Below are 50,633 nucleotides of genomic sequence, written 5' to 3' on the forward strand. Positions count from 1 at the left end.
CTGGTGAATCTTCGTTCGTATTATTGTATGGCCCTAATGGATCTAGATCTAATTCCATAGTACCTGTTAGCGATCCACCTTCTCCATCTATCACTTTATCTGCATATTCAATAGCATCATCCCAACGTGGGGTGCCAGACCATATTTCTGCGTTTAAGTACAATTCAGACAGGATGGAATATCCTACGGCTCTTGACATTCTACCAATAAGTGTTGGAGATAAGGGCTGTAGTTTTTCAACATTTTCGAGCATTTCTTGCTCAATAAACGCAAAAACCTCATTTCTAGGCACAGTAACTGGGTCGGTGGGAATACCTACTTGGGTTACAATGGGCACATTGCCCCACATATCCATAATTTTCATATAATGATAAGCGCGTAGGACTTTTGCTTCGGCGACTATGGAAGCCAATCGCTCTGGTTCAACGCCGATACTTTCTGGGTCTACGGCCTCTATGTTCTCTATGGCCGTGTTAACATAGCCTAATCCCGTCCACATCAATCTCCAAGCATTGTTCAAGCGTCCTTCTTCTTGTGTCCAAGTGTGGTAATGTTGCCTAATATGGTCTCCATTATCATAGGCATGTCTTCCTTTTTGGGGCCAAGCAGTTTGATCGGCAGAAAGTTCGTTATGGTAATAATATGCACTTTGGCCTGACCAAGCCAGCCAAGCCTGCATGTGTGTGAATGGCCTTAAATTTGCCTGTATAAGTTCCAATTCTGTCTTGTAAAAATTACTTGCAGACAGTTCTGAATAGGTAGTTTCTTCAAGGTCTGTGCATCCAATTGTCAATAACAATACTGCAATTGCAAAGCTCATTTTTTTATAGTGTATCTTTTTCATGTTCTATAATTTAAAAATTAACATTGAGTCCCGCTGTAACGGTTACGGTACGAGGATAAAAGTTTCTATCATCTATGCCTGGATTGAGTCCTGTATCCTGTACTTCTGGATCCCTGCCTGTATATCCTGTGAAAGTGGCCAGATTTCTGGCACTACCAAAGATTCTAATGCCTGTAACTAGGCTTTTTTCAGGAAGTTTAAAGTTATAACCTAGTGTTAGATTATCTAATTTAATAAAGTCACCACTTTCTAAATAATAATCGGAATACTGAGGTGGTTCGTTAATATGACCATATTTCCCAACGGCAGAAGTTAGTACATTGCCAGGTAAGAGGCCAATATTTCCGTAAAATAAATCAACTGTATTTAAGATGTCATAATCAAATTTCCCACGTAAAAATATGGTCAGATCAAAATTACGATACTTAAAAGTATTTGTCAAAGAGGCGTAGTATTTGGGGAGTCCGTTCCCTATAATTGCTTTGTCTTCATCTGTCATTTCACCAGATTCTCCTATACTTCCGTCAGCTTTGTGAAACAACCATTTCCCATCCGAAGTGAATCCCGCAAAACGTTTGCCATAAAAATTACCGATGGGGCCACCTTCTGTATTTAAAATAGCATCGCCCAAATTACCTGGATTTCCTATATTTCCCCCTGGCAACTCACTTATAGAATAAACCTGATTAGATAATTTGGTCAACTCATTTTTCTGATAACTTCCTGTAAAGTTAGCCGTCCACGTAAAATCGCCTTCATTGATCACACGATACGTCAAGGCTAATTCTATCCCTTTGTTGCTAATATCACCCACATTAGTATAAATACGATCTTGTACAAAAGGTGGTTGAGGTACATCGTAATTTAAAAGAAGGTCTTCTGTTTTTCTGGAATATACATCTAAAGCACCCGTTAATCTGTTTGAAAATAACCCAAAATCAAGACCTACGTTAAATTCTTTTTTGGTTTCCCATTTAAGATCTGGGTTAGGGTTTTTTACAGGGCCGTATGTTTGATAGTATACCGGATCGCTTGTGCCTTCTGGAAATACAGGGTATTTACCTCCGGTACCTAAGGTTACTATAGACTGGTAGTTAGGAATCCCTTGGTTACCCGTAACACCATAACCAACTCTTAGCTTTAAATTATTTACAAAGCTCGCATTTTCCATAAAAGTCTCATCTGAAATGGCCCATGCCCCGGAAATGGCAGGGAAGTTGGCCCATTTATTGTTCTTTCCAAATTTAGATGATCCTTCTTGCCTGATAGACCCTTGTATAAAATAGCGATCTTTATAACTATAGCTTAAACGTGTAAAATATGCAATAAGGGTATTGTCTTCTTTAAAACTTGTGGGAAGTGGCCTGGGCAAGTTGATATCTGTACGGGCATTACCTGCCTCTAAATTCCAGTCTTTAAAACCATCCCCGGTAAAGCCACTCATATCTGTAGAATAGCGTTCTTCTGTAGAATATTGGTAGCTATAGCCACCTAAAATTTCCAAATTGCTATTCTCAAACTCTATTTTATAGTTTAGGGTAGGTTCAAAAGTTTTTGTGAAATCTAAATGATTCCCTTTAAAAGCATAGCCTGTTCCCCTGTATTGTTCATCAAATCTTTGAGCCCAATCCTTAGTGGATCTATAAACACGATCGTCCCAGGAATTTCTTTGGTAAGAAGCGAACATGGAACCAACCAAGCCAGGGATAAACTCATAGCTTAATTTTGCATCACCAGAAAAAGTAAATTGTTTTCTTTGGCTTTCGCGGAATGCATATTCTGAAAAAGGATTATATCCATTGTTAGGTTGATAAAAACCATGTCTACCAGGATTTTGAAGTTCACCTGGCGTATTACTAAATGGTGCTTCTATAGGAGCTGTTGGATTCCAATCGGTTACAATACCAAATTGTCCGCCACCTAAAAGATTAGCGTCATTAACGTTTATAACAATACTTGACGCAAAAGTTAATTTATCGTCTAATCCAGTGGAGTTAAAGCTTCCTCTCGCACCAAATTCTTCTCGTCCGTTTTCTTTGGCAATACCTTGTGCATCTCTGTAATATAAAGAGGCTCTAAAGCTACTGGTTTCAGATCCTCCTGAGGCTACAAAATTGTGGTACTGTGTTAAATTGGTTTTGTTTACCAATTCATCAAAAATATCAGTGGACGCTCCTAAGTCCTCTCCTGGGTCAATTATTCCGTCAGCGATTAAACCACGGAACTCTTCTGCATTTAGAAAGTCTGGTTTAGCGTTTACATAATCACGTGCTAAATAAGTCGAATAGTTAAAAGTACTTTTCCCTTTTTTACCTTTTTTTGTAGTAATTAAAATAACACCGTTGGTACCTCTTGTACCGTAGATAGCTGCCGCAGCCCCATCTTTAAGTACGTCAAAAGATTCAATGTCGTTTTGTTGTAGTAAATCTAGATTACCACCTGGAATACCATCAATAACAATTAAAGGTGCTAATGAACCAGTTAAAGAAGAAATCCCTCTAAGTTGAATGGCCACACCCGAATTAGGGTTGTTTCCACCAGCTCGTGTAATTTGTAACCCCGCTACTTTACCTTGAATCAAATCTAAAGCATTGGTAACGACACCTTGGTTGAAATCTTCTGTGTCAACTTTGGTAACAGCGGTTGATACAGCTTTTCGTTGCTGACTGCCATAACCGATAAGAACCACTTCGGAAAGAGATTCGATAGATTCTTCCATTTGGACATTAATAGTGTTACGACCGTTTACCGGTTGTTCTTGGGTAGTCATACCTACAAAGGAATACACCAGAATGGCGGTTTTGCTTGAGACTGTTAGGGAGTAATTACCGTCAAAATCACTAGTTGTTCCACTACCAGTACCTTTTTCTAATATGGTAACGCCAGGCAAAGGTAGGCCTAAGTTATCAATAATAGTTCCTTGTACGGTCGTGTGTTCTGATTGTGCGTTAAGATTGGAGCTTTGAACACCTAGTATTAACAGCAGAAAAAAAATCCCTTTTTTTAAAAAATTGTTCATTTGTTGCTGGATTATAGTTAGTTAATATATCGTATAGTTTGTTAATGGTTTTCATTGTACTATACGAGATGTTAAATCTACTAAAAGGATTTAGTTAAATAAATTTGATGTTAAAAATTAACAAAAAATTAACGTTCAGTTTGAGCACATCAGATTTAAAAGTTGCACGCTTTTAATAAGCCATAATATTGTTGATGAAAACAATCCTTGTTTAGGACGATTTTCTTTTGGTAAGAAGTTATACCAATTATTACTCAAAACAACCCGTATAATTTGTTTAGTTCACTATCTTTCATTTTAAAAATAGGTGTTCATGAATCTTCGATTACTATTTCGCTCATATTTCAATATAAAACATGTACTCAGCTTCCTGCCTGCCGACGAGCTACGGTGTACCCACAAATCATGATCTTCTGTCGCAGCCACAGATAAAAAGAACTCGCTCTATGTCCCTTGCTTTCTTGTATAGGTTTGCCGTGCCAGCCTCGCAGACCGTTTTTATAGAGAACTCAGGTCTCTCTGCTAGCTGTTGGAAAAATACCATAGAGCTGTCCCCGACCTTTCGGAAGGGGACCGAGCGTTTAAAAATAGTCCGGTGGACTATTTTAGCGTAGGAGCCAGGCTGCGCGAAGGACTAAAAAGCTTCGAGGAACAGGAGCATTGCCGTTGGCCATGGCGGTGGGGCGACGCGAAGTTTTGGGCCCGGTTCTTCTCTGGCGGCAGCATGAGAAGAAATACCTCTCGAAAGGGCGTCTTTTCTTTTGTTACTTTTCTTTGGACGAGCAAAGAAATCGAAGATTCACGAACACCTATTTATCAAATAAGATCAGTGAGCTAAAAGTAAGTAAAAAGGGAAATAAGCTTTTGTTCATTATATTGAAAAAAGATGTGGGTACACTGTAGCTGCCGACGAGGCAGGGATTGGGTATAAAACCATAACAAAGGCTATGATTGAATTTTCTATCTTATCAGAACAAAATATAAATCAAATTATTTATAGCTCATTTTAAATAATAATTGGTATTATTTATGCATTACCAATCTTGTCATTTTGTATTCTTTTTGCTTTTTATTTTTATCTCATTTGGTCTAGAAAAAAATTATGACATCTTCCTTAATAAAACTTTTGCCTATAAAGAATAAATAGTTAGTTTTGCTTAAATTTATTTAGACTTAATAAAAATAATGATTAAAGTATGAACAATTTGATTAAAAAATACATGTATACAGCCTTGTTTTTTTCGGGCTTATGTTGTTATGCCCAAACCAGTGCTGTTAAGGGAAAAGTGACCACATCGAATGGTGCTCCTGTCGAAAACGTTAACATACTTTTGCAGGGTACGCAAAAGGGGACTGTTACCGACATAAACGGAGACTATGTCCTTAAAGGGATAACGCCGGGAACGCATGTCTTGACCGCTTCCTATATTTCCTATGTCACGGCAAAAAAAGGCATCGTTATCAATTCCAGCGAGACATTAAAAGTGGATTTTGTCCTGAACGAGGACAATCTAAATTTGGATGAAGTGGTTGTTTCGGCAGGTAGGACGCCGGAAAGGCTCTCGGAGATACCAGCCTCAATAACCATTGTGGATTCCAAACAATTAGAGCTTTTGGGAACTAGTACCACCAATATTAGCGAAATCCTGGAATATGCCATACCCGGCCTGGCGCCAAGCACGGGAACTTTTTCTAGTTGGGGACAAACCCTTAGGGGGCGTGAGCCTTTGATAATGGTGGATGGAATTCCACAATCGACCCCTTTGAGAAATGGTCAGGTAGATATAAAAAGTGTACAGCCCAACGACATTTCAAGAATTGAGGTCATTAAGGGGTCTGCGGCCATTTATGGTAATAGCGGAGATGGGGGAATCATTAATTATATTACAAAAAAACCGGAAAGGAACCAATCGTTTTCTGGTAATTCCAATCTGTGGGGTACGCTTAATCTGTCCGAGTCCAAAGATGCCCTGGGATGGGGGGTACAACAATCTGTCACAGGTACTATGGACGATTTTTCCTATTATGTTTCGGGCAGTTATGAAAAAACTGGGAATAAATATGATGGTAACGGTGATCCGCTTTCGCCTACATACGGGCTGGATAACACCAAGATCATAAGTACTTTGGGGAAAGTTGGCTATCAAATAAACGAGAGCCAAACAGTCGATTTAATGTTTAACCATTATAGAACGAGGCAAGAAAGTCCCTTTGTTCCTCTATTGGGTCATTTAGAGGTATTCAATGCTTCGGGCGATTATCTTGTTACGCCAACTATTGGGGTAGCCCCAACTGCTGAAAATCCCATACCAGAAGAAGCAGAAGGTTCTGGTGTTACTACCACAAATGCACAATTAAAATATACTTTAAGTGGCATATTCGATAATACCTCAAAACTTGAGACGGATTTGTATTATCAAAAGGGCAAGAACATTTTCTTTTATGATGCCACCTATTTTGAAAATGGAGGACAGACAGTGGTCAATACGGAAAAAATGGGTTTTAGACCTGTTTTAAATACCAGGCTAAATTTTTCCGTACCAGTTTCCATGTCCCTAACATATGGTCTAGATGTACTTAAGGATAAGACCAACCAAGGGCTTTTAGATGGTCGGGTGTGGACGCCGAACATAGATTTATTAAGTATAGCTCCCTTTGTCCAGGCCCAATTAAAATATAAAGAGGAATGGGTGTTGAAAGCTGGCCTAAGATATGACAATATGAAGGCGACCATCGAGGATTTTTCCACTTTGCCAGTCTCCCCGACTAGAGACGATAATTTTACCGATCCGATAAACGTTACGGGCGGAGATATTAAGTTTTCGAACACTTCGGCCAATATTGGTATTCGATACATAAAACACGATGAATTTATTCCCTACATTAACTTTTCCCAAGGGTTTTCCCTACCGGATATGGGGAGGGTCGTTCGTGGAGGGACTTCCACAAATGTGAAAAATATAAACCCTGAGGCCATAGAAACGAACAATTACGAGTTTGGATTCCTGTCAAAATTTGAACATATAAGGTTCGAGGCCGTTGGGTTTTATACCAAATCCAATTTAGGTATTGGATTGATCCGGGTCGAAGATACCGACCAATTTATACAATCAAAAAATCCCCAAAAAATTTATGGTGCTGAAGTTGCGGTGGATTTTACCTATTTTGAGGATAGATTAAGGTTTGGAAGTTCTTATTCTTACGTAGAAGGATTAACGCACAGCCCTGATGACGAGACCAATCTTTCCTATATTGGGGGCGATGTAATTGCTCCTCCAAAGGTAACGGCGTATGTAAACATTGTACCCTTCGATAAGTTATCTACCGCCTTGAGGGTGATTCATGTAGGGGACAGGAAAAGATTTAATCCGACTGAAAATAACGGGACTTTTTCGTATGCCTATAAGCAAGTTCCCGTAACAGGATACACCTTGGTCAATATTTCGAGCACCTATAAGGCAACGGATAAGCTCTCCATTTCTTTGGGGATCAACAATTTGTTCAATAAGTTTTATCTGCCGCCAAGATCACAATGGGCCGCATCATTAGGGTCTTACAATTCGGCAGGGGAAGGCGCTAACGGAAGGCTGTCGGTTAGCTATAATTTTTGAACATTGCTCCCAAAACCAAGTATATGTGCCGGGATTATTGGTCCCGGCTTTTTTTAGCGCGATCTGAAAATAACAAGGTATCATAAAAAGGCTCCATGTATGGCTCGGGATAAGCGTAGGACTCGTCGCTTCCTTTTCTGGGGTTACTTACCGGATCCATCTACCTTTGGCAACCCGAGCTGTCTGCCTTTATGGTTTGCTTCCCTTAATAACCTGAGTTCGATTATTATTTAAGTGTTTAAAACAATCACAAAATACTGTTTGCCAGATGTTTGTCATTTCGACAGAGAGGAACGAACGACGAGAAATCCCATAATTATGAGATTCCCTGCCTTTGCCGGCTCCTCGTACCTTGTTCGGAATGACAGCTTTTTCATGACATTTTATTTTAACTATTTGAAAATCAATGTTTTTAAAATCGAACTCAGGTTTAATAATATAACAGGATGGCGCTTTTTCCTTTTCAGAAGCTACTGTGAGTACACAAAAAAAGCACAAAAAAAAGATTGGACACGAATGGCACAAATTTTTACAAATTATTCAGACTATTGACAGATTTCAAGCCTATATAGACTAGGGATTCATATTCATGCAGAGTCCAATCTACACCATAAAGCATTGGATTCGTATGAATTTGTGCCATTCGTGTCTTTTTTATAGATGTGCACTCACGGTAGTTTTCAGAAGGCAATGGTTTTAATACCTTTCCAATAGTATAGAACCATCATTTTATGTCGCTGTCTGAATACTATACCATGGCGTTAAATCTTGTTGTTTTGCATTTTGGAACAAGAATTACACCCTAAAAACACTTGCTTTTTTTGGTATTTCCCTTAGGCTCTGTTCGTTCCGTATCCTGCACGGATACAACAAAAATGCCCTAGGTTAGGCCATCATTATTTTTGTTTCAAAATATTTAATATTAATTTAGACTAATTAAAAATAATTTTTATATTTGTTTCAAATTAATCCGTATAATATTACAAACATTGAAGTATAAGGTTACATAAAATTTAAAATACTTGCAGCTAGTCTTTTGATTGCGATTTTTATTAGACCAGAGCTGCTCATTCTTAAAAATAAATTAATAAGATGAGTAAAACTCTGTCAAACAATCGAAGAACGGTTGTCGAGCTATATGCTGATGACTACTACAAGGACATTTTCTATGAAGGTGCTGAGAAAGAATATACTAGAGCAATTCAGTATGCACAAGAAAGAGTGTCGGGTTTCCTTAAGAATAATTCAAAGCCGTTTAGTGGCATAAAACCTGAGGAGATCAAAGCCAAGGTAGAATCCATTGATTTGGATGAACCTGTCAAAGATTACCATAGCCTTTGGGATGAAATAGATGACATCTATGTAAAACATGCCACGGCTTTTCACTTACCAGAATATATTGCACATTTAAATTGTCCCGTTGTCATTCCGGCTCTTGCTGCCGAACTAATGATCAGTGCCATTAATTCATCTCAGGACACTTATGATCAAAGTGCAGGGGGAACCTATATGGAAAGAAAGCTCATTGAGTGGACGGGAAAACAGTTAGGATACGGGCATAATAGTGATGGCGTCTTTACAGCAGGGGGATCGCAAAGTAACCTAATGGGGCTGCTTTTGGCCAGGGATTATTGTGCTTTCCAATTGGGATATGATATCAAGAAAAACGGTTGTCCTCCCGATATCAGCAGATTTAAGTTTTTTGTGTCTGAAACAGCACATTATAGTAACCACAAGAATGCCACAATATTGGGTTTGGGAGAACAGGCCGTGGTCCATGTGAAAACCGACGGACGTTTCCGTATGAGTGCCAAGCACTTGGAGCTGGCCATTGTTGAGGAACTTAAAAAAGGAAATTTTCCATTTGCTGTAATAGGAACTGCTGGGACTACGGATTTTGGCAATATTGACCCGTTAAAAGAAATTTCGGCATTGGCATCAAAATATAACTTATGGTTTCATGTCGATGCCGCCTATGGGTGTGCGTTATTGTTGTCCGCTAACCACAGAAGCCTTCTCAACGGTATAGAATTGGCCGATTCGGTTACAATTGATTACCACAAGTCCTTTTTTCAGCCAATCAGTAGCAGTGCATTTATAGTAAAAAATAAAGAAACTTTAAACCTGATCAAACACCATGCGGATTATTTAAATCCAAAAGACCAGGATTATGATGCCGTTCCGGCTCAAGTCAATAAATCCATTGTACAGATTACACGACGATTCGACGCTTTGAAGCTCTGGTGCACACTGCGCTATATGGGGAAGGAAAAGTTAGGGCAATATATCGATGATATTATAGCCACAGCTAAAGAAGTCGCTCTCCTAATGGATGTAGATCCTACTATAGAGTTGCTGAGCCATTCGGATATCAGTGCATTGGTATTTCGGTTTATACCAATTGGCTTTGAAGGGGATGTTTGTGCATTGAACAAGCATATCAAGTCAAAAATGTTTTACCAAGGAGAGGTGCTGGTGGCCAGTACCAAGATAAAAAAGACCTTTTATCTAAAGTTTACCATTTTGAATCCCTTAACCACTATAAAACATATTATTAATATTCTATCAATTATAAAAAACCATGGAGAAGAATATCGTCATTCCAGATAAATTTATCAAAGAATCAGAAGAAATAACATTTACCATTTTATTAAACTGTTGTATCAGGGAATTGGGTAATGATGTTTTTTATCAAGGCGTCCCAAAATATGATAAGATATTGCGGGCATTAATATTGTCAAACGACCATCAACTTCATCTGAAGTTGGATTTTCCCAATGATAAAAAGGAAGTATATGTCCCGATTAAGTATAGGTCGGAACTAGGGGCTCACAGATATTTCTTTCCCGTATTTGAGAGAGATCTTGAAACGGACACGGTACGGGAAATTAAAGCATCCGACTTATTGGAACTCATTGCGAATCATGAAGAGGGAAGCACTGAACATTGGGCTATTGATAACATAAGATACCGAATGAATTTAAGTACCGAGAAAATAGCGGAGTTCCTAAATTACTTCCACGAAGAAAAACTAGAGCCCCATAAGTGGAAAATGAGCTTTATCGAAGCGGAACAATTATTGCCCATTGGACATTTGTTGCACCCACTTACCAAAGGAAGAGAAGGATTTTCTGATGAAGACACTGTGAAGTATACGCCGGAATACGGTCAAGAGTTTCAGTTGGTTTATTTTTTGGTTCATCCCGATCTGGTTGAAGAGAATGCAGCCAAGGATGTGCTTATGACGGATTGGATTAAGGACTGTCTTTCGAATAACGATTCATCCGACAAAAGTATAAGTCGTGTATTTAAAGAGCTTCCAGATTGGAAAGTTATTCCGGTTCATCCTTGGGAGGCCAAATATTTGGAGAACACCCCGGAGATCTTAAAAATGAAGGATGAAAACCTTATTGTTAAATTGGGAGAGATGGGACCTATGTTTACTCCCACATCTTCTGTAAGAACCCTTTATAGTAAGGACTGCGAATATATGTTTAAGCTTTCCCTGCATGTTAAATTGACGGGAGCTGAGCGGATTAATCATATACATGAGCTCCACAGAGGTTATGAAGTATCCAGATTGATGGGGTCACCCTGGGGACATGCTTTAAAGGAGAAGTACCCGAGGGTATCTTTTATTTGTGACCCTTCTTTCGTTAGCGTTCGCTATCAAGGAAAGGTTCTGGATTGTTTTTCTGCCTGTTTCAGGGAGAATATATTTTTTAAAAGTTCTGGGGACAATCATATAAATGTTTTGGCATCTTTATGTCAGGATGGTGTGATGGGAGCTGCGTCTCGTTTAACTTCCATCATCAAAAAAGCCTCAAAAATTACAGGGGATCCTTTGGAAGAAGTGGCCGTTAAGTGGTTTGAACAATATCTGGATATATTGATGAATTCCGTTATCGGCATGTTTGAAAGTGAAGGGATGATATGTGAATGGCACCAACAAAATACATTGATTGGATTTGATGAGTTTTGTTTTCCTGAGAAATTGTTTTTCCGGGACAATCAAAGTTTTCTTTTCCGGGAATCTTTTAAAAACAAAATAGAGGACCTAGTACCGGGAATCTCGGCACATAGTAAGATGTTTATCCCCGACGAAAGGTTATTTGACTTGGTACTACATTATGTAATCTCTGGAAACATTCTAGGACTGGTGAACGCCTTTGGGGTAAATAAGCTTAGTGATGAGCGGGAACTCATTTCCCTGGTGTATGATAAACTAGCAGGTTTTCTTAAGACGGATAACAGCGGTTTGATAAAGCACATATTGGATAGTAGGTATTGGCGTGTTAAGGGGAATTTATTAACGGCTCTTCATAATATTGATTGCTGTGAGAATCCTATTGGGGTGACAAAGGTTCAAATCCCTAATGTGCTTCACAAACGGTTTTTTTCGCCCCAGTTGATCTTGCCGCAAGGGAAAGAGGTTGTTTATAGTCGGTATTTTCCCAAGGAGGATGTCGTTATAAGTATTCGCCCCATTGATTTGGACCAGGATTTGGAAATGTTGCATGAATGGTTCCACCGGAGCCATGCAAAAATGTTTTGGAAGATGGATTGGTCATTAAAGGAGTTGGAGACGTACTATCGAACATTATTGCCAGGGGATAGTTTATATAGCTATATAGGAATGGCCAATGGGGAACCAACATTTAATATTGAAGTCTATTGGGCCATTCGTGATTTGGTGGGCGATTATTTTGAGGTTAAACCTACAGACTATGGAACGCACCAGTTTATAGCGCCAACAGACCCCAAGAAAAAATATGTTTCTCCTGCCACTCAATGTATGGTGGATTATGTGTTTGCACAACCAGAAGTTGAAAGGATGGTAGGGGAAGGAGATGTTAAGTCCATGGCCTCTATGATGAACAAAGCCCATGTAGGGTTTAAAATAGAAAAAGTAATTGAGATGCCCCATAAAAAGGCAAATCTCAATTTTTGCCTGAGAGAATGGTACTGGGAAAAGTTCCCACAGAATAAACATATTACAATGAGCCCCGACTCTAAAACTTATACAAACAATGTCTAGTACCAAAGGAGAAAACAAACAAAAAATATATTCTTTGATAGGTATAGGGATTGGTCCTTTTAATTTAGGACTGGCCGCATTGGTACATCCGATCCCAGAGCTATCATCCGTATTTTTTGATCAAAAAGAAAAGTTTGACTGGCATCCCGGTTTGATGTTGGATAATGCAACACTTCAAGTGCCATTTCTTGCCGATCTGGTAACCATGGCCGATCCTACCAATGAATTTAGTTTTTTAAATTATTTAAAGAAACGGAGAAGAATATATAAGTTCTACATAAAAGAGGATTTTTTCTTGCTTCGGAAGGAATATAATGCCTATTGCCAATGGGTAGCTTCAAAATTGGATGCTTGTAAATTTTCACGAAAAGTGATAGCCGTTACTTACGAAAACGGATTGTATGTAGTGACTGTTTTGAATACGATTACGGCTAGGACAAAGCTATATTATGCAAGAAAAATAGTGCTTGGAACCGGAACGACACCACACATGCCAAAATTCTTAAATATGGCATCTTCGCCGAGAATTATACATTCTTCGCAATACCTTCATTACAGGAAACAAATAGATACTTGTGAATGTGTTAGTATTATTGGTTCTGGTCAAAGTGCAGCAGAGATATTCAGAGATCAATTACCAAAGCGCATACACCGGAATGAATTAAAATGGTTTACCCGATCTCCCTACTTTTTCCCTTTGGAGAGCGGTGCCAAATTTACCCTTGAGTTTACCTCTCCTGAATATACGGATCACTTTTATGATTTGCCGTATGATACCCGACTGCGCCTACTGTCTGAGCAAAGCGGGCTGTATAAGGGAATCGACGAAGACCTGATCAATGAAATATACAATATGCTATACGAGGGAAGCTTGGAGGAGGAGCCACTAAAGGTAGAGATACGGTCAAATATGAAACTCGAAAGTATTTCCGATATGGGAACGGGAGAGCTGGAGTTAAAGTTTAAGCACAGAGAACTCAATAAGGAACTTAATACCTTCAGTCACTTTGTAATCCTTGCAACAGGATACTCATACAAAGAACCGGAATTTCTAAATGGGATTAACGACAGGATCCAAAGGTTTAAGTCCGGCCGATTTTTGGTGCAGAGAAACTATACGATCGATAAAAACCAAAGTGAAGTCTTTGTACAGAATGCCGAATTGCATACACATGGGTTGGCTACACCGGATTTGGGAATGGGCGCTTATCGGAATTCCTGTATTATAAATCAAATTGCAGGAAAGGAGATTTATTCAGTTGAGAAGCGAATTGCCTTTCAGGAATTCGGTCTGTGTGGGACGAGTGTGTCCTTAACCCAATAATTAAATAACAATTTGGAAAATGATGGAAACTATAGAAGATATAACTATAAATACAGCTCACCTGAATGTGGGTGTTTGGGATAAAGTAAACCGCAACATACTTGCCAAAAGCATTGCGGAGCTTATGAGGGAAGATGTGGTTCATCCTGAAATAATAAGAACGGAATCGAACGGGCGCACGTGGTTCAGGATCATAACCGATATACCGGATATTACCTATTCGTATGCTGCTTCCCCTCGATATTTAAACTACTGGTATGTAGAGAAGCACAGTATTTTAAAAAATGAAAAAGGAGGGGCAGACCAAATAGTGAATGTCTCCGACTTTTTTATAGAAAATCAGAAGGCCTTCAAAATGGACAGCTTTACCTTGACCCACTATATTGAGGAGTTACAGCATACACTGTTTGCAGACGCCTATATTCATTATAAGGGACGAAGGAATGTTTCCGATCTTATGGATTTGGACTTTCAAACTATTGAGCACAACGTAACAGATGGACACCCCTGGGTAATTGTGAATAAAGGACGCTTAGGGTTTGGTTTGGATGATTATATGAGATATTCTCCCGAAGCCGATCAGGAATTTCAATTATTTTGGATAGGGGTTCACAGATCTCGTTCTTTCATGAAAGTACTTTCAAATGAAACTCAAGACAACTTTCTGAAAAAGGAATTGGGGGCTAGATTGTTTCGAGAATGGAAAGAAACTCTTTATAGTGCCTCGGTCGATCCTGATGATTATATTTTGGTTCCGGTGCATCCTTGGCAATGGAAGAACAAACTGGCTCTTCAGTTTTCTACCGATATAGCGAAGAAGTATATTATTCCATTGGGCTTCGGAGGTGATTATTATAGTCCCCAACAAAGTATTCGTACACTGTTCAACAAGACTGAGCCGCAAAAGCATTATGTAAAGACGGCGCTATCTATATTGAATACGAGCCATATTAGGGGATTATCACCCAAACAGTTATCTGTAGCCCCCCAACTAACCGAATGGTTAAAAGGAATGTTGTTAAATGATGCTTATTTGCAAAATACGGGAATAACTTTATTGGGAGAGGTCGCTTCTGTAAGTTATAGGCATTCCAAGTACGAACGGATAGAAGATGCCCCTTATCAATACCATCAATTTTTAGGAGCTATGTGGCGTGAAAGCCCTGTGAACTATACGGAAGAAGGAGAAAAACCGATTACCATGGCTTCCCTACTTTATGTAGATGAACATGGAGATAGCTTTATTCAAGAACTTATTAATAGATCCGGATTGACAGTGGATAAATGGTTACGGCAATATCTAAGGGTCTATCTGAAGCCTATACTGCAAATATTCTATGGGCATTCAATTAATGTTGATCCGCATGGACAAAATACCATTGTTGTATTAAAGGATTTTATACCTGTGCGTATTATGTTGCAGGATTTTGTTGGGGATATTTTATTGAACGAGGAAGCACAGCAAAAGCTGCCAAAGGAATTTTCGGAAAATATGTTTGTATCAAGATCCAATCCGGAAAATGCCCCATTGAGTATCCTAATAGCAATTTTTGATGCCTTCTTTCGGTACCTCAGTAATATTTTAATAGTACACTCGGATTATTCAGAAGACGCTTTTTGGACATTGGTTTACAGGACTGTTTTAGAATATCAGAGTGAACATCCAGAACTTAAGGAAAAGTTCAAGAAGTACAATATTTTTATTCCTGAATTTAAAAGATTGGTTTTTAATAGTAGGAGGCTTTATGGAGGGTATGGTGAGACTTCCGATTTTCCGCATATGAACAAGAAGGGCTATTTGCCCAACCCACTAATTCATGTATGGGAGCAGGTAAAAGAAAATTAAGGTTGGAAATGAAAAGTCTTTTATTCAGAATTGGGTCTCTTGTCGATCTATGTCGACTTGCTTTATCTGGAAAGGTAAACAATAACTACACTGTGGGCGGTATAAACAGGTCCATTTTTATCATTGCACTACCAGCCGTGGCCGAATTGATTATAGAGTCGGTCTTTGTAGGGGCCAATTTCTTTTTTGTCGGTAGGTTAAGTTCAAATGCTATTGCGATAGCGGGGACCACCATGTCTTTTACCGCATTATTGTATGCTGCGGCAGTTGGAATAAGTATTGCCACCTCTGCTTTGATTTCGAGAAGAATGGGTGCGAAAGAATATGATATTGCTGGACAAACCGTAGTGCAGACCATGTATTTAACCTTGCCTATTGCTTTGGGTTTAAGTATGGGGTGTGCTTTTTGGACTGAAGAGATCCTAAAATTAATAGGGCTCTCGGAACCAATGATAAGGGAAGGGCGCGTATTTGCAAGCTTGATGTTTATTTCTTCCGGATTATTGATTGTCCGGATGGTTAATAATGGAATTTTTAGAGGTGCTGGTAATCCGGCTGTGGCCATGAGGTCCCAATGGATATCCAATGGAATCCATCTTTTATTGTGTCCGATATTAATCTTCGGCTGGGGGATGGTTCCAGAAATGGGATTGCTGGGCATGGCATTGGCGGCAATTGCTTCCCGAACAATAGGAGTTGGTTATCAGGCTTGGATTTTCTTCAATAAAAATTTTTCCATACAAGTAAGCAAAGAGCACTTTGTTTTTCAGCCTCAAATTTTTAAGAGTTTAATTCGGTTATCTATCGGGGGGACGTTGCAGTTTTTAATTCCGGCTTCGAGCTGGGTTATTATGATTAAGATCATGTCGTTTTTCGGAGATGCCGCTTTAACAGGATATGTATTAGCGCAACGAATTGGATCTATTTCAACCATGCCAGCTTGGGGTATTGGGAATGCAGCTGGGGTATTGACTGGCCATAACCTTGGAGCCCATAAACCTGAAAGGGCGGAAACGTCCGTATGGAGGGCCGGAAGGATCAATGTCTTGTTTTTGGCAATTATAGCTTTATGTTGGGCGTTTTTCTCAGAACCTATATTTAGCTTCTTTTCGAATGATCCACAGGTCATTGAATACAGTAAGACCTATATACACTTGATTTCATTGGCTTACTTGTTATTGGGGTACACCATGGTTATTTCCAGGTCGCTAAATGCCGCCGGGAATGTTTGGTTGGTTACCTTGATGTATCTCATAGTTTTTTACTGTTTACAGATTCCTCTGTCCTATTATTGGGGAGTTGAATTAGAATTTGAATATAAGGGGGTTTTTACAGCCTTATTAGTATCTGAATTTTTGCTTGGGATCATCTGTATCCTTGTTTTTAAAAGTGGAAAATGGAAAAAAATTAAAATCTAAAATATTTAATAATTATAAACATTACAGAGATGAAAACAAAACAAAGATTATATAAAGTTTTTGCTAAGGCTTTTGAAATACCTGTAGAAGCAGTAAATGATGAGCTTCAATATCAGCAGATTGCCGAATGGGACTCCATGAGCCATTTGGTACTGATTAGTGAACTGGAAAGTTTTTATGACATATCCATTGGTATGGAAGATGTCTTGGAAATGAATAACGTACAAAGAGTAAGGGAGGTATTGCATAGCAAGTACGGAGTTGTAATAGAACATTAAAGAGGGCCTATGAAGTTGGATGAATTAATATTCAGAAATAAGAACTTGGTATTTCGGGATGCTAAAACTGGGGTTGATAAAGGTATTGATAAAATAAGTAATTCTCTTGAGATTGGTTATCATGAAGATGTTAGGGGGCTCATTTTTGTTTATAACGACAATCAATTGGGCGCTATGGAAGTGCTGTTGAATTTTTATCAAAGCAATGATGCTATCGCGTTATTGAATATCGGATTATTTGAAGGGTATAAAATAGAATTGGAAAGGAAGTATAAGCCCTTGTATATTTTCGATCCTTCTAGAACTGAAATTAACGGATACATGCCGGTAAGGGTTTCAGAGGATATCACCCTCTTTAAGAGATCGGATGATTTTAGGTACCCCATAAATCAAAATATAAAGATATTGATGAATACCTCTGGAACTACAGGATCTCCAAAATTCGTTAAACTTTCCGATGATAATCTGGTAGAGAATGCCATATCAATATTGGATTATATGCCCATACAAAAGGAAGATGTCGTTCCTATAAACGTGCCCGTGAACTTTGTATACGGGCTTTCAATTTTTACAACCAACTGTATAAAGGCAAGTACTATAGTCTGCACTTCCAAGGATGTATTTCAGAAAGGATTCTGGGATGATTTTGCAAACTATAAGTACTCTACGTTGGGTGGAGTGCCATACTTTTATGAAATACTACAGCGTATAGGGTTTTTCAAAAAGGATTCCCCTTCATTACGTTATCTAACCCATACAGGGGGATTGTTAAACCAGAATTTATGGAATACAATTGCTGAATATTCTAAAAAATTCCAAAAGCAGTTTGTTGTACAATATGGGCAAACAGAGGCAGGGGGAAGAATGGCTGCACTGTTGTCTGATGATTTTTATCATAAAAGAGGGACCATTGGAAAGCCGATTAAAGGAGGTATGTTCAGGTTGCACGAAGATACAGGGGAACTTATATACAGCGGCGCGAATGTATTTGGCGGTTATGCCAACAGCATTAACGATCTGGAATTTTTTAAGCAAGCTGAAGAGTTGTACACAGGCGATATTGCCCGGGTTGATAAAGATGGATATTATTATATAGAAGGAAGAATGAAACGGATCGTGAAACTTCTGGGGGTTCGATTAAACTTGGATGAGGTGGAATTAATCCTTAAGAATTCCTTGGAAGGGAGTATTTTTATTTGTGTCGGGATCGAAGATAAATATATGGTAATTGTTTATTCTGATGATAAATGGGATAGGCAGTCCATAGGAGGTGTTTTAAGGGAAAAGCTGGGAATCAATCCGAATTACTATAAAACAAAATTCTTAAAGGAAATACCGCTGACCGTGAACGGGAAAGTAGATTATCCCTTACTAACAAAGGAAATTCATTCGGGAGAGATCAGGTTATGATAGTTATATGGGGTTGGGGCTTATAGTTGAAAATTCGGGTAAAGTGGACCATTCGCGCCGAATTTAAATGAGTGACGAGTCCTTAAATAATCGTTACAGGTTTTTTAAAGATAGTTTTAAATCTCCAAGGGTTGCAACTCTTGGAGATTTTTTTGTTTTTATTGTCCCATCCTGAAATAAGTTGACATAAAATCAACTTATACCAAATGAATTTTAAAATGATTGGTAATAAATTTGAATTATATTTTCTTTAGATGAGATAAAAAACATAAACATAGCCTAGTTATGGTTATGTTTTTTATTAAAATATAAAGGAAATAGAAATCGAAGATTCACGAACTCCTTATTATAAAAATAAATGATAGTGAGCTAAACGGATTTAACCAGTTATTTTGAAGTTTATTTGGTATTATTATGAAAGACAAAGAGAACAATAATTTATAGTATTAAATTTGCGGATTAGATACAAATCATTATTTTTGTGTACGCACACGTAATATAGTAAAAACCGAATATATATGAAATTAAAAATATGCTTGTTAGCTAGCCTTTTTTTAGTTAGTTTTTTGAGTTTCAGGTCTTACTCTCAAACAGGGAATGATGGTTGGGTATCTCTTTTTAATGGAAAAAATTTAGATGGCTGGAAACAGTTAAACGGTACGGCTAAGTATGTTGTAGAGAATAATGAAATTGTAGGTATAACAAAAACAAACACCCCTAATAGTTTTTTGTGTACTGAAAAAAAATATGATGATTTTATTTTAGAATTTGAAATTTTGGCAGACCCATCTATTAATACAGGGGTTCAGTTTAGATCTAATAGCTTTAAAGATTATAATAACGGTAGGGTTCATGGATACCAATTTGAAATAGACCCTAGTGATCGTGCTTTTAGTGGAGGGATATATGATGAATCCAGAAGGGCTTGGATGTATCCATTATCATTAAACCCAAAGGGAAGGAAAGCTTTTAAAAATGGCGTTTGGAATAAATGTAGGGTTGAAGCCATTGGTAATGCCATTAGAACTTGGATAAATGGCATACAATGTTCTAATCTGGTAGACGATTTAACAGCATCTGGATTTATTGGCCTTCAAGTGCATGGTATTGGATCCGATGAAGCGCATGCTGGTAGAAAAATTAAGTGGAGAAATATCAGGATAAAAACTGATAATCTGGAAGGGGAAAGTTGGGAATCAGACCCACAAGTTCGAGAGGTGAGTTATTTAATTAATAAAATTACCGATTACGAAAAAAGAAATGGCTGGCGATTATTATGGGACGGAAAAACAACTCATGGTTGGAAAGGTGCAAAAATAGCTCATTTTCCGAAATCGGGATGGGAAATAAATGATGGTGTTTTATCTGTTTTAGCTACAGACGGAGGAGAGTCTACAGGTCCGGGGGATATTATTACGAAGGATGTTTTTAGCGATTTTGAATTAGAGTTGGAATTTAAAATAACAAAAGGAGCGAATAGCGGAATTAAATATTTTGTAGATCCAGAATTAAATAAAGGACCTGGTTCTGCAATTGGTTGTGAATTTCAAATTTTAGATGATAAAAATCATCCGGACGCTAAAGCTGGAACCAATGGTAATAGAACTATTTCTTCATTGTATGACCTCATGGCTGCTGAGAATCTTTCGGTACCAGGCAGAGGAAAACAATTTAAAGGTATTGATCGTTGGAATAAGGCCAGAATAGTTGCTAAAGATGGCCAAGTAGAACATTGGTTAAATAACGAAAAAGTTATTGAATATGATAGATATTCCCAAATGTTTAGGGCTTTGGTCGCTTATAGTAAATATAGTAGATGGCCAGAATTTGGTCAATGGGCCAGTGGTCATATCTTGTTACAAGATCATGGAAATACTGTGTATTTTAGAAGTATAAAAATAAGAGAGTTTAATTAAAAAGTGACTTTAAATATGAGTTCCAATAGAAGGGATTTTATAAAAAAGGCAACTATAGGAGCTGTGGGTATGACATTAACCAGCGGGTTGACAAGCCTATCTGCTCAAAGTTATTCTAGAATTCTCGGAGCCAACGAAAATATTGGCTGTGCAGTTATTGGGGTACGAAGTAGAGCTAAGGCACATATAATGGCAATTCATCAAGATTTGAATGCTAAGATTCTTTATAATTGTGATGTAGATGATACTATTTTGGAGGAACATAATGTATGGTGTAAAAAGAATATTGGATATATTCCTAAGGTAGAAAAAGATTTTCGCAAGATTTTAGAGGATAAAGATGTAGATGCCGTTTTTATTGCAACTCCAGAACACTGGCATGCGCCTATGGCCATTTTAGCACTGCAAGCAGGTAAGCATGTATATGTAGAAAAACCGTGTAGTCATAATCCACATGAAAATGATCTTTTAGTTGCTGCTCAGAAAAAATATGGTAAGAAAGTGCAAATGGGTAACCAGCAGCGTTCTGCCCAAACATCAATGAATGCTGTAAAAGATATAAAAGCAGGGATTATTGGAGACGTATATAAAGGGGAAGCATATTATTCAAATAATAGAGGAACCATAGGTATTGGTAATAAGATAGAAGTGCCAAAATCATTAGATTGGGACCTTTGGCAGGGACCGGCGCCTAGAACAGGTTATAAAGATAATATCCATCCATACAACTGGCATTGGTTCCGTAATTGGGGAACAGGAGAAATTCATAACAATGGTACACACGAAATTGATATTTGCCGTTGGGCATTGGGTGTTAATTTGCCTGAAAGTATTACTTCTTTTGGAGGTAAATATACTTATGAAGATGATTGGGAATTTGTAGATAATCAGCAAGTGACCTATAAATTCGCAAACGATAAATTCATTACATGGACTGGACATAGTAGGGGCATTATGAAACCAAAAAGGCCTGGTAGAGGTGCTACTATTTATGGGAGTAAGGGAGCCATACAATTAGATCGTAATTTTTATAAATTATTTGATTTACAAGGAAACTTGATAAAAGAAGAGCTTGAAAAATCTGCTAGTGAAACTACGAATACAAGAGGCATAGGAGGATTGGATGTTTATCATGTTGGCAATTTCTTTGATGCGATACGAAAAGATAAAAGTTTAAATTCTGATATCAAGGATGCTAGTATCTCAACCATGCTATGTCATTTAGGTAATATGGCACAAGATGCAGGAGCAACTTTAAAAATAGATTCTACTACTGGTAAAATTTTAAATAATGATAAAATAATGAAGCATTGGAAAAGAGACTATGAGCAAGGGTGGGAACCTAAGTTATAAATAAAAATGGAAAGAAGAGAATTTTTAATTAAAGGAGGGATTGCTTCAACGGGAGTTTTAGCAAGTGCCTCTCTTTTACAGGCCATGTCTGGAAAAACAGGTAGTAATGATACCATTCACATAGGAGTCATAGGAACTGGTGATCGTGGGGGTGGTATGATTCCTGTATTAAATAAAATTGAAGGTATTCATGTTGCCGCTGTTTGTGATGTGTTACCCTTTCGATTGGAAAATGGGCTTTCACGAACTCAAAATAAAGCCAAGCCTTATACTAATTATAAAGCGCTGTTAAATAATAAGGATATTGATGCCGTGTTAATAGCGACACCTTTCAATACTCATGAGGCCATTGCCATAGATGCTATAGATGCTGGGAAGCATGTATATTGTGAAAAAACAATGGTTAAAGGCTTAATAGGAATAGATCGTTTGGTGAAAAAAGCATCAAAGGCAAAAACAATTTTTCAGACTGGACATCAATACCATAGTTCTACACTCTATAAACATGTTGTCGAGTTTATTAAAAAAGGAGAATTAGGCCAAATAGTGTCTTTTGAATGTCAATGGAATAGAAATGGTAATTGGCGTAGACCAGTTCCCGATCCATCTTTAGAACGTGCTATAAATTGGAGAATGTATAGAGAATATTCGGGAGGTATGGCAGCAGAACTCTGTTCTCATCAAATAGATTTTGTGCATTGGGTTCTAGGAGAAAACCCTAAAAAAATTATGGGTACAGGAGGCATAGATTTTTGGAAGGATGGGCGAGAAACGTTTGATAATATTCATTTGTTATTTGAATATCCAAGCGGCGTAAAAGCAAAATTTACGTGCTTAACGAATAATGCATTGGGAGATTACCAAATAAAAGTTCATGGAAGTAAAGGAACTATTTTATTAAACTATACCAAGGCATGGATTTATTATGAAGATGGTTATAAGAAAGAATTGGCCGATGTTGATGGGGTTTCTGGTGCAACAACAAATACTCATTTACAAGGAAAAGGAGTTCCAATAAACATATCACATATTGATCCTAGCGAACAGGCCTTAATGGATTTTAGGGATTCTATTTTAAATAATGAAACCCCAATTTCCAATATATACACAGGAGCTAATACAGCGGTTGCGGTTCAGTTATCTTTAGACGCTATGTATAATGAAAATATCCAATATTGGAAAGAAAAATATACGTATTAGAATGTAGAATCTATGATTTATAACAAAACGATGCTGCAGCTTCATGGCCTTAGGAGCTAACTTTATAGTAACACCGGTTTAAAGAGAAGATATTGCTATTGCTTGTAATAGAAGAATTAACAAGATTTTCTATTAAGCTTATCCAAGATATTAAAAGTTAATTATGGTATTTATACAAATGACTCAATAACCTTCCTGTGTTCAAGAAGGTTTTTCTTTTTTTTATGTGTGTAAATTTGTTACTTTTGGCATCAATTAAAATAACTAAAACAAAAAGATGAAAACAATAAAAATTTTAAGCTTGGTAACAATTGCTTTACTTATAGCCTCATGTAATAAAAATGGTGTTACAAATAAACCATTGAAAACAGAAATAGATTCTATTAGTTACGCTATTGGAATGGATGTAGCTAGAAATGTAAAAGCCAGCTTTACCGAGTTTGATAAAGATTTATTTATACAAGGATATGTTAATATGTCTGACTCTTCAAATATTTTAATTGAAGAAACTAAAGTTCAGCAAATTATTCAAACATATATGCAAAGAATGCAACAAGAAAAAGCTAAAAAGCAACAAGAAGAAGCTCTAAAGAAAGCTGAAGAGCAATTTGGAGAAAATAAAGCTGCAGGCGAAAAGTTTTTAGCCGAAAATATATCAAAAGAAGGTGTAGAAACAACCGAAAGTGGTTTACAGTACATTGTTTTAAAACAAGGAGATGGAGACATCCCAGAAGCAACTTCTAAAGTGAAAGTTCATTATCATGGAACTAGAATTGATGGCACTGTATTTGATAGCTCTGTAGATAGAGGAAAACCAACAGAGTTTGGAATTAATCAAGTAATCCCTGGGTGGACAGAAGGACTTCAGCTTATGAAAGTTGGATCTAAATATAAATTTTTCATCCCACAAGAATTGGCATATGGAGCTTTTCCACGTCAAGGAGGTGCCATAAAACCTTTTGATCCTTTAATTTTTGAAGTAGAACTATTGGAAATAGTTAAGTAATAATTTACTTAACGTTATAAAACAAAAGAACAGGAAGCGCATGCTTCCTGTTCTTTTGTTTTATAAGTATATTAATAGTGTGGAAAAGTACAAACATTGTAACTTTGCACAGAACCCATCTTGGTTTTTGTTTTATAGGAAATAGGAAAAACCCAAAAGGGTTCACAAATAAAAATAAGGAATATATGAGCCACAAAGCAGGTTTTGTAAATATTATAGGTAATCCTAATGTAGGCAAGTCTACATTAATGAATGCCTTTGTGGGTGAGAAATTGTCTATTATAACATCGAAGGCTCAAACCACCCGTCATAGGATTTTAGGGATTGTAAATGGAGACGATTTTCAAGTATTGTTTAGTGATACGCCAGGCATTATAAAGCCAGCTTATGAGTTGCAGGAATCAATGATGGGCTTTGTGAAATCTGCTTTTGAAGATGCCGATGTCCTAATTTATATGGTGGAAATAGGAGAGCAAGCACTAAAAGATGAAGCTTTTTTTAAGAAGATTACATCATCAAAAATACCCGTATTATTACTGTTAAATAAAATTGATAGATCAGATCAAGAAACATTGGAAACACAAGTGCAACTTTGGGCAAAAAAAGTACCCAATGCAGAGATCATTCCAATTTCGGCACTTGAAGGTTTTCAGGTAAAAGAAGTGTTTGATAGGATTATAGAGTTACTTCCAGAATCCCCACCATTTTATCCAAAAGACCAATTAACAGATAAACCAGAGCGCTTTTTTATAAATGAAAGCATAAGGGAAAAAATTCTGCTTCACTATAAAAAAGAAATCCCTTATGCTGTTGAAGTTGATACCGAAGAATTTTTAGAAGAAGAGAAAATTATTAGAATTCGTTCTGTTATTATGGTTGAACGCGAGACTCAAAAAGGGATTATTATCGGACATAAAGGAAGTGCTTTAAAGCGAGTAGGGGTTGAGGCTAGAAAAGATTTAGAAAAATTCTTTGGCAAGCAAATCCATCTGGAACTTTATGTTAAAGTGAATAAAAATTGGAGAAGCAATCAAAACCAACTAAAACGTTTTGGTTACAATCAATAAAAAAACTAATATTTTCTTCTTAATAGAGGAGCAACGTTAATTTTAAATACATATAGCATCTTTGGGGTTGTAACAGTAACCCAATATGAAATACTGTAGTAAACCATAATTTGTTATTTTCTGGTATCATTTTTTGGTTTTTTAAGTGGTGGAGAGGCTGTTCCAAATCTTGTTTTTACGAAAATATTCGAGAATGTTTGGTTTTATTGAGTTTTTAGTGAGTCGATTAATACCAATTTGAGTATAAAATGTCGTATTAAAGGCGATGTTATTTTTAAATTTAAAAACGCTGTGATTAGATTGCATAGTGTTGCTACGGAATTTATGAACAAGGCTTTTAAATTTAAAAAAGCCTGTACTCAACTTGATTGGGTAAGCGAGTCGACATGCGACATTTTATATTCAAATTGGTATCAGTCCTTTAATTTTTAAGATTAAGGAACTTTTTTGCTTTTTATAACTGTATTCATGATGTTATTTAATGCACGCATTTCGTTTTTACTGGAAGCTTTTCCAATACTGCCAGCAAAGTATAAAACAATCCAAATAATGACCATTAAGAGCATTAAGCTTACTTGTACGGCATAACTTTTATCTAAAGACAAATTAGTATAAGCCCATATTCCAAAAGCGATGAATAAGCCAGTAATTATAAAATGAAAAAACACAAACATAGTCCAAACCGTAGGGTTAGGGCCGTATAACCCATGCAGTAAACTTGAATCATCATCAATTTCTAAATGTAGCTGTGGTGACCAAAAATGCTGTTGCTCTTTAGGGAATTTAATAAAGACATGATTGTCCAATCGGGTTACTATAAGCTCAGATTACTGGGATTTTAAAGCTTCAAAATCCTTTAAAGCAGATTGGTTATTTGTATGAAGCTTAATTTTAAATCGCGGCCTTAAAACAATGTCATTAGTTGTTGGCATGTCATTAATATTATTTTAAGTACAGTAAATTACTATTTTTTTCTATAAAACATAAATAGTTTTAATCTTTATAAAAACACTTTGAGAAGACTATATTTCCTATTTTTGCAAAATATTTCAAAAGAGAAATATAAATAAAACAGCCTTAGGCTGTTGCATATCATTTTATAGATTATGAGCAATATAGTAGCTATAGTAGGAAGACCAAATGTAGGGAAATCAACTTTTTTTAATCGTTTAATACAACGAAGAGAAGCTATAGTTGATGCGGTGAGCGGTGTTACAAGAGATCGTCATTATGGTAAAAGTGATTGGAACGGGAAAGAGTTTTCTCTTATCGATACTGGTGGCTATGTATTAGGAAGTGATGATGTTTTTGAGGCTGAAATTGATAAGCAAGTTGAATTAGCTATCGATGAAGCTGATGCTATTATTTTTATGGTAGATGTTGAAAATGGTGTGACCGGTATGGACGAAGATGTTGCTAATTTACTTAGAAAGGTAAACAAACCGGTATTCTTGGTCGTTAACAAGGTTGATAATGCAAAGCGATCTGAAGATGCAGTTGAGTTTTATTCGTTAGGTTTAGGCGAATATTATAGCATTGCAAGTATAAATGGAAGCGGCACAGGAGAATTATTGGATGCTTTGGTCGATGCTTTGCCGGAAAAGGAAGAGGTTGAAGAAGAGGAGTTACCGCGCTTTGCAGTTGTTGGTCGTCCTAATGCGGGAAAATCATCATTTATTAATGCGTTGATAGGAGAAGACCGATATATAGTGACAGATATAGCAGGAACCACAAGAGATTCTATCGATACAAAATACAATCGTTTTGGTTTTGAATTTAATTTAGTTGATACAGCTGGAATACGAAGAAAATCAAAGGTAAAAGAAGATTTAGAGTTTTACTCGGTCATGCGAAGTGTTAGGGCTATAGAACATGCAGATGTTTGTCTTTTGGTTCTGGACGCCACAAGAGGATTTGATGGGCAGGTCCAAAATATATTTTGGTTGGCAGAACGTAACAGAAAAGGTATTGTCATCTTGGTTAATAAATGGGATTTAGTAGAGAAAGACCATAAATCGATGAAAGCCTATGAGAAAGCTATCAAAAAGCAAATTGAACCTTTTACAGATGTACCGATCGTATTTATTTCGGTTTTATCCAAGCAACGTATTTTTAAAGCCATAGAAACTGCTGTTGAGGTGTATAAAAACCGTTCTAAAAAAATAAAAACGAGTAAACTTAATGATGTTTTGCTTCCTATTATAGAAAACTACCCACCACCAGCTTATAAGGCTAAATTTGTAAAGATTAAATACATTATGCAATTGCCAACACCGCAACCTCAGTTTGCTTTTTTCTGTAATTTGCCACAATATATAAAAGATCCTTATAGACGTTTTTTAGAAAATAAACTTCGCGAACATTTTGATTTTACAGGAGTTCCAATAAGTGTTTATATGCGTAAGAAGTAGGGGACAGACTTTTTCACAAAAGACTTATACTCAAATTGGTATTACCCTAATTTCTTGTCGAAAATCACTTATTTTTTAATCGAAAGGAATTCCTCGAGGTTCTGCCTCGGAATTTCCATTGAACCTGCCTACCGGATTGTCATTCCCGTATAATTGCAAGATGCATGAATTCATTAATATTAAACCATTGAGTAAAACGGGAGTCTAAATAATATCATTTCGATTTTTGACCAAAAAGGTCAAAACCTTGTGAGTAATAATTGGTATAACTTCCTGCCTACCGGAAGTAGGTTTTAGGAAATAGAAAAAGTCAAGATGAGTTCATAATTGGATATTCAAGAAAGTTAACTAAATAATAACATTTTTTATGAATGATTTAAGTCTTTTTTAAGAAAATTTAAATGAGTACTGGTCTATCTTCGTTTCATTTTTTCGTAGGTACGGTATAGTATTTGTGAGAAAAAAATAATTAGTTATCAATCAAAATAGTTATCAATCAAAACCTCAATTAAAATGGGAAAAACCCTTTTCTTCTTAGTATTCTTATGCGTAACATTATCCTTTTCCCAGTCTAAAACATTTGAAATTTCAGGCACCTTAATTTCGGAGGATGAAAACCTTCCGTTAGAGTCTGCAACTGTTTATATAGAACGTGTGAAAGACAGTGCTTTAGTTGGTTATACAATAACCGATAAAAACGGTTCTTTTACTTTAGAGGATAAAACAGCAGATACGCAGTTGAATTTATTAATATCTTATGTTGGATATAAAACATATTCAAAAATCATAAAAATGGATAAAACGGAGATTAATTTAAAGACCATTACTATGCAGGTGGACGACAATGCATTGGATGAAGTCATTATAAAATCAAGAGCTCCGATGATCATTAAAAAAGATACCCTAGAGTTTAATGTGAAATCCTTTAAAACTAAAAAAGATGCCAATGTTGAAGACCTGTTAAAACAACTGCCAGGCGTAGAGGTAGAAGAAGATGGTCAAATAAAAGTAAATGGGAAACCTGTTAGTAGAATATTAGTTAACGGGAAGCCTTTTTTTGGTAATGACCCAACCATTACTACTAGAAATTTGAGCAAGGAGATTATTGAAAAAATACAGGTAGTCGATACAAAAACCAAGTCTCAGGCATTTTCTGGAGAAGAGGGTGATGATGAAAATAAAACGATTAACCTTACCATAAAAGAAGAAAATAATAAAGGGGTTTTTGGACGCGTCTCAGCAGGTGCAGGAACAGATAAAAGATATGAGTTTGCAGGGATGTTTAATCGTTTCGATAATGATCAGCGACTTAGTGTGTTGGCAGGAGGAAATAACATAAACTCGCCTGGATTTAGTTTTGGTGAAATAAGAAAAATGTTTGGAGGAGGAAACTCTCGTGGTTTTAGTGGTAATGGTTCTTTTCAAGTCGATGGACGTTCTTTTGGTGGTGGACAAGGGATTACAACCTCTAAGAATGTAGGCGCCAATTTTGCCGATAAGTTAGGAGAGAAAGTAGATTTAAGTACAGACTATTTTTATTCAGGAAGTAGTTCTGATAATGTAACATCAACGCAACGGGAAAATATATTGCCAGACTCCAGATACTTTACCAATTCAGAATCTAGATCATTTAGTGATAGTGATAGCCATAGTGCCAATATGGAGTTCGATATTGAAATTGATTCTACGCTATTGGTCAATATAGCACCAACATTTAGGCATACTAGAAACCAAACGGTTTTTTTAAGAGATGAAGCTTCTAGAGATGAGTTAAATACATTGACCAATGAATCTAATACAGAATCAACCGTAGAAACTTTTGGTAAAAACTTTAGTAACGATATTGAAGTTACAAAGCGTTTTGGCTCAAAAGGTGCTTACCTAAGCTTGGCTATAGGAAATGAAATTAGAAAAAGGGAAAGCAATGATTTTTTATTTTCCAGAACCAATATTTATGGAGATAGTCCCGATGAAATTATAAGAGATCAATTTACGGAAGGGAACAATGAAGTTAATAATTTAAATACAGATATAAATTATAACATACCCTTAATAACAAAGGGGTTGTTTTTAAATTTTGGATATAACTACAGTCGAAATGTACAAGAAGATAAACAAAGCACATTAGATAAAGATACTAATGGAGATTATACGGTTTTTAATACGGATTTAAGTACAGATTTTGAGTATATAAATGAAATACTTAGACCAAGGGTCTCGATTAGATATAGAAACAAGAAATGGTCAGCTAGATTTAATACGAGTTATTTGTATAGAAATTTAGAAAATAGAGATTTGTTAAGACCTCAATTTAGTATTAAACGTAAATTTGAAGCTATAGAATTAGGTTCTAACTTTCGTTATAGGTTTAGCCCAAAATCATCGATGTATTTTGGACATAGATTAAATAATGACCCGCCTCAATTAAGACAATTACAAGCGTTTCAAGATGTTTCTAATCCATTAAACACCATAGTGGGTAATCCCGATTTGGAGCCAACCAATAGTCATCGTATCTATATGGGTTATAATACTTTCGACCCTCAAAAAGGAACAGGTTTTTTCTCTCGTTTTAGTGCCAGTTTTATAAATAACCAAGTGGTTTCTAATACAACTATTGACGAAAATTTTGTTAGAAACACAACCTATTCAAATGTCAATGGAAATTACAGAATTAACGGGAATTTGAATTATGACAAAAAAGTTAAGCTAGATTCTTTAAGAACCTTAAAATATGGCATTGGAATTGATGGAAATAAAAATAGAACTATAAATTATAATAATGGGATCCTATATGCCAGTAACGTTATAGGTGTTTCACCTAATATTGATTTTACGTTTACATGGAAGGATCTGATGGAGTTTAGACCAAGGTACCAAATTAATTTCACTAAAAATACGTTCGGTATTGATTCCTTTAAAGATAGAGAGTTCCTGTATCATTCCCTTCATTTAAGTACAGCAACTTTTTTTCCTAAACATTTTGAATGGAGAAATGAAATACAATATAATTACAACCCTAATATTGCTGACGGTTTTCAAAAAAGCTCTTGGTTTTGGAATGCTACTTTAGCACATTCCTTGATGAAAGATAAGGCTACTTTAACACTTAAAGCTTACGACTTGTTGAAGCAAAATACAAATGCAAGACGAACTGCAAATGAGAACTTTATACAGGATTCCCAGAGTACCGTTCTAGAACAATATTTCATGTTAAGTTTTAGTTGGAAGTTTAATAGTTTGGGTGAAAAAGGAGAGGCAGATGATAGGAGATGGAGGCATGGGGTGTAGGCATTTGCCACTTTTTATGATGCTGTATAAAGTGCTGTTTGTTCCGTTAAAATAGTTTCCTACTTTTAAAGTTAGGGATTAATGTGCTATTTCCTGTTACGCCCCTTGTTTTTTTATCATTCTTTGAGAGGATAATACCAGTTTAACTTTGAAATAGCACATAATAACCGTTTCTTTTTTCCTTGATTGGGCAAAAAATAATTCAACTTTACTTATGCACGATTTCAAAGTTACATTGGTATAATAAGCAGGTCATTGTGTCGTTCTTTTTTACTAATACTCCAAAGATCAGCAACATTAATTCCACATTTTATAATGTCTTTGTGGTGAAAAGGAATCTATGGCTAAGTATGGTTATTTCGTTAGTAGGCATTTTTTAATAGACGCTAATTTTTTACTTAAAATTTTAGATCTATTGGTGTTGAAGATAAAAGATAAACCAGGTACAGTTTCCTGTTTTATATTTTTTGGTAAGTTTTTGCGATCACCAATATGATTTTCGTGTTCGGTTTTAAGTGAAATAAAAATGAGTAGAGCAGCAGTAAGGTAAAGTAATATATTTTTAATATAAAGAATTCCTCGACGCTCTGCGTCGGGGTCAGAACTGCCTTTTTTGGCAGTTCTGGGAGGGGTAAAATACAGAATTTTGGTTTTTTTTGACCTTTTTAGGTCAAAACCTGTGCTCAACTTGATTGGGTATGAAACCAGCGAAATACCTCTATGGTTCTGCCTCGAGCCTGCCTGCCGGCAAAGGCAGGGGGGATAGTTGGTTTCAAGAAATTCTTTATTTACCAGCTACCTCCAGCACCGCCGCCAGAAAAACCGCCCCCACCGAAGCCGCCGCCAAAGCCACCGCCTCCAAAGCTTCCGCCTCCAGATGAACTTCCTCCCCAACCACTAGAAGAACCTCGGTTGTAACTGCCACGGCCCATGTTACTAAGTACAATCGCTTCTAAAATATCAATGCCACTAGATCTATTGCCTCTATTGCCACCTCTTCCACCGCCACGTCTATTTTTAGATATAGAAATAAGGATGATGATAAATATAAAAATGAATATAAATATAGGTCCAACAGAAAATCCGTTTTTGGATGATTTACTAGAACCTTTATATTCACCATTTAAAACTTCAAAAATGGCATCAGCACCTTTGTTTAGCCCTCCATAATAATCATTTTGTTTAAATTCTGGAATAATAACATTTCTAACTATTTCTCCAGTAATACCTGCTGTTAGTTTGTGCTCAACACCATAACCGGGAGAAATCCAGATTTTCCGATCGTCTTTAGCTAATAAAATAAATACGCCGTTATCTTCTTTAGCTTGTCCAATACCCCATTTGTGCCCCCACCGTGGGGCTAATAAGCCAATATTTTCACCTTTGGTTGTAGGTATTATAGCAATGACTATTTGAGTAGAGGTCGTGTCAGAATATTTTATAAGCTTTTGTTCAAGGCTTTTATTTTGAGATGATGTTAATAAATTAATATAATCATAAACACTTGTTTGTTCTTTAGGGATGTCTGGAATATTATATTGTGCATGAGAACTAACAAAAGCAAAAAGTGCCATTACTAAAGTAGTGATAAGCCCTTTTGTTTTGGGTGATAACCGCATACTGAATACCGAATACTGCATACTCAAAATTTATCCTTTGGAAATTTCATTAGATAGTTCATTAACATCACCATGCCTCCAAGGGAAATAAGTTTCTAACTGTTTGCCAGCTTTTAAAACGCCTTCAGAGATGCCTTTTTTAAAGTTACCATTCATAAAATGAGATTGCATGAGGTCTTTTGTGCTGTCCCAGAAGTTATTAGGGACAACATCATTAATCCCTTTATCGCCATATATAACAAAAGATTTATCCTCGACAGCAAGATAAATTAAAACACCATTTTGCTCTTTAGTGTTGTCCATTTTGAGATAATGAAAAACTTCCATGGCACGATCAAAAATATCGCCATTTGATGTTTTTTCAATATGAACTCTAATTTCGCCAGAAGTATTTTGTTCAGCTACTCTAATAGCTTCTATGATTTCTTGTTCATCCTCTTTAGAAAGGAAATCTTCTATTTGAGACATGTACTTTTATTTAAAATCGAACTTTACGTCAACAGGTTTTTCTGCCCCCGCTTCAGCATCAAAATATGGTTTTTCATCAAAATTTAACATACCGGCTAGTAGTGAATTAGGAAATCTGTTTACGTGTTTATTATATGGCTTTATTTGTTCATTATAACGTGTTCTTGCAGTTTGAATGGTATTTTCTGTGCTAGTTAATTCATCTTGCAGTTTTAAGAAATTTTGATTTGCCTTTAGTTCGGGGTAACGTTCTACAGTTACTAGTAAACTCTTTAAAGCACCACTTAAACCTCCTTGAACTTGATTGTATTGAGCCAGTTGCTCTGGTGTGACATTTGATGGGTCAATATTTATAGAGGTTGCTTTGGCACGAGCTTCAATAACAGCCGTTAAAGTGCTCTTTTCAAAATCTGCAGCCCCTTTCACGGTATTAACTAAATTACCGATAAGATCATTTCTACGTTGATAAGATGTCTGGACATTTCCCCAAGCTTCCTTTACATTTTCATTAAGATCAACAGCGGTATTGTTAAATCCTTTTCCCCAAGAATACAGACCGATTACAAGAATTCCTATAATAATCCATGGCAAAAATTTCTTCATAATAAATAGTTTAATATAATTTGTTAATGGTTACTTATGAGACACCTAATCTTTAAAAATGTTACATAATTAAATGCCTTTTTTAGTTATGGCAATCCATTCTTAAAGATGTTGTTTTATTTTGATGAGTTGATTTTTTACATCTTCCAATTTGCTTATTATTTCATAATTAGAGAGTGTATCTTTTTTATCTTCTTTTAAATGAATTTTTGCACCTTCAAGCGTAAATCCACGTTCTTTGACGAGGTGATAAATAAATTTAAGGTTCTTTATATCTACAGGGGTGAACTTCCGATTCCCTTTGGCATTTTTTTTTGGTTTTAGAACATCAAATTCCTTTTCCCAAAAACGGATTAAAGAGGTGTTAACATTAAATGCCTTGGCGACTTCTCCAATACCGTAATAGCGTTTTTCAGGTAAATCTATATGCATTAGTCCAGTGATTGGTTTTCTAAAGAAGCATGCTCCAATAGTTTGTTAAACTCTTCAGCAGTTAAACTGCCATAGTAGAAATTTATAGGGTTAATGCGTGCACCGTCCTTCCAAATCTCATAATGCAAGTGAGGTGCTTCAGAACGCCCCGTGCTACCTACAAAACCAATTAAATCACCGCGTTTAACCTTTTGGTTTCTTCTCACATTATATTTATACAAATGCGCATATAAACTAATGTATCCAAAACCATGATCAATTCGTATATGCTTGCCATAACCGCTAGACCCTGAATCGGCACGAACAACGACCCCATCGCCACTAGCATAAATAGGTGTGCCCCTTGGTGCGGTAAAATCCATGCCCCAGTGCATTTTTCGAGCTTTGGTAAAAGGATCGGATCGCATACCATAACCAGAGGCCATTCGAGTTAAGTCTTCATTGCTTACAGGTTGTATGGCAGGAATGGCAGCCAGAAGTTTTTCTTTTTCCTCAGCCAATACGGCAATTTCATCAAGAGATTTAGATTGTACTACAATTTGCTTTTGTAGTTTATCTATTCGTTTGTTGCTTTCTATTATTAATTTGGAATTGTCAAACCCTTCTAAATCCTTATATCTATTAATACCTCCAAATCCAGCTTTACGTTGTGCTTCGGGTATCGGATTGGCTTCAAAATAAACACGATAAATATTATTATCTCTATCCTCGATGTTAGACAAAACGGCTTCGGCTTCTGCCATCTTTTTATTAAGCAACTCAAATTGTAGCTGCATATTCTGTAACTCTCTTTTTATTGCTTTTTCTTTGGGCGATTCAACATATTGACTTGCGATAAAAACAAAGATAAAAGCAAAAAAAGCACAACCTAAAATAAAAAAGGAAGCATACTTAAAAGTGGTTCTTTTTCTTCGCTCTATTTTTCGGTAAGAAAGTGATTCAGAATCGTAATAATATTTTACCTTACTCATTTCTTAAATTATACTATTTTTGCAACTAAATTGAGGTCATTTTAATCATTACATTTTATATGTAAACGAACAAACCTACAAAAAAATATTATAATCATTTAAGATTGTTTTTTATTGTAGGTTCACAATGCCCTAAATTTAAAAATAAATTATTAAGAGTAAATATAAAAATTGTTTCTAATTGAAAAGAATTTAATAGAAATAAGGTTTTAATAAAAATACATGAAGTCACAAGACATACGTTCGAAGTTTTTAAGTTTTTTTGAAGAAAAAAAGCATAGTATAGTCCCATCTGCACCTATGGTTTTAAAGGATGATCCTACCTTAATGTTCGTAAATTCTGGAATGGCTCCTTTTAAAGAATATTTTTTGGGCAATGCACAACCAAAAAACAGCCGTATTTCCGATTCCCAAAAGTGTTTACGTGTTTCGGGAAAACATAACGATTTAGAGGAAGTGGGCTACGATACATATCACCATACGCTTTTTGAGATGCTTGGTAATTGGAGTTTTGGGGACTACTTTAAAAAAGAAGCCATTGCCTGGGCCTGGGAGCTGTTAACTGAGGTTTACGGTATTGATAAGGATATATTATATGTGACTGTTTTTGAAGGGAGCAATGATGCAGATAATCTTTCAATGGATACAGAAGCTTACGATTTTTGGAAACAACACATTGCAGAAGACCGTATTTTAAAAGGCAATAAAAAGGATAATTTCTGGGAAATGGGAGAACAGGGACCTTGTGGCCCTTGTAGTGAAATACATGTTGATATCCGTTCTGCGGAAGAAAAAGCGAAAGTTCCAGGGAAAGATTTAATAAACCAGGACCATCCGCAAGTTGTGGAAATTTGGAATTTGGTTTTCATGCAGTACAATCGAAAGGCAAATGGTAGTTTGGAGGAACTTCCTGATAAACATATCGATACGGGCATGGGCTTTGAACGTTTGTGTATGGTCTTGCAAGGAGTTCAATCTAATTACGATACAGATGTTTTTACGCCTTTAATTAGGGAAATAGAAATAATTACTGAAAAGAAGTATGGTAAGCGGGAAAAAGTCGATGTCGCTATTCGTGTTATAGCCGATCATGTTAGAGCTGTAGCATTCTCTATAGCAGATGGGCAGTTACCGACTAATACGGGAGCTGGCTATGTTATTCGCAGAATTTTAAGACGTGCCATACGTTACGGTTTTACATTTCTAGGAAAAAAAGAAGCATTCATTTATAGGTTAGTTGATGTCTTGAGTAAGAAAATGGGAACAGCTTTTCCCGAATTAAAAGCTCAAAAACAGCTTATTGAAAATATTATTAAGGAAGAGGAGCAATCCTTTTTAAGAACCTTGGATCAAGGTTTGGTGTTGCTAAACAGAATCGTTGAAGAAACAAAAGGAGACACGGTATCTGGAGAAAAGGCTTTCGAGTTATACGATACTTATGGCTTTCCCATAGATTTAACAGCACTTATTCTAAATGAAAAAGGATTAAAACTTGATGAAAAAGGGTTTGAAGCCGAACTTCAAAAACAGAAGGACCGTTCGCGTGCTGCCAGTGAAATATCAACAGATGATTGGACCATTCTATTTGATGATGTAGAGGAGGAATTTGTAGGATACGATACGCTTGAGGCCAACGTTAAATTGACCCGATATAGAAAAGTTGTTTCTAAAAAGGATGGGGAAATGTATCAATTGGTATTCAATATCACACCATTTTACCCCGAGGGAGGTGGGCAAGTAGGAGATAAGGGGTATTTAGAAGATATACATGGTGATGTTGTTTATATTCTAGACACGAAGAAAGAAAACAATGTGATTATTCATTTTGCCAAAAACTTACCGGAACACATTGAAGAAACATTTAAAGCGGTTGTAGATTCAAAACAACGTTATAGGACAGAATGTAACCATACCGCTACGCATTTATTGCACCAGGCTTTAAGAGAGGTTTTGGGCACACACGTGGAGCAAAAAGGAAGCGCGGTCCACGCAAAGTATTTACGCTTCGATTTTTCACATTTTTCAAAGCTAACTGTTGAAGAGCTCCGGGATGTTGAAAATTTTGTAAATGCCAGGATCGAAGGGAAATTACCTTTAATAGAAAAAAGAAATATGCCTAAAGAAGAGGCTATAGCAGATGGAGCTATGAGTTTATTTGGCGAAAAATATGGCGATACGGTGCGTGCCGTTCGTTTTGGACAATCTATTGAGCTTTGTGGAGGAACGCACGTTAAAAATACAGCAGATATTTGGCATTTTAAAATAGTATCTGAAGGTGCAGTGGCCGCAGGGATTCGTAGAATTGAAGCTATTACCAACGATGCTGTCAAAGATTTTTATTTTGAAAATAATCGCGCTTATTTTGAAATGAAGGATTTGCTTAACAATACAAAAGAACCAGTAAAAGCTTTACAAAGTTTACAAGAGGAAAATGCCCATCTTAAAAAGCAAATAGAAGCGCTTTTAAAAGATAAAGCTAAAAATATAAAGAGTGTGCTTAAAAGTGAGTTACAGGATATTAATGGGATACAGTTTTTATCAAAAAAAATAGATTTAGATGCAGGAGGCATAAAAGATATAGCTTTTGAGTTGGGAAGTCAGTTTGATAATTTATTCCTGTTATTCGGAGCTGAGCAAAATGGGAAAGCACTGTTGTCTTGTTATATTTCAAAAGAACTGGTAGACAGTAAAGCATTAAATGCAGGCCAAGTGGTTAGAGAGCTAGGAAAGTATATTCAAGGCGGAGGCGGCGGCCAACCATTTTTTGCTACAGCGGGAGGAAAGAATCCTAACGGGATTGATGAGGCATTGGCAAAGGGTAAGGATTATTTGAATTGATCTCGCATGGTCGTTAGCAAAGGCTAAGGGTTGTTTGAATCGATCTCGCAAAGGCGTGGAGACGCAAAGTTTTGTGAATAAAAAAGAACAGGTTTTTGAGAATTATTTAGCTACAAAAATAGTTGAGTTGTTATCATATTCATATTGGTTTAGGCCCAGGCTTGTTGGAATCTGTTTATGAGGAGATTTTATTTTCTGAACTAACCGGAAGAGGATTTGAAGTAGAACGTCAAAAGAAATTGCCAGTGGTCTGGAAAGACAAAACATTAGATTTGGGATTTAGAACCGATTTAATTGTAGAGGGCAGGGTTATAATTGAAATTAAATCAGTGCAAGAAATTCCCCTGTTCATCCTAAACAATTATTGACATATCTAAAATTATCAGGATTAAAACTAGGACTACTGATTAGTTTCAACAGTCCGTTAATAAAAACAGGAATAACTAGAATAGTCAATGGTTTATAAAGATACCCTTTTTAACTTTGGGTCTCCGTGCCTTAGCGAGAAAACCCCTTAGCATCTTTACGAGAAAATAGATGAAACTACAAACAAAAATACCATTAGAAAAACAGTCTAAAAATCTAATAGACTATAAATCCAATATACTTTTATTAGGTTCGTGTTTTGTAGAAAATATTGGAAAGAAGCTAGATTATTATAAATTTCAAAACACTCAAAATCCATTTGGTATTTTATTTCATCCCAAGGCCATTGAGAATTTCATTTCACATGCTATAAATGAAAAAACCTATTTAGAAGAAGCGGTCTTTTTTCATAATGAGCAATGGCATTGCTTTCACGCACATTCAAAGTTAAGCAATACCTCTAAAGAAAATTTGCTAGATGATTTAAATAGAAATATCAAGTCAACAAATCTACAAATCAAGAAATCAACACATATTATTATCACTTTAGGAACAGCCTGGGTATATCGTTCTGTGGGCACCATGGAAATTGTTGCGAATTGCCATAAAATTCCCCAAAGGCAATTTACAAAAGAGTTGCTGTCGGTCGATGAAATTTCTAAATCAATAGCGTCTATAGTAAACATGATTAGAGGTGTAAACCCTAAAGCATCCATCATTTTTACCGTATCACCAATACGTCACTTAAAAGATGGATTTGTAGAGAATACACAGAGTAAAGCACATTTAATTTCTGCCCTTCATCAGTTTATAAATCAAAAATCGTCAACCGCCAATAGTCAATCGTTCTATTTTCCTTCTTATGAAATGATGATGGACGAACTTCGCGATTATCGTTTTTATAAAGAAGATATGGTCCATCCAAGCGAAATAGCTATTCATTATATTTGGAATCGTTTTCATGAGGTTTGGATATCTTCAAAAGCAGATAAAACAATGGAAGAAGTTAATGCCATTCAAAAAGGATTACAGCATCACCCGTTTAATTCTACTTCAGAAGCACACCAAAAATTTCTTCAAAAATTAGAATTAAAAAAAGAGGCATTACGATCTCAATTCCTACACATTTCATTCTAATAATTTTTTTAAGCATTGAACCTCTATTATAATAAATATGTAGGAGTGTGGTTAGGTTCTTTTTAAGAACAGGTCTAATTTATAGTATGGATTTTATTTTTACAAACTGTAGTTTTTGTAATATTATACTTAAACAAGGTGTTAACAAGGATGGAGAAAATATTATTACGCTTCATCTTTTTTTAATAGCGTTTTATCGATAAATTACGAATTCTTAAACTAATAATTGTAGATTTAATTCGCTATTAATCAGTTCATATTAAAACCACCAATTGTAAAAAATCAGTCAAATGATTTATGATTGGTGTTTTTTTGTAGCATGGTTTGTGTAAATTATAATGGCTCAATAAACTAGAAGTAATACCAAAAGTAAAAGCAGGTTAACTTAATATTTGTTTAACCTTAGTTTAATATAAGGGGGCTGAAAAGCCTGTATATTTGCAGTGTTAGTTTAGTTTAATTTAGTTTGCTTTAAATGCATTAGTTTAGACTTCTTATGTCGAAGAAAACTAATGTTTTTTTGTTTAAATGAAAACACGAATTCTTAGAAGCTAACAAAGCATCCACCAGCACGACCATTCTAGGCTGTGTTAAAATTGTTTTAGGCTTATAGCTAAATCCATAAAAATAACATGAACCTTCAGAGTAAAAAACCGAATTTCTTCGTTAAAAATACTCGACGTAACTTAGTTATGCCTACGCTTTTTACCTAGAACTTCAATTTTTTATATCTAAATATTCTATGCCATTTTATATCGACTTAGCTATAGTGTGAACAGGTCCTTGTAAAAATGGACATCTAAGTAAAAAAGGAATACGTAAGTATATATTGAAGAAGGTTAGTTCTAAAATATTTCTTTACTTAGCATATGCGTAAAATTCTATTTGGTGTAATAATTACTTTAATAGTCCTGTTTTCCTTTAAATATTGTGGAGATAAACAGGAAAACAAGATCGTGCTTCAAGAAAGCTCTGCACTCATTCGGGAACAAATTAAAAATGTTGGAAAATTAGTCGTAACAGAAGGACATTTTAGTGAGGTCTTTAACTATAGGAATTCCAAAGATATTTTTGGAAATTATTTTACTTCAGAAAAAAAAGCATTGGTAGTTGTTAATGCCGAAGTTACTATAGCCTATGATTTAAGCAAGATAGAATTTGAACTAGATGAAATAAATAAAACACTGACCATTTTAAGCATTCCAAAAGAAGAAATAAAAATCAATCCGGATTTGGAGTATTATGATATTCAGTCAGATTTCTTCAATCCTTTTGAAGCAAAAGATTATAATGATATAAAGAAGATCGTTAAGGCGTCACTAGGTAAAAAAATAGAAGCTTCTAGTTTAAAGGCAAATGCCAAGAATAGATTAATAAGTGAGCTCTCAAAGTTTTATATTCTAACCAATTCTTTAGGATGGATATTGAAATATGACGAAACCCATATAGCGACCCCGGAATTAATAAAAGGTATCAAACCAGAGATCCCGATTTTTCAGCGGGATTAGCCTGTCACGCAATGGGCGTAGACCAATAAAAACTTTAAAACTTTAAATGAAAGTAGAAACACGTAAAGAGGAGATTATAAAAACATCCACAATTCTTTTCCAAAAAAAAGGCTATAGTGCAGTTACTATGCGAGATATAGCTAAAGTAATGGGCATTAAAGCAGCGAGTCTATATAATCATATCGATTCTAAACAAGAAATTTTATCGAATATCATTATATCTCTGGCAGAAGAGTTTACAGACGGAATGCGGGTTATTATGAATTCAAATGATTCAAGTATAGATAAGCTAAGTAGCATAGTAAAACTTCATGTAGATATTACTTCCAGAAATACATCGGGAATGGCTTCATTAAATAACGATTGGATGCATCTTAAAGAAGATTTAGATTATTATTTAAAGTTGCGCTTGGATTATGAAGATAACATTAGGCAGATAATCGAGCAAGGCATTTTAAACGATCAACTTCAAGATTCCAATGCAGAAGTGATGCTGTTTTCAATGTTATCTACCTTGCGCTCATTGTATATATGGATTCCGAGCAAGGAAGATTTAAACCCATTGGAACTGGCCAAAAACCTTAACAAAGTTTTATTAACGGGAATTATTAAATAGTTTATCTATTTTTTTTGTAAATTTGTCATGTAAACTAACAATTGTTAGTTAGGTTGTTTTTTAGAACTTAAATAATATATGGCAGAGTTTTATAGCATAAAAGTGGCTGATGTCTATAAGGAAACAAAGGATACTTCTGTAGTCGTTTTTGATATTCCAGAGCATTTAAGAGATACATTTAAATTTATCCAAGGGCAGCATCTTACATTAAAAAAAGAGATTAATGGTGAAGATGTGCGTAGATCGTATTCTTTATGTTCAAGCCCCATAGATAATGAGTGGAAAGTGGCCATTAAGCAAATTCCAGGAGGTGTATTTTCAACATATGCCAATACAGAACTTAAAGCCGGGGACACATTAGAAATCATGGAACCTTCGGGCAATTTTTATGTAGATATTGATGCCTCCATCCCTAAAAATTATATTGGATTTGCTGCAGGAAGTGGCATTACGCCCATGCTATCCATAATTAAAACGCATTTAGAACTTGAGCCTAATAGTACATTCAAGCTGTTTTACTTGAATCGAACGGCAAAATCGATTATCTTTAAGGAAGAAATAGAGCAACTCAAGAATACGTTTTTTCAAAGGTTCCATACGTTCCATTTTTTAACAAAAGAACAAAGGGACATTGAGTTTTTAAATGGAAGGTTTACAAAGGAAAAACTACAAATATTAACCAATACATTTATTGACATAGCAGATACCAATGACTGCTTTATCTGTGGACCACAGGACATGATTTTCTTAATTCGTGACGCGTTGCAAGGTGCTGGTTTAGAAGCATCTAAAATACATTATGAGTTATTTTTCTCTGGAAGCACAGACAAAGATAATAAGCACATTATCGAAGTATTAGAACATAAAGCAGAAGGAACGGCAGTCACTATTATTGATGGAGGAAAAGAGTTTCAATTCATTATGGGAGATGACTATGATAATCTTCTTGATGGAGCCTTGGCGGCAGGAGCCGATTTGCCTTTTGCATGTAAAGGAGGTGTTTGCAGTACCTGTAAGTGCAAAGTTATTGAAGGGACTGTTGAGATGAAAATTAACTATGCACTTGACGAGAAAGAAGTTGCTCAAAATCTGGTATTAAGTTGCCAGGCAGTTCCAACAAGTGAAAAGGTAATGGTCGATTTTGATGTGTAATAAAAAACAATTCACTAATAACTGAAAAAAATGAGTGAAGCAGAAATAAAGAATTTAGAAGAAGCATTTGAAGCACGTATAGAACGCGACGAAAAAATTGAACCTAAGGATTGGATGCCGGAGAAATATCGTCAAACCCATATTAGGCAAATGTCGCAACACGCCCATTCTGAAATAATAGGCATGCTTCCAGAAGGCAATTGGATTTCTAGAGCCCCGTCTTTAAGAAGGAAAGTAGCGTTATTGGCTAAAGTTCAAGATGAAGGGGGACATGGCTTATATTTATATAGTGCTACCGAAACCCTAGGGATTACCAGAGACGAATTGTTTGAGCAGTTACATTCAGGTAAGGCAAAATACTCTAGTATTTTTAATTATCCGACCTTGACCTGGGCCGATATAGGCGCTATAGGCTGGTTGGTAGATGGTGCTGCCATTATAAATCAAGTGCCTTTATGCAATACGTCTTTTGGACCTTACGCAAGAGCTATGGTAAGAGTGTGTAAAGAAGAGAGTTTCCACCAGCGACAAGGTTATGAAATTATGGTGAAGCTAGCTAAAGGAGCTCCTGAACAAAAAGAAATGGCTCAAGATGCATTGAACCGTTGGTGGTGGCCATCATTAATGATGCTTGGACCAACAGATAACCAATCGGTACATACGGCGCAGTCTATGAAATGGAAATTAAAGCGTAAAACAAATGACGAATTGCGCCAACAATTTATTGATCAAACGGTACCGCAAGCAGAACTTATAGGTTTAAAAGTTCCAGATGAAAATTTAAAATGGAACGACGCTAAAAAAGGTTATGATTTTGGTGATATAGATTGGGACGAATTCTGGCAAGTTGTAAAAGGTCACGGACCATGTAACAAAGAACGTATGACTGCAAGGGTTAGTGCTTGGGAAAATGGCCAATGGGTTAGGGATGCAGCTATGGCACATGCAGAAAAGCAGGCAGCCTCTTTGCAAAAAGAGGTCTCATAATAAAATAAAAAATAAGTTTAATTAATAAGATACCCACTTTTGTGGGCAATACTATGAAAAAAGAATGGCCACTTTGGGAAGTATTCGTAAGAAGTAAAAACGGATTGGAACATCGTCATTTTGGAAGCCTGCACGCAGCAGATGCGGACATGGCTTTGGAAAATGCAAGGGATGTTTATACAAGAAGAAAAGAAGGTGTTAGTATTTGGGTTGTTGAGTCTAAAAACATTACAGCCTCTAATCCAAAGAACAATGGTGAATTATTTGAGCCAGCTCAAGATAAAGTATATCGTCATCCAACATTTTATGTGTTGCCTGATGAGGTAAAGCATATGTGAAACTGAAACTGAACTTGAAATCGAAGTTGAACTTGAATTTGAACTTGAAAAATGATAGATAAATATGAACAGAGATATTTCAACTTCAATTTCGACTTCAACTTCAATTTCAACATCAACTATAAAATAAGATGAAAGAGAATTTATATAATTACATATTGGGTATCGCTGATAATTGTCTGATTTTAGGACAAAGATTGGGCGAATTGTGTGGACATGGACCAAGCTTGGAAACAGACATTGGTTGCACGAACATTGCTTTAGATTTACTAGGACAGGTACGTAGCTATTATCAATACGCAGCTCAGGTTGAGGGAGCGGGTAAAACTGAGGATGATATTGCGATGCTACGCCCAGAAAGAGGCTATTTTAATACCTTATTGGTGGAGCAGCCCAATACGGATTTTGCCTATATAATGGCAAGACAATTTTTGTTTGATGCTTATCATTATATGTTTTTACAGGAACTTAAAAATAGTAAGGATGAAACTTTAGCTGCCATAGCAAATAAGTCTATTAAAGAAGTGTCTTATCATTTACGTTTTTCTACAGATTGGATAATACGTTTAGGAGATGGCACCGAAGAAAGCCATGAACGTATGCAAGCCGCAGTAAATAGCTTATGGACATATACAGATGAGCTGTTCCATCAAACAGAAGCAGATAAAGTTATGATATCCCAAGGGGTAGGTGTAGAAACGGCTAACTTAAAAGAAGCTTATTACGGTAAAGTATCAGAAGTTTTAGAAAAAGCAACCTTATCGGTTCCGGAATCAAAATATTTTCAAAAAGGAGGAAAACAGGGTATTCATACAGAACATATGGGCTATTTGTTAGCAGATATGCAATATATGCAACGCGCATATCCTAATATGGAGTGGTAAAGCCCTCCTTAATCCTTCCAAAGGGAGGAGATTTGATTATGAATAAATTTAAGTATTCAAACAAAAAACAAATTAATTTCCGAATAAAGATCAGAAGGATTAGGGAAATGAAGATTAACAATTAATAAAATCATTGCAACAAGAACTAAAAACATGAATTAAGGTATTTCGATTTCAACTTCGATTTCAATTTCAAAAAATATGAACTTGAGGCTGAAATCGAAATTGAACTTGAAATCAAATCTGAAGTTGAAAAATGATGAGGAATAAATTTAAAGACATACCATATTCGAGTAAGAGTCCTTCCCCTTTGGGGAAGATAGATGGGGCTTTAATTCCCATTCTAGCCCAGGTTTCAGACCCGGAAATACCGGTACTGTCAATTTTAGATATGGGTGTTGTTCGTTCTGCTAAAATAGTTAATGGCGAAGTTTTAATAAAAATAACACCAACATATAGTGGTTGTCCAGCAATGGATGTGATTGCAGATGATATTAAATTAGCATTAAAACAAGCTGGTTTCGAATCAAAAATAACATTGGTTTTATCTCCAGCATGGACCACGGATTGGATTACCGAAAAAGGAAAGCAAGCGCTTGAAAATTATGGAATAGCAGCGCCTTTAGAAGCAAATGCAGATAAAGAAGCCTTATTGGAAGGTGAAAAATTGGTAAAATGTACTAATTGTGGTTCAAAAAACACCACATTGGTGAGTCAATTTGGTTCAACGGCATGTAAAGCATTGTTTAAATGTGAAGACTGCCAGGAACCCTTTGATTATTTTAAGTGTTTAAAATGACAACTTGATGTCACCCTGAGCGCAGTCGAAGGGTCTCATCAAACAAAAGTGAAGTTAAAAAAACTCCAGCTGGGGTTTATCTCGAGCGGAGTCGAAAGACAAGAATAAAGGTATGAGCAATTCAATTCTTTTAAAAATTGAAAATAATATAGCGTACATAACGCTTAATAGACCAGAAGTCTTTAATAGTTTCAATCGTGAAATGGCTTTGAATTTACAAAGCGTCTTTGATGATTGCGAGAAAAATGATGCTATTAGAGCCATAGTTTTAACAGGGAACGGAAAAGCATTTTGCGCTGGTCAAGATTTAAAAGAAGTCACCTCCCCAGAATTGAACCCGGGATTCAAAAAAATACTGGAAGAGCATTACAATCCAATAATTCTAAGAATAAGAAATATAGAAAAGCCAATTATTGGAGCCATCAATGGCGTGGCAGCAGGAGCAGGAGCAAACATTGCTTTAGCATGTGATGTCGTTATAGCAGACGAAAAAGTGAATTTTATTCAGGCATTTAGCTTAATAGGCTTGATTCCTGATAGCGCAGGAACCTTCTTTTTACCAAGATTAATCGGGTTTCAAAAAGCATCTGCATTAGCTATGTTAGGAGATAAGGTAAGTGCTGAAGAAGCAGAACGTTTAGGGATGATTTACAAATGGGTACCATCCGATGTGTTTTCAGAAACCGTTAAAAAGACAGCTTCTAAAATGGCAAATATGCCAACAAAAGCATTAGGTTTAATTAAGAAAACACTAAACCAATCGCTAACTAATAATTTAAAAGACCAGTTGGCATTAGAGTCAAAACATCAAATTGAAGCGGCAGGAACTGAAGATTATGCAGAAGGGGTGGCCGCTTTTATTGAAAAACGCCAACCAAACTTTAAAGGCAAATAACAGTTTTTGTCACCTTGAGTACTTTGGCTGCGCTTGGTATAAACTAAAGTCGAAAGGTCTCATTATCGATAAAATAAACATGAATAAAGAATTTCTTATACAAGTACACAATCGTGTGAAACCATTCATTCACGAGACCCCTGTGCTCACCTCTCAATTAATTGATGAGATGGTCGGTGCCCATGTCTATTTTAAGTGCGAGAATTTTCAAAAAATGGGTGCTTTTAAAATGAGAGGCGCTACCAATGCTGTTTTGAGTTTAACAGAAGAAGAAAGAAATAAGGGGGTCGTAACACATTCTTCTGGTAATTTTGCTCAAGCATTGTCATTGGCGGCAAATAAAATAGGAGTCAACGCCTATATAGTCATGCCAAAGAATGCGCCCCAAGTAAAGAAACATGCGGTAAAAGGCTATAAAGGAACTATTATTGAAAGTGAGTCTACGCCCATGGCCCGTGAAAAAATGGCCGAAAAAGTGAAACAGGAAAAAGAAGCTATTTTTCTTCATCCTTCAAACGACCATAATGTCATTTATGGGCAAGGAACTGCCGCTATCGAATTGTTGGAAAAGCAACCACAATTGGATTATATTTTGACGCCTGTTGGTGGTGGTGGACTTATTGCGGGAACAGCTTTAGCTGCAAAATATTTTTCTGAAAAATGTAAAGTTATAGGAGGTGAACCTAAAAATGCAGATGATGCTTTTCGATCCAAAAAAAGCGGAAAAATAGAGTATAATGAATCTGCCGATACCATTGCGGATGGTTTACGAACACACCTCGGAGATAAAAACTTTCCCATCATTAAAGCAGACGTAGAACGCATTATTTTAGTTGAAGAAGAAGAGATTATAGAGGCTATGAAGCTTGTTTGGGAACGCATGAAAATAATTATTGAGCCTTCAAGTGCTGTAGCATTTGCGGCTTTATTAAAAGAAAAAGAACAATTTAAAAATAAAGAAGTTGGAATTATTATATCTGGCGGAAATGTAGATGTAACGAATTTACCATTTTGATTGACGATTTTAGATTGAAGATTTATGAATTTTGAACTAAAAACAACATATATGAGGCCTAATCAGTTGGAGGAAAGATTGATTCGATTTTCTATTGATATCATTTTATTGTGTAAAACAATAGATAAGTCTTTTGCATCAGAGCATCTAGCTAAGCAATTAATAAGGTCGGCTACATCTTCCGCTTTGAATTATGGAGAAGCCAGAAGTGGAGAATCAACAAGAGATTTTTTACATAAAATGAAAATTTGTTTAAAGGAACTAAGAGAGTCGTTTGTTAATCTGAAAATTCAGAAAGGCTCAGGTACTCTTTTAGATTCAGACACATTAAAAAAAATATTAAAAGAGAACGATGAGTTGATTTCTATTTTTGTTTCAAGTATTAAAACAGCATCAAACAAGTTAAAAGCATAATTGAATTATGTTAAATCAACAATCAACAATCAACAATCGATAATCGTCAATCATTAAAAACAGTATCAAACAAGCTTAAATCTTAGTTTTGAATATGTCAAATCAACAATCAAAAATCGACAATCGACAATCCCAAATCACTAGAGTGGGCATTATTGGTGCCGGAACCATGGGAAGCGGCATCGCTCAGGTTGCTGCCACTGCTGGTTGTCAAGTGAAATTATATGATACTAATAAGGCCGCTTTAGATAAAGTAGAAATGGCTTTAGAAAAAATATTGACACGCTTAATTGAAAAGGGACGTATCAATGCCGAAGAGAAATTAAGAATTCAAAGCCATATTCAATATGTTGATAGTTTGAAAAGCTTGGGAGATTCAAATCTCATCATTGAAGCCATTATTGAAAACATAAATATAAAAAGGCAGGTGTTTTTGGAATTAGAAAGCTACGTTGCCGATGATTGTATTATTGCATCAAACACTTCAAGTTTGTCCATCGCCTCTATTGCCGCATCATTAGAAAAATCAGAACGTTGTATTGGCATTCATTTTTTCAATCCGGCACCATTAATGAAATTGGTTGAGGTGATTCCTGCGATTCAAACATCTAAAGATGTTTTAGATACATCTGTTGCAATTATTTCCGATTGGAAAAAAACGGTAGCCATAGCAAAAGATACCCCTGGTTTTATAGTAAATAGAGTAGCGCGTCCATTTTATGGAGAAGCATTAAGGATTTATGAAGAAGGTTTAGCGGATTTTGCAACGATTGATCACAGTTTAAAAACATTAGGAGGTTTTCGTATGGGACCATTCGAATTAATGGATTTTATAGGAAACGATATAAATTATACCGTTACAGAAACAGTATTTACAGCATTTTACTTTGACCCAAGGTACAAACCCGCATTTACACAAAAGCGATTTGCAGAAGCCGGTTATCTAGGGAGAAAGTCTGGAAAAGGGTATTACAATTATGACGAAAACGGTAAACGTGTCATTCAGAGCGATAGCGAAGAATCTCAAAATAATGGGATAGCAGAAGTTATATTCAATCGTGTTTTAGTGATGCTCATCAATGAAGCAGCAGATGCCTTGTTTTTAAATATTGCTTCGGCCAAAGATATAGACCATGCTATGACCAAAGGCGTTAATTACCCTAAAGGGCTATTAGCTTGGGCAGACGAAAAAGGCATTGATTGGTGTGTTGAAACCATGGACAATTTATACAATGAGTATCATGAAGATAGATACCGTTGCAGCCCGTTGCTAAGGAAAATGAAAAAGGAGGGTTTGAGGTTTTTTAAATAGGCATTAGGTAATAGGAAATAGGTATTAGGAAATAGTATTAGTATGACTAGCAATTATCATTTTAAGTTTGAGGATTTAAAAGTTTATCAAAAAGCTATGGATTTTGGTGAATTAGTTGATGGGCTCGTTAGAAAATTTCCTAATCATGAGTTATATGCTTTATCATCCCAATATAGAAGAGCGGCAGATTTAATTGCTTTAAATATTACTGAAGGATATCCAGGTTCTGATGCACAATTTGTTAAACATTTAAACCATTCGATTTATAGTGCAAACGAATGTGTAAGTTGTAGTACAAAGGCTAAAAGACGATTATATATTAATTTTGAAGAAGATGAAGAGAACAGAAGGTTGCTATCTGAATTAACAAATATGCTGTCTTCATTAAGAAATAAAATTTTAGAAAGAAATCAACAAACTAATCCCTAATTCCTAATCCCTAATACCAACAGAAATGCCTTTAAACGGAGAACAAATACCATATAAAATGTTAAATCAAGATGCCTATAGCCAATGGCTGGGTATTGAGATTTTAGAAAGTGAGATAGGACGAGTAAAAATAGCGATGACTATTCGTAGGGAAATGTTGAATAGCATGAACTATGCGCATGGAGGTATTAGCTATTCGTTAGCGGATACAGCATTTGGGTTCACATCGAATACTCATGGGAAATATGCCGTATCTATTGAAACAAGTATCAATCATATAGAAGCTCTTAACGAAGGAGATTATTTGGTTGCCGAATGTGTTATTGAAAAAGTAAATAACAAATTAGGCTTTAATGTGGTAGAAGTAAAACGGGGCGAAGAACTGGTGGCACTGTTTAAAGGTGTGGTTTATCGTACTCAAAAGGATTGGGAAGAGTAGGATTGAGGATTGATGATTGACGATTGACGATTGATGATTTAAGAATTTAAAAAAAATCAACAGGCATAAATAATTAAAAAACTAAAAAATAAGATGTAGATTAAATGATAAAATGAATTTGAACAAATCAAAAATCAGCATTCAGAAATCTACAATCAACAATCAATATGGAAGCATATGTTATTAAAGAAGTTGTTTATCGTACTCAAAAGGATTGGGGAGAGTAGGATTGATGATTGACGATTGAGGATTGATGATTTAAGAATTTAAAAAAAATCAACAGGCATAAATAATTAAAAAACTAAAAAATAAGATGTAGATTAAATGATAAAATGAATTTGAACAAATCAAAAATCAGCATTCAGAAATCAACAATCAA

General features: G+C 35.9%; 39 protein-coding genes and 1 pseudogene (1 of these 40 only partly in view). 31 read left to right on the forward strand and 9 right to left on the reverse strand.

Going from position 1 to position 50,633, the window contains the following annotated elements:
- Both PQO00_RS16320 and PQO00_RS16325 read right to left on the reverse strand, forming a co-directional pair.
- On the reverse strand, positions 1–844 hold the 5' portion of the coding sequence (locus PQO00_RS16320; protein ID WP_274185924.1) for a RagB/SusD family nutrient uptake outer membrane protein. It extends 779 nt beyond the left edge of the window; 844 of the gene's 1,623 nt are visible here — the first part of the coding sequence; its start codon is at positions 842–844; its stop codon lies beyond the left edge, outside the window.
- A gap of 10 nt (positions 845–854) precedes the next feature.
- Positions 855–3,863, reverse strand: a complete 3,009-nt coding sequence (locus tag PQO00_RS16325; RefSeq protein WP_274185925.1) for a SusC/RagA family TonB-linked outer membrane protein — start codon at positions 3,861–3,863, stop codon at positions 855–857.
- A 1,196-nt stretch (positions 3,864–5,059) separates the two neighbouring features.
- Here PQO00_RS16325 and PQO00_RS16330 point away from each other — a divergent pair.
- From PQO00_RS16330 to era, 13 genes are all read left to right on the forward strand, one after another.
- Positions 5,060–7,474: a TonB-dependent receptor gene (locus PQO00_RS16330; RefSeq protein WP_274185926.1), complete on the forward strand. Its 2,415-nt coding sequence runs from the start codon at positions 5,060–5,062 to the stop codon at positions 7,472–7,474.
- 1,092 nt (positions 7,475–8,566) lie between these two features.
- A complete protein-coding gene (locus PQO00_RS16335) occupies positions 8,567–10,084 on the forward strand; it encodes an aspartate aminotransferase family protein (RefSeq protein WP_274185927.1) in 1,518 nt (505 codons plus the stop codon).
- Positions 10,056–12,512, forward strand: a complete 2,457-nt coding sequence (locus tag PQO00_RS16340; protein ID WP_274185928.1) for a GNAT family N-acetyltransferase — start codon at positions 10,056–10,058, stop codon at positions 12,510–12,512. Before PQO00_RS16335 ends, PQO00_RS16340 begins: the two co-directional genes overlap by 29 nt.
- Positions 12,505–13,836, forward strand: coding sequence for a lysine N(6)-hydroxylase/L-ornithine N(5)-oxygenase family protein (locus PQO00_RS16345; RefSeq protein ID WP_274185929.1), 1,332 nt, complete (start codon positions 12,505–12,507; stop codon positions 13,834–13,836). Before PQO00_RS16340 ends, PQO00_RS16345 begins: the two co-directional genes overlap by 8 nt.
- Positions 13,837–13,855: 19 nt before the next feature.
- Entirely contained in the window at positions 13,856–15,682 is a 1,827-nt protein-coding gene (locus tag PQO00_RS16350) for an IucA/IucC family siderophore biosynthesis protein (RefSeq protein ID WP_274185930.1), read from the forward strand.
- Positions 15,683–15,690: 8 nt separating this feature from the next.
- Positions 15,691–17,100 (forward strand): MATE family efflux transporter, encoded by a 1,410-nt coding sequence (locus PQO00_RS16355; protein ID WP_274185931.1) that lies wholly within the window; start codon positions 15,691–15,693, stop codon positions 17,098–17,100.
- Positions 17,101–17,129: 29 nt separating this feature from the next.
- A complete protein-coding gene (locus PQO00_RS16360; RefSeq protein WP_274185932.1) occupies positions 17,130–17,378 on the forward strand; it encodes an acyl carrier protein in 249 nt (82 codons plus the stop codon).
- 9 nt (positions 17,379–17,387) lie between these two features.
- On the forward strand, positions 17,388–18,788 hold the full coding sequence (locus tag PQO00_RS16365; protein WP_274185933.1) for an AMP-binding protein: 1,401 nt from the start codon (positions 17,388–17,390) through the stop codon (positions 18,786–18,788).
- A 518-nt stretch (positions 18,789–19,306) separates the two neighbouring features.
- Complete coding sequence (locus PQO00_RS16370) at positions 19,307–20,704, forward strand: DUF1080 domain-containing protein (protein ID WP_274185934.1); 1,398 nt, start codon at positions 19,307–19,309, stop codon at positions 20,702–20,704.
- Between the two features lie 15 nt (positions 20,705–20,719).
- Positions 20,720–22,057 (forward strand): Gfo/Idh/MocA family protein, encoded by a 1,338-nt coding sequence (locus PQO00_RS16375; protein ID WP_274185935.1) that lies wholly within the window; start codon positions 20,720–20,722, stop codon positions 22,055–22,057.
- Positions 22,058–22,063: 6 nt separating this feature from the next.
- Complete coding sequence (locus PQO00_RS16380) at positions 22,064–23,257, forward strand: Gfo/Idh/MocA family protein (protein WP_274185936.1); 1,194 nt, start codon at positions 22,064–22,066, stop codon at positions 23,255–23,257.
- A gap of 277 nt (positions 23,258–23,534) precedes the next feature.
- Entirely contained in the window at positions 23,535–24,263 is a 729-nt protein-coding gene (locus PQO00_RS16385) for an FKBP-type peptidyl-prolyl cis-trans isomerase (protein WP_274185937.1), read from the forward strand.
- A gap of 185 nt (positions 24,264–24,448) precedes the next feature.
- Positions 24,449–25,330 carry a GTPase Era gene (gene era / locus PQO00_RS16390; protein ID WP_274185938.1) on the forward strand — a complete coding sequence of 294 codons (882 nt, stop codon included), beginning with the start codon at positions 24,449–24,451 and terminating at the stop codon, positions 25,328–25,330.
- Between the two features lie 434 nt (positions 25,331–25,764).
- Here the strand turns inward: era and PQO00_RS16395 are convergent, their stop codons facing one another.
- Entirely contained in the window at positions 25,765–26,136 is a 372-nt protein-coding gene (locus PQO00_RS16395) for a GTP-binding protein (protein ID WP_274185939.1), read from the reverse strand.
- 300 nt (positions 26,137–26,436) lie between these two features.
- Between PQO00_RS16395 and der the strand changes: the two genes are divergently transcribed.
- The gene (gene der / locus PQO00_RS16400) at positions 26,437–27,741 is read left to right on the forward strand and encodes a ribosome biogenesis GTPase Der (protein ID WP_274185940.1); all 1,305 of its coding nucleotides are present in this window, start codon (positions 26,437–26,439) and stop codon (positions 27,739–27,741) included.
- 513 nt (positions 27,742–28,254) lie between these two features.
- Positions 28,255–31,032: a TonB-dependent receptor gene (locus PQO00_RS16405; protein ID WP_274185941.1), complete on the forward strand. Its 2,778-nt coding sequence runs from the start codon at positions 28,255–28,257 to the stop codon at positions 31,030–31,032.
- 354 nt (positions 31,033–31,386) lie between these two features.
- Here PQO00_RS16405 and PQO00_RS16410 read toward each other — a convergent pair whose 3' ends face one another.
- The 6 genes from PQO00_RS16410 to PQO00_RS16435 all read right to left on the reverse strand — a co-directional run bounded on the left by PQO00_RS16410 (position 31,387) and on the right by PQO00_RS16435 (position 35,125).
- Positions 31,387–31,719 (reverse strand): hypothetical protein, encoded by a 333-nt coding sequence (locus PQO00_RS16410; protein WP_274185942.1) that lies wholly within the window; start codon positions 31,717–31,719, stop codon positions 31,387–31,389.
- A 101-nt stretch (positions 31,720–31,820) separates the two neighbouring features.
- Positions 31,821–32,606 (reverse strand): YgcG family protein, encoded by a 786-nt coding sequence (locus PQO00_RS16415; protein ID WP_274185962.1) that lies wholly within the window; start codon positions 32,604–32,606, stop codon positions 31,821–31,823.
- Between the two features lie 75 nt (positions 32,607–32,681).
- A complete protein-coding gene (locus tag PQO00_RS16420) occupies positions 32,682–33,119 on the reverse strand; it encodes a TPM domain-containing protein (protein ID WP_274185943.1) in 438 nt (145 codons plus the stop codon).
- Positions 33,120–33,125: 6 nt separating this feature from the next.
- Entirely contained in the window at positions 33,126–33,722 is a 597-nt protein-coding gene (locus PQO00_RS16425) for a LemA family protein (protein ID WP_274185944.1), read from the reverse strand.
- Positions 33,723–33,824: 102 nt separating this feature from the next.
- On the reverse strand, positions 33,825–34,154 hold the full coding sequence (locus PQO00_RS16430; RefSeq protein ID WP_274185945.1) for a MerR family transcriptional regulator: 330 nt from the start codon (positions 34,152–34,154) through the stop codon (positions 33,825–33,827).
- Positions 34,154–35,125: a M23 family metallopeptidase gene (locus tag PQO00_RS16435; RefSeq protein WP_274185946.1), complete on the reverse strand. Its 972-nt coding sequence runs from the start codon at positions 35,123–35,125 to the stop codon at positions 34,154–34,156. The genes PQO00_RS16430 and PQO00_RS16435 overlap by 1 nt, the downstream gene beginning before the upstream one ends.
- Before the next feature lie 222 nt (positions 35,126–35,347).
- Between PQO00_RS16435 and alaS the strand changes: the two genes are divergently transcribed.
- From alaS to PQO00_RS16515, 16 genes and pseudogenes are all read left to right on the forward strand, one after another.
- Positions 35,348–37,963: an alanine--tRNA ligase gene (gene alaS / locus PQO00_RS16440; protein ID WP_274185947.1), complete on the forward strand. Its 2,616-nt coding sequence runs from the start codon at positions 35,348–35,350 to the stop codon at positions 37,961–37,963.
- Between the two features lie 164 nt (positions 37,964–38,127).
- Positions 38,128–38,429, forward strand: a pseudogene (locus PQO00_RS16445) (GxxExxY protein).
- Between the two features lie 71 nt (positions 38,430–38,500).
- A complete protein-coding gene (locus PQO00_RS16450; protein ID WP_274185948.1) occupies positions 38,501–39,466 on the forward strand; it encodes a GSCFA domain-containing protein in 966 nt (321 codons plus the stop codon).
- 869 nt (positions 39,467–40,335) lie between these two features.
- Positions 40,336–40,974 carry a DUF4230 domain-containing protein gene (locus tag PQO00_RS16455; RefSeq protein ID WP_274185949.1) on the forward strand — a complete coding sequence of 213 codons (639 nt, stop codon included), beginning with the start codon at positions 40,336–40,338 and terminating at the stop codon, positions 40,972–40,974.
- A 46-nt stretch (positions 40,975–41,020) separates the two neighbouring features.
- Positions 41,021–41,590 carry a TetR/AcrR family transcriptional regulator gene (locus tag PQO00_RS16460; RefSeq protein WP_274185950.1) on the forward strand — a complete coding sequence of 190 codons (570 nt, stop codon included), beginning with the start codon at positions 41,021–41,023 and terminating at the stop codon, positions 41,588–41,590.
- Positions 41,591–41,668: 78 nt separating this feature from the next.
- The gene (paaE, locus tag PQO00_RS16465; protein WP_274185951.1) at positions 41,669–42,742 is read left to right on the forward strand and encodes a 1,2-phenylacetyl-CoA epoxidase subunit PaaE; all 1,074 of its coding nucleotides are present in this window, start codon (positions 41,669–41,671) and stop codon (positions 42,740–42,742) included.
- A gap of 30 nt (positions 42,743–42,772) precedes the next feature.
- Positions 42,773–43,729 (forward strand): 1,2-phenylacetyl-CoA epoxidase subunit PaaA, encoded by a 957-nt coding sequence (gene paaA, locus PQO00_RS16470; protein WP_274185952.1) that lies wholly within the window; start codon positions 42,773–42,775, stop codon positions 43,727–43,729.
- A 53-nt stretch (positions 43,730–43,782) separates the two neighbouring features.
- Positions 43,783–44,067: a 1,2-phenylacetyl-CoA epoxidase subunit PaaB gene (gene paaB / locus PQO00_RS16475; protein ID WP_274185953.1), complete on the forward strand. Its 285-nt coding sequence runs from the start codon at positions 43,783–43,785 to the stop codon at positions 44,065–44,067.
- Between the two features lie 131 nt (positions 44,068–44,198).
- The gene (gene paaC / locus PQO00_RS16480; RefSeq protein WP_274185954.1) at positions 44,199–44,951 is read left to right on the forward strand and encodes a 1,2-phenylacetyl-CoA epoxidase subunit PaaC; all 753 of its coding nucleotides are present in this window, start codon (positions 44,199–44,201) and stop codon (positions 44,949–44,951) included.
- Between the two features lie 259 nt (positions 44,952–45,210).
- Entirely contained in the window at positions 45,211–45,750 is a 540-nt protein-coding gene (gene paaD / locus PQO00_RS16485) for a 1,2-phenylacetyl-CoA epoxidase subunit PaaD (protein ID WP_274185963.1), read from the forward strand.
- Between the two features lie 112 nt (positions 45,751–45,862).
- Positions 45,863–46,645: an enoyl-CoA hydratase-related protein gene (locus PQO00_RS16490; protein ID WP_274185955.1), complete on the forward strand. Its 783-nt coding sequence runs from the start codon at positions 45,863–45,865 to the stop codon at positions 46,643–46,645.
- A 79-nt stretch (positions 46,646–46,724) separates the two neighbouring features.
- A complete protein-coding gene (locus PQO00_RS16495; protein WP_274185956.1) occupies positions 46,725–47,660 on the forward strand; it encodes a pyridoxal-phosphate dependent enzyme in 936 nt (311 codons plus the stop codon).
- A 24-nt stretch (positions 47,661–47,684) separates the two neighbouring features.
- Positions 47,685–48,074: a four helix bundle protein gene (locus PQO00_RS16500; RefSeq protein WP_274185957.1), complete on the forward strand. Its 390-nt coding sequence runs from the start codon at positions 47,685–47,687 to the stop codon at positions 48,072–48,074.
- 94 nt (positions 48,075–48,168) lie between these two features.
- Positions 48,169–49,386, forward strand: coding sequence for a 3-hydroxyacyl-CoA dehydrogenase NAD-binding domain-containing protein (locus PQO00_RS16505; protein ID WP_274185958.1), 1,218 nt, complete (start codon positions 48,169–48,171; stop codon positions 49,384–49,386).
- Between the two features lie 42 nt (positions 49,387–49,428).
- Positions 49,429–49,815: a four helix bundle protein gene (locus PQO00_RS16510; RefSeq protein ID WP_274185959.1), complete on the forward strand. Its 387-nt coding sequence runs from the start codon at positions 49,429–49,431 to the stop codon at positions 49,813–49,815.
- A gap of 25 nt (positions 49,816–49,840) precedes the next feature.
- Positions 49,841–50,254, forward strand: a complete 414-nt coding sequence (locus tag PQO00_RS16515) for a PaaI family thioesterase (protein WP_274185960.1) — start codon at positions 49,841–49,843, stop codon at positions 50,252–50,254.
- Positions 50,255–50,633 lie beyond the last annotated feature (379 nt).

The organism is Flavivirga sp. 57AJ16 (assembly GCF_028736925.1).
Taxonomy (GTDB): domain Bacteria; phylum Bacteroidota; class Bacteroidia; order Flavobacteriales; family Flavobacteriaceae; genus Flavivirga.

Excerpts from the sequence above, each read along its gene's own strand:
- PQO00_RS16325 (WP_274185925.1), bottom strand. The coding sequence starts at position 3,863 with ATGAACAATTTTTTAAAAAAAGGGATTTTTTTTCTGCTGTTAATACTA.
- PQO00_RS16330 (WP_274185926.1), top strand. The coding sequence starts at position 5,060 with ATGAACAATTTGATTAAAAAATACATGTATACAGCCTTGTTTTTTTCG.
- PQO00_RS16335 (WP_274185927.1), top strand. The coding sequence starts at position 8,567 with ATGAGTAAAACTCTGTCAAACAATCGAAGAACGGTTGTCGAGCTATAT.
- PQO00_RS16340 (WP_274185928.1), top strand. The coding sequence starts at position 10,056 with ATGGAGAAGAATATCGTCATTCCAGATAAATTTATCAAAGAATCAGAA.
- PQO00_RS16345 (WP_274185929.1), top strand. The coding sequence starts at position 12,505 with ATGTCTAGTACCAAAGGAGAAAACAAACAAAAAATATATTCTTTGATA.
- PQO00_RS16350 (WP_274185930.1), top strand. The coding sequence starts at position 13,856 with ATGATGGAAACTATAGAAGATATAACTATAAATACAGCTCACCTGAAT.
- PQO00_RS16355 (WP_274185931.1), top strand. The coding sequence starts at position 15,691 with ATGAAAAGTCTTTTATTCAGAATTGGGTCTCTTGTCGATCTATGTCGA.
- PQO00_RS16360 (WP_274185932.1), top strand. The coding sequence starts at position 17,130 with ATGAAAACAAAACAAAGATTATATAAAGTTTTTGCTAAGGCTTTTGAA.
- PQO00_RS16365 (WP_274185933.1), top strand. The coding sequence starts at position 17,388 with ATGAAGTTGGATGAATTAATATTCAGAAATAAGAACTTGGTATTTCGG.
- PQO00_RS16370 (WP_274185934.1), top strand. The coding sequence starts at position 19,307 with ATGAAATTAAAAATATGCTTGTTAGCTAGCCTTTTTTTAGTTAGTTTT.
- PQO00_RS16375 (WP_274185935.1), top strand. The coding sequence starts at position 20,720 with ATGAGTTCCAATAGAAGGGATTTTATAAAAAAGGCAACTATAGGAGCT.
- PQO00_RS16380 (WP_274185936.1), top strand. The coding sequence starts at position 22,064 with ATGGAAAGAAGAGAATTTTTAATTAAAGGAGGGATTGCTTCAACGGGA.
- PQO00_RS16385 (WP_274185937.1), top strand. The coding sequence starts at position 23,535 with ATGAAAACAATAAAAATTTTAAGCTTGGTAACAATTGCTTTACTTATA.
- era (WP_274185938.1), top strand. The coding sequence starts at position 24,449 with ATGAGCCACAAAGCAGGTTTTGTAAATATTATAGGTAATCCTAATGTA.
- der (WP_274185940.1), top strand. The coding sequence starts at position 26,437 with ATGAGCAATATAGTAGCTATAGTAGGAAGACCAAATGTAGGGAAATCA.
- PQO00_RS16405 (WP_274185941.1), top strand. The coding sequence starts at position 28,255 with ATGGGAAAAACCCTTTTCTTCTTAGTATTCTTATGCGTAACATTATCC.
- PQO00_RS16415 (WP_274185962.1), bottom strand. The coding sequence starts at position 32,606 with ATGGCACTTTTTGCTTTTGTTAGTTCTCATGCACAATATAATATTCCA.
- PQO00_RS16420 (WP_274185943.1), bottom strand. The coding sequence starts at position 33,119 with ATGTCTCAAATAGAAGATTTCCTTTCTAAAGAGGATGAACAAGAAATC.
- PQO00_RS16425 (WP_274185944.1), bottom strand. The coding sequence starts at position 33,722 with ATGAAGAAATTTTTGCCATGGATTATTATAGGAATTCTTGTAATCGGT.
- PQO00_RS16430 (WP_274185945.1), bottom strand. The coding sequence starts at position 34,154 with ATGCATATAGATTTACCTGAAAAACGCTATTACGGTATTGGAGAAGTC.
- PQO00_RS16435 (WP_274185946.1), bottom strand. The coding sequence starts at position 35,125 with ATGAGTAAGGTAAAATATTATTACGATTCTGAATCACTTTCTTACCGA.
- alaS (WP_274185947.1), top strand. The coding sequence starts at position 35,348 with ATGAAGTCACAAGACATACGTTCGAAGTTTTTAAGTTTTTTTGAAGAA.
- PQO00_RS16450 (WP_274185948.1), top strand. The coding sequence starts at position 38,501 with ATGAAACTACAAACAAAAATACCATTAGAAAAACAGTCTAAAAATCTA.
- PQO00_RS16455 (WP_274185949.1), top strand. The coding sequence starts at position 40,336 with ATGCGTAAAATTCTATTTGGTGTAATAATTACTTTAATAGTCCTGTTT.
- PQO00_RS16460 (WP_274185950.1), top strand. The coding sequence starts at position 41,021 with ATGAAAGTAGAAACACGTAAAGAGGAGATTATAAAAACATCCACAATT.
- paaE (WP_274185951.1), top strand. The coding sequence starts at position 41,669 with ATGGCAGAGTTTTATAGCATAAAAGTGGCTGATGTCTATAAGGAAACA.
- paaA (WP_274185952.1), top strand. The coding sequence starts at position 42,773 with ATGAGTGAAGCAGAAATAAAGAATTTAGAAGAAGCATTTGAAGCACGT.
- paaB (WP_274185953.1), top strand. The coding sequence starts at position 43,783 with ATGAAAAAAGAATGGCCACTTTGGGAAGTATTCGTAAGAAGTAAAAAC.
- paaC (WP_274185954.1), top strand. The coding sequence starts at position 44,199 with ATGAAAGAGAATTTATATAATTACATATTGGGTATCGCTGATAATTGT.
- paaD (WP_274185963.1), top strand. The coding sequence starts at position 45,211 with ATGAGGAATAAATTTAAAGACATACCATATTCGAGTAAGAGTCCTTCC.
- PQO00_RS16490 (WP_274185955.1), top strand. The coding sequence starts at position 45,863 with ATGAGCAATTCAATTCTTTTAAAAATTGAAAATAATATAGCGTACATA.
- PQO00_RS16495 (WP_274185956.1), top strand. The coding sequence starts at position 46,725 with ATGAATAAAGAATTTCTTATACAAGTACACAATCGTGTGAAACCATTC.
- PQO00_RS16500 (WP_274185957.1), top strand. The coding sequence starts at position 47,685 with ATGAATTTTGAACTAAAAACAACATATATGAGGCCTAATCAGTTGGAG.
- PQO00_RS16505 (WP_274185958.1), top strand. The coding sequence starts at position 48,169 with ATGTCAAATCAACAATCAAAAATCGACAATCGACAATCCCAAATCACT.
- PQO00_RS16510 (WP_274185959.1), top strand. The coding sequence starts at position 49,429 with ATGACTAGCAATTATCATTTTAAGTTTGAGGATTTAAAAGTTTATCAA.
- PQO00_RS16515 (WP_274185960.1), top strand. The coding sequence starts at position 49,841 with ATGCCTTTAAACGGAGAACAAATACCATATAAAATGTTAAATCAAGAT.